This is a genomic window from Kitasatospora sp. NPDC089913, from assembly GCF_044748625.1.
In the GTDB taxonomy this organism is placed as follows: domain Bacteria; phylum Actinomycetota; class Actinomycetes; order Streptomycetales; family Streptomycetaceae; genus Kitasatospora.
In genome coordinates this window covers 169,359-225,949 of record NZ_JBIVGI010000010.1, presented here as the reverse complement: position 1 = coordinate 225,949, position 56,591 = coordinate 169,359, and the positions used below count along the sequence as shown (strand labels likewise).

Here is a 56,591-nt window from a genome sequence, read left to right as displayed (position 1 = left end):
ACGGCTCGACCGTCCGCTGCTCCGGCACCAGGCCGAGAGCCGCGGCCAGACCGTCGGGCCCGCTGCCCGCCTTGCGGTAGACCGCGGCCAGCCGCCGGTTCACCAGACTGAGCGGCAGCGCCAGCCGGTCGGCGATCCGCTGCGGCGACACACCCCGGACGGCCAGCTCGGCGACGTCCCACTCGGGCTGGCTGAGCGTCTCCCGCACGTCGCCCAGCCGGTTCGGCCGCAGACCGTAGTTGGCCAGCTCGCGCCGGGCCCGGTCGACCAGCCCGTCCGCGGCGCAGTGCTGGGCCAGCTCGATGCCCTGGTACAGGTACTCCTGGGCGTCCTCCAGCCGGCCGACCCGTCGCAGCGCGGCACCGAGGTCGACCAGCGCCACGGCGTGCTCGTAACCGGCCGGCGACTGGCCGAGGTGCGCCACCGCCCGCTCCAGCAGCTCGACCGCCTGCTGGCCGTCCTCGATCTGGGCGTACAGCCGCAGCGCCGTCCCGATCGCCGAGGCGGTGCCGAACCGCTCCGCGTCGGCGACCGAGCGGCGGGCGTAGTCGCGGGCCCGCTCGGGCTCGTCCTCGGCGAGCGCGATGGCCAGGTGCGCGGCCCAGGGCGCCCAGACGGTGTTGTGCCAGCCCCTGATGTCCAGCTGCGCGCCGGCCTCGGTGAGCGCCGCCGCCGCACCGGCGGGCCGCCCGACGGCGAGCAGCAGCTTGCCGTACAGCGATGCGGCGTCCGGCAGCACCATCGCGGTGGCGTGGTACGGCGGGTGGAAGCCGAAGTCGAGGGCGAGTTCCCAGGCCTCCTGGCTGCGGCCGCGGGCGATCAGGGTGTCGATCAGTACGCCGACCGCGTCCCAGGCGAGCGGCAGCTTGGAGCCGATCCGCTCGGAGAGCCGCAGCGCGCGGCGCAGGAAGTCCTCGGCCTCGGCCAGCAGACCGCGCCGGAACCGGGCCAGGCCCATCAGGAAGTAGGCGAAGCCCCGGTGGGCGCCGGACCAGCCCGCCACCTCGAACTGGACGATGGCGTCCGAGAACAGCCGCTCGGCCTGGGCGATCCGGTCGTTGTAGGTGTAGGAGAGGCCGAGCGTGGCGGGCAGCTCGAAGCCCCAGATGTTGTCGGTCCAGCCGAGCCCCTTCGGCAGCCGTCCGTTGTCCAGCACGTCGTCCGCGTGCCGCAGCACCTCGGCCGAGGGCGCGCCGCTCAGGGTGAGGTCCCAGGCTCGCAGCGCCAGCACCGCCCGGTCGGCGGCCTCGCGCCCGGTGAGGCTGTCGCACAGGTCGCCCAGCCGGGCGGAGCGGGCCGGCCCGTTCTCCTCGGACTTCCGGAAGGCGTGCCACATGAACGACGCGGCCTCCAGCCGCAGCCGGCCCGCCGGGTCCCCGTAGGTGTGCTCGGCCTCCTGCTGGCAGACCAGGGCGGCCTGACGCAGCTCGCCGCTGTGCGCCAGCACCTCGGAGAGCCGGAACGTGGCGTCCACCCGGAGCGAGGGGCGCAGCGGTCCCTCCTCCGGGTCGAGCGCGAGCTTCAGCTGGTTGACGGTGGCGACCGGGTCGGTCAGCAGCGCCGAGCAGCCCAGCTCGTAGAGCACCTCGGCGCGGTCCTGGTCGTCCGGCGGTTCGGCGAGCGCGCGGTGCAGGCAGCGCTGTGCGGCCTCGGGCGCGCCGATCAGCAGGTGTTCGGAGGCGGCCCGGCGGAGCTTGCGCACGGTGCGGTCGTCGCCCTCGCCCGCGAAGGTCTCCACCAGGTGGCGGGAGGCGGCGAGCAGGCCGAGCCCGGCGTTCTCGATCTCGGCGGCGGCCACGCCGTGCATGCCGGTGCGGGTGGCCTCGGGCATGGTGTTGTAGATCGAGCTGGCGATCAGCGGGTGGACGAACTCGAGGTTGCCGTTCGGCGTGACGGTCAGGACGCGCTGCTTGCGCAGTTCCTTGACGGACTCGCGGGCGCCCTCGGTGGACTGGGCGGAGATCCGGGTGGCGAGGTCGGGCCGGATGTCGGTGCCGAGCATCGCGGCGGCCCAGGCGAACCGCAGGGTGGCGGCGCCGAGCCGGTCCAGCCAGGACTTGAGGGTCATCCCGGTGGCGTCGACGGCGAGTTCGCGGAGCTGGAGCGAGTTCTCCTCGACCGGGTCGAGCTCCTGGTCGCGGACCTGGTCGAGCAGGGCGACGGCCTCGAACGGATTGCCGTTGACGACGTTCCAGAACTCGTAGCAGAAGGCGTCCTCGGCCCGGTCGCCCAGTTCGGCGCGGATGATGTCGGTGACGGCGACCAGCGAGAGCCGGCTCAGCTCGTGCCGGCGGGTGGCCAGCGAGGCGACGGCGCGGTGGTGGTCCTGGGACTCCTGTTGCCAGTCGGCGGTGTCGTCGCGGTAGGCGAACACCAGCAGCACCGGAAGTTCGCGCGCCCGGACGGCGAACTGCGCCAGCCAGCTGAGGGATTCGAGGTCGGCCCAGTGCAGGTCGTCGACGAGCATCACCAGCGGGGCACGGCGCGGGGCCAGCTGGGTGAGGACGAAGTCCAGGCCGTCCCGGACACCCTGCGGGTCGAGGCGGCGGGCGCCCTTCCTGGGCTGCTTGAGGCCCATGGCCGGTCCGACGACCTCCTCCCAGGTACCCATCACCTGGCGGAACTCGCCGGCGGCGAGGCCGCCCAGCACCGGCTGGAGGAGCTGGCGCAGCACGTGGTAGGGCTCGTTGAACTGGCGCTCGCCGCCACGGGCGAAGAGCACGGTGGCGTTGGGGCGCAGTTTGGCGATCCGGCGGACCTCGTGCAGCAGGCTGGTCTTGCCGATGCCGGGCCGGCCGGAGAAGGTGAGGAGTTCGCCGATCTCGGTGCCGCCGGCCGCGAAGTCGCGGCAGAGCTTGTCCACCGCCGCCTCGGCGGAGCGGAGTTCGGCGTCGCGGTCGCGCAACCTGACCCGGTTGGGGGCGCCTTCCGCCTCCCGCGCGCCGGTCGTCGCCTCCGCTCGGAATTCGCTGTGCCGCTCGGTCACCGTCGCGCCTCCGCCTCGCCGTTCCCTGCTCGTGGAGCCGAGAGTAGCGCCGCCGGGGGTGTGGTGGAGCGCATTCACGCAGGCGGGGGCCGAGATCGAGGGTTCGGCAAGCTTGCCGAGGGCAATTGCCCTATATCCCTAACGTCGGATCATTGCATCGGATACTCTACGGCCCGCAGGCCAAGTTGATCATGTCGTGCCAATCCGTCACCAACCGGCCGCGCAACCCCAACTCCCCCACCGACAGCAGTAATACCTTAGCCTCCCCCACCCTCCGCAGCTCCGGGAGTCCGATGTCTGACGACGCATCACTTCAGATTCCGTTCCCGTACCGTCGCAGTGCCCACGGGCCGTACGCCACCGAACTGCACCGCGCCTGGCTCACCCGCCACCCGCTGCTGGCCGACCCGACCCACCCGTCCTACGCGCACTGGGAGGTCGTCGACCTCGCCGCCCTCGGCTACCCCGACGCCGGGCCGGACGAACTCGCCCTGGCCGCCGACCTGATGGGCTTCTACTTCCTGTTCGACGACCAGTTCGACGGACCGCTCGGCCGCCGCCCCGCCGAGGTCGCCCCCCTCTGCGACCGGCTGGTGGCCGTCCTGCACGGCGCCCGGCCCGACCGGGACTCGCCCGTGGAGACCGCGTTCGCCGACCTCTGGGAACGCAGCGTCCAGGGCATGCCGGCCCGCTGGCAGGCGCGCGCCGCGTACAACTGGGAGTACTACCTGGCCAGTCACCCCGCCGAGGCGGCCGGCCGGATAAGCCCGCGCCCTCCCGACCGGGCCGGCTACCAGGTGCTGCGGCGCGGCACCGCCGCGATGGAGAGCATCTTCGACATGGTCGAGCGGCTCGGCCACTTCGAGGTCCCGCCGGCCGTCCTGCACCACCCGGTGCTGCGTCAGATCCGCCAGCTCGCCGCCGACATCCCCTCCCTCACCAACGACGTCCGGTCGTTCCCGCTGGAGGCCCCGCGCGGCGACGTCAACAACCTGGTGATGATCGTCCAGCGGGAGCGGGACTGCTCGGCCGAGTCGGCCTGCGCGGTGGTGATGGCCGAGGCCCAGCTGATGGCCGAGCGGTGCCGCGAGCTGTACGAGCGGCTGCCCGACGTGTACCGGGAGCTGGGACTGGCCCGGGTCGAGCGGATCGTCGCCCAGCGCTACGCCGACGGCCTGGTCACCTGGCTGGCCGGCTACCTGAGCTGGGAGCGCCGCACCGGCCGCTACCAGGAGGCCTGACGGCGACTCGCCCGCTCCCCTCCCGGTGTGCCTCGCCGCCGGCCCTCGCCCGCCGCCGGCGTCCGGCGGGCGAGGGCCGGCGGCGGAAGCGCGACGGCCGGAATGCGCCACCCTCCGTGGACGGGCGCCGTACGGACCGTAGCCGAACCGACCGCCCGCCGGTTAGGGTGCTGCTCGGCGGGCGGCCCCGGAGCGGGGCGCGCCCGACCCGCGTGTGTGTCCGTACCCTCCGCCGGGCCGCCCTGCACGGCCCGGCGCACCGCCCGGCCCACGCGCCGGTGCGGCGCCCCGACAGCGCGAGGAGGCACCAGAGCATGCCGGTCTACCAGCCCCCCGGACAGCCCGGATCCATCGTCGAGTACCGCCCCCGCTACGAGCACTGGATCGGCGGCCGGTGGACGCCGCCGGTCCTCGGCCAGTACTTCGAGAACCCCAGCCCGGTCACCGGCGAGGTCTTCACCGAGGTCGCCCGCGGCACCGCCGAGGACATCGAGGCCGCCCTCGACGCCGCCCACGCCGCCGCCCCGGCCTGGGGCCGCACCCCGCCCGCCGAACGCGCCCAGGTCCTGCTGCGGATCGCCGACCGGATCGAGCAGAACCTCGAACGGCTCGCCGTCGCGGAGAGCTGGGAGAACGGCAAGCCGGTCCGCGAGACCCTGGGCGCCGACCTGCCGCTCGCGGTCGACCACCTGCGCTACTTCGCCGGCGCGCTGCGCGCCCAGGAGGGCGGCCTGTCCCAACTGGACGAGGACACGGTGGCGTACCACTTCCACGAGCCGCTGGGCGTGGTCGGCCAGATCATCCCGTGGAACTTCCCGATCCTGATGGCGGTCTGGAAGCTCGCCCCGGCGCTCGCGGCGGGCAACGCCGTCGTGCTGAAGCCCGCCGAGCAGACCCCGGCCTCAGTCCTGCTGCTGGTCGAACTGACCGCCGACCTGCTGCCGCCGGGAGTGCTCAACGTGGTCAACGGCTACGGTCTGGAGGCCGGCCGGCCGCTGGCCTCCAGCGACCGGATCCGGAAGATCGCCTTCACCGGCGAGACCACCACCGGCCGGCTGATCGCGCAGTACGCGAGCGGGAACCTCATCCCGGTCTCGCTGGAACTGGGCGGCAAGAGCCCCAACCTGTTCTTCGCCGACGTCGCCGCCGAGCGGGACGCCTTCTACGACAAGACGGTCGAGGGCTTCGCGATGTTCGCCCTCAACCAGGGCGAGGTGTGCACCTGTCCGAGCCGGGCGCTGATCGAGTCCTCGATCTACGACCGGCTGCTCGCGGACGGCCTGGAGCGGGTCCGTTCGATGCGCCAGGGCAATCCGCTCGACACCGAGACCCAGGTCGGCGCGCAGGCCAGCGACGAGCAGCTGCGCAAGATCCTCTCCTACATCGAGATCGGCCAGGCCGAGGGCGCCAAGGTGCTGGCCGGCGGCGAACGGGCCGACCTCGGGGGCGCGCTGGCCGGCGGGTACTACGTGACGCCGACCGTCTTCGAGGGTGTCAACGGGATGCGGATCTTCCAGGAGGAGATCTTCGGCCCCGTCGTCGCGGTCACCCGCTTCGAGGACTTCGACGACGCGATAGCGCTCGCCAACGACACCCTCTACGGGCTCGGCGCCGGCGTCTGGACCCGCAACGGCACCACCGCCCACCGGGCGGGCCGCGCCATCCAGGCGGGCCGGGTCTGGACCAACTGCTTCCACGCCTATCCGGCCCACGCGGCCTTCGGCGGCTACAAGAACTCGGGGATCGGCCGGGAGGGCCACAAGGCCGTCCTGGAGCACTACCAGCAGATCAAGAACCTCCTGGTCAGCTACTCCTCGCAGGCCCTGGGCCTGTTCTGACCGACCGGCCCCGCAGCGGCCCCGCACCGGCGACGGGGCGGGTGCGGGTGCCGGGGCGGGTGCGGGTGCCGGAACGACGGAGCGGCAACGACGGAGCGGGAATGCGGAGTGGGAAGTCGGTCCGGCCGACTTCCCACTCCGTACGCCACTCCCCGTGGCCCGGTCTCGGGGACCCCTGAGGGCAAATCACCCGTATCGGGATGTAAGCACATGAATCACCGGAAATCCCCGACGCGCCGCCGACATGCGCGGCGTGTCCCGTCCGACGCCCTAAACAGGAGTCCCCACCGCTTCGACTCCTGGGAGACCGGATGGCCATCGCCACCGCCAAACTGACCGACCCGACCGTGCGCGCCGCCGTCACCGCGATCAACGCGGGCGACCGGCAGGCGTTCCTCGACCTGCTCACCCCCGACGCCACGATGTCCGACGACGGCTCCGACCGCGACCTCCAGGACTGGATCGACCGGGAGATCTTCACCGTGCGCGGCCACATGGAGGTCCGCTCCGAGTCCGACGGCGGCCGGGCGCTGGTCGCCGACTTCCGCAACGAGACCTGGGGCGAGATGCGTACCGCCTGGCGCTTCACCGTCGAGCACGGCCGGATCGGCCGCTTCGAGACCGGCCAGGCCTGACCTCCGGCTCCCCGTCACCGGGGACGGCCGGGTGGGTCAGTCCGCCCCGAGCGACTCCCGCACCGCCCGGATCAGCGCGCGGGAGCGGACGTCCCCGGTGACCCCGGGCTGCATGCCGTTGGTGACGTAGCCGAAGCCGATCCCGAGCGCGGGATCGGCGAAGCCCAGCGAACCGCCCCGGCCGGGGTGCCCGAAGCTGGCCGGCGAGGCCATCAGCGCGGTCGGGCTGTGCCGGAAGAAGCCCAGCCCGAAGGTCGAGTTGACGATCAGCACCCGGTCCGGGCCGCTCACCACCGGCCCGACCGCGCGGGCCAGCACCTCCGGGCCGAGCAGCGGCGGCAGCGTCCCGCCGCCGCTGCCGTAGCGGTCCGCCGCGCCGATCAGTGCCGCGTAGAACCGCGCCACCGAGCGCGCGGTGCCGATGCCGCCCGCGCCGGGGATCTCGGCGGCCTGCACCGCCGGGTCGTTGAGGTCCACCCCGGGCCGCACCGAGGCGAAGGCCCGTGCGGTCAGCGAGGACGGGTCCTGGTAGGCGTCCCGGACCGACTGCTTGGGCCGCAGCCGCAGACCGCTCGGCCCGGTCCCGGCCGACGGCGGCGCGGGCAGGTCGACCAGCCGGCCGACCCGGGGCGCGGCACCGGACGGCAGCCCGATCCACAGGTCCAGACCGAGCGGCCGGGCGATCTCCTCGGCGAAGTACTGCCCGACGGTCCGCCCGGAGACCCGGCGCACCACCTCGCCGACCAGCCAGCCGAAGGTGTACGGGTGGTAGCCGTGGGCCGTCCCGGGCTCCCAGGCGGGCCGCTGGGCGGCCACCGCGGCGGCCGCCCGCTCCCAGGTGAGCACGTCCTCCAAGCGCAGCGGCACGTCCAGCGCGGGCACGCCCGCCCGGTGCGACAGCAGCCAGCTCACCGGCACCCCGCCCTTGCCGGCCGCGGCGAACTCCGGCCAGTAGGAGGCCACCGGGGCGTCCAGGTCGAGCTGCCCGCGCTCGGCGAGCAGCAGCGCGGTGGTCGCCGTCAGACCCTTGGTGACCGAGCGCAGCACCTGCGCGGTGTCGGCCGTCCACGGCACCGCCGGCGCGGGCCGGCCGCCGACCTCCGGCCGGGCGTCGCCGCCCCACAGGTCGACCACCTTCCGGCCCCGCACGTACAGCGCGAACGCCGCGCCGAGCTCGCCGTGGTCCCGGAAGTTGCGGGCGAAGGCCTCCCGCACCGGCTCGAAGCCCCCGGCCGTCTCGCCCCAGATCTCCACCACCGCGCGCCGTCCTCGTCCTCGTCGGTCGTTCGTTCGTCTGTCGTTCGCGCGTCCGTCGTTCGTGTGTCCGCGAATCGCCCGGAAACCCTAACCTGTCGGTCATGACCAATCCTGCCGAAGAGCTGCTGGACGTCGTCGACGAGCACGACCGGGTGATCGGGACCGAGACCCGCGGGGAGGTGTACCGGCGGGGGCTGCTGCACCGCTGCGTCTTCGTCCTGGTCCGGGACCCGGCCGGGCGGATCTTCGTGCACCGGCGCACCGACACCAAGCTGTTCGCCCCGGGCGCCCACGACATGTTCGTCGGCGGCGTGGTGGGCGCCGGCGAGACCTACGAGGAGGCCGCCGTCCGGGAGGCCGAGGAGGAGCTGGGCGTGAGCGGGATCGTCCCGCGTCCGCTGTTCCGCTTCGTCTTCCGGGGCGACGGCCTCTCCTGGTGGTCCGACGTGCACGAGGCCGAGTGGGACGGCCCGGTGGACCCGCAGGCGTCCGAGGTGGCCTGGCACGCCTGGCTGACCCCGGCCGAGCTGGCCGAACGCCTGGCCCGGGACGAGTTCGTCCCGGACGGCCGGGAGGCGTACCGCCGCTACCTGGAGCACCACCGGGCCTGACCGGGCCCGAGCCGGGCGGATAGGGTGGCGCGCATGGCATCCCGCACGCCGTCGGCACCCTCCTCCGCGCCCGTGCGCGGCGACCGTCCGGAGCGCACCGGGCGGCCCGCGCGGACCGGCACACCGGAACCCGCGGGCGACGAGGCGGGCAGCGCGGGCCGGACGGTCGCGACGGGCGAGCCGGGAGGTACCGGCGGGCCGGGCAGGACCGGGCGGCCGCGCCGGCGGCTGAGCGTCGACGAGCGGCGCGAGCAGCTGATCGCCGTCGCCCTGGAGCTGTTCAGCCACCGCCCGCCCGAGGAGGTGTCGATCGACGACATCGCCGCCGCCGCCGGCGCGTCCCGGCCCCTGGTCTACCACTACTTCCCGGGCAAGCAGGCGATCTACGAGGAGTCGCTGCGACGGGCCGGCCGGGAGCTGTCCGCCCGGTTCGAGGAGCCGGCCGACGGCCCGCTGTCCGAGCGGCTGTACCGGGTGATGGGCCGCTACCTGGACTTCGTGCAGAGCCACGGTCCCGGCTTCGCCGCACTGCTGCGAGGCGGCTCGGTGACCGCCAGCACCAACACCTCGGCGGTGATCGACGAGGTCCGGAAGGCCGCGCACGAGCAGATCCTCGGCCATCTGGCCCTCCCCTCGCCCAGCCCCGGGCTGCGGCTGACCGTCCGGGCCTGGATCGCCAACGCCGAGATCACCTCGCTGGAGTGGCTGGCCGACCGCTCGGTGCCGCTGGAGGAACTGCAACTGCACCTGGTGCAGGAGTTCGTCGCCTCGCTCACCCTGACCGCCGCCCGGGAGCCCGCGCTGGCCGCCGAACTGGCCGGCTTCTTCGCCGGGGAGCGGCCGGACGGCCCGACCGGGAAGCTCGTCCGCGACCTCGCGGGCCTGCTGGCCGTCCCCGGCCTGGCCGACACCCTCGCGGTCCTCGCCGCCCCGCCGGTCCCGGACGAGGCCCCCGAGGAGCCCCGGGAGCGGCTCTGACCGCGGGCCGCGCCGCGGACGGCCGGTTCTGCCGCGTCGGCGGCCTCTGATAGGAATGTGCACGGATCCGACGGCCCACCGGGCACCCTCGGGCCGGGATCCGCACCAGCGAACGCACAGCGAGCAGAGCGGGGGGCTCAACAGTTGACCCAGGACGGCCAGTTCAGCGCGGAGGCGAACCCCTTCGCGGCGGCGGAGCGGGTCTCCGCGACCCTCGGCAGCCTCACCGACGCGCTCTTCGACGCCCGCGCCTCGCGCTACCCCGCAGCGGTGCTGACGGCGCTGCGGTCCACCGCGCACCCGGCCGCCGAAGCCCTGTTCCAGCTGCCGCTGGCGCCCAACGGCCCGGTGCACACCGCCGTCGGCCGGCTCGGCACCGTGGTCACCGCCGGCACCGGCCGCCCCGGCAGCGGCGCCGCGCTCGCCCCGCTGGCGATCGGCGGGCTGCTGGCCCGCTACGGCGCCGCCGGCCCGGTCCGGGGCGCGACGGGCGGCTCCCCGGAGGCCCTCACCGCCGGGCACTTCGACCTCCCGGTGACCGGCGAGCCCGCCGACCCCAAGCTCCGCCCCGCGTTCGCCGCGCCGCTGGCCGCCCTCGCCGCCGGGCAGCAGACCCGGCAGCCGGTCGAGCTGCCGACCGGCGCCGGCGCCGAGGTCCGGCTGGTCGTGCCGCCGGGCTTCCACGCCCTCACCTCTCCCGGCGGCCCGCCCGGGGTCTCCGCCCGTACCGTGTCCACCGGCCCCGTGGACGGCATCCCGACCGGCCGCGGGATCGCCCCGGCCACCGGCGCGGCCGCCGCCGAGCTGACGACCCACCTGACCGAGACCGCCGAGGAGCTGTTCGGCGGCACCGCCCCGGCCGACCGCCGTGAGTTCGCGCTGATCACCGCCGCCCTGGCCGACGTCGTCACCGCCTCCGGCGCCGTCTACGCGGGCGTCGCGGCGGTCCAGGTGGACGGCAGGGCGGCCGACGCGACGCTGGTCGTCTCGCTGGCCCGGCACCCGCTGCCGATCACCGGCCTGGCCACCGAACTCGCCACCGTACGACGGCACGCCGAGGTCTGGACGGTGCTGCTGCCCGCCGGGCCGGCGGCCGTCCTGGTCGAGGGCCGCAGCGTGCCCGTCCCGGGCCCGCTGGCCGCCGACGGGGTGCGCCGCTGGGCGGTCACCTCGGTGGTCGAGGCGTTCGTCCCGCTGCCGGACGGCAGCTCGGTGCTCTGCGTCCAGCTGTCCACCGCGCAACCGCAGGACTGGGAGCTGTACACGGACGTCTTCGCGGAGCTGCTGAAGTCCGTGCAGTTCGGCTGGGACGGCGTCCCCGCCGCTCCGACCGCCCCGCTGCCCGCCGCCACCGTGCTGCTCGTCCCGGCCGCCGAACCGGCGCCGGGGGCGCACCCGGCCGCGCCCCCGGCCCCCGTCGCGGCGCCGCCGATGCCCACCGCGGCCCCGGCGGCCCCGGCGACGCCTCCCGTCACCGACCTGCCGCCCGTCACCGACCTGCCGCCCGTCACGGACCTGCCCCGGACCGCGGCCGCCGCCGGGACCGGGCCCGCCGCCGAGGACGGGTCCGCCGAGATCCCGGTGCACCTGCGCGGCACCCCGGTCCGGGTCCCCCCGGCCGACTTCAACCCCTTCGCCCCGGTCGCCGACCCGACCCCTGCGCAGCCGATCCTGATCCCGGACGACGCGCCCGCCGCACCGGCCGCGCCCAAGGGCACGCCCGTCATGGTGCCCCCGCCGGACTTCGACCCCTTCGGGATCCTCGGCACCCCCGCCGCCGAGACCACCGCCCCGACCGCCGCCGAGACCCCGGAACCCCTCAAGGGAACCCCCGTCATGGTGCCGCCCCCGGACTTCGACCCCTTCGGCATCCTCGGCACCCCCGCCGCCGCACCCCCCACCGCGGCGGTGCCCGCCGCCGCGCCGCAGCCCTCGGCCGCCCCCGACCCCTTCGGTACGGTGACCGCCGCCGAGCGGGCCGCCGACCCGTTCGGCACGACGGTGCCCGGCCCGCAGTCCGTCCCGCCGCCGCCGACCGCCCCGCCGAGCGTCCCGGCGCCGGAGCGCGATCCCTTCGGCTGAGCCCGCACCGCACCCAGGCCGTCAGCAATCCCGACCGCCGGCACCCCCGACCCTCGGCACCCCCGACCGCCGGCCCCCCGGCCCCCGGCCCTCGGCGCTCCCGGCCCGGACGGCGCGCACCCGCACCGGCCCGCCGCCCCACCGGCGGCGGCCCGGCCGGGTGGGCGCCGTCCGTCATGCCCACGACCACCAACTGGTACAGACCTATTGCCAGTTGCCGGTCCGCTCCCTACCCTCGGCACAGGATCCTCCGTGGCACCCCGACGGCCCGAGGACCGGTTCCGCGCCGCCCCCATGGCCCGGAGCACACCGCTCCACGCACCTGACACCTCCCCACGGGTAACGGGGCGTCCGGGCCTGCCCCGGGGCCCCAGGACAGGAGCCACATCCATGCGCAGACGTCGGATCAGCCTGCCGCTACTGGCAGCCGGGACCCTGCTCGTCCCGGTCCTCGCCGCCGCCCTCCCCGCCACCATGGCCAGCGCCGCGGCGGAGCGCGCCGCCGCCTCGGCCGCCGAGGCGGCCGCCGGGTCGGTCACCGCGGCCTTCGCCAAGGGCAGCGACTGGAGCACCGGCTACGAGGGCAGCTACACCATCACCAACGGCTCCACCGCCCCGGTGAACGGCTGGACCCTGGAGTTCGACCTCCCGACCGGCAACACCGTGGCGGGCCTCTGGAACGCCAGCTACACCACCTCGGCCTCCCACGTCACGGTGAAGAACCCCGGCTGGGCCGCGACCCTGCCGGCCGGCGGCACCTACAACGTCGGCTTCAACATCGCCTACTCCGGCAGCTACCAGCCGCTGAAGAACTGCAAGATCAACGGCCAGCCGTGCGACGGCAGCGGCGGCGACCAGACCGCGCCGACCGTCCCCGGCAACCTCAGGACCGGCACCGTCACCCAGACCTCGGTCGACCTGTCCTGGACCGCCAGCACCGACAACGTGGCCGTCACCGGCTACGACGTCTTCCAGGGCGGCACCAAGGTGGCCACCGCCGACGGCGCCACCACCGCCGTCACCGTTCAGGGCCTGACCGCCGGCACCGCCTACCAGTTCACCGTCCAGGCCTTCGACGCGGCGGGCAACCGCTCCGCGGCGGCCGGCCCGGTGAGCGCCACCACCAGCCCCGCGGTCGACGACCGCGAGGCGCCCAGCACTCCGGGCACCCCCGCCGTGACCGGCTCGGACGCCAACTCCGTCTCGCTGAGCTGGGCCCCGAGCACCGACAACGTCGGCGTCACGGCCTACGACGTGTACAACGGCACCGCGCTGGCCGTGACCGTGACGTCCCCCGCCGCGACCGTCGGCAGCCTGGCGCCGGACACCTCGTACACCTTCACCGTCAAGGCCCGCGACGCGGCCGGCAACGTCTCCCCCGCCTCCGGCCCGGTCACCGGCAAGACCAAGCCCGGCGGCAGCAACCCGGCGGCGATGAAGATCGGCTACTTCACCCAGTGGAGCATCTACGCCCGCGGCTACAGCGTGAAGCAGCTCGACACCTCGGGCTCGGCCGGCCGGCTCACCACGCTCAACTACGCCTTCGCCAACATCCACCCGAGCACCAAGCAGTGCTTCATCACCAACAAGGCGGCCGGTCCGGACAACGACCCGAACGCGGGCGACGGCGCCGGTGACGCCTGGGCCGACTTCGGCAAGGGCTGGGACGCGGGCAGCTCGGTGGCCGGGACCACCGACACCTGGGACCAGAAGCTGGCCGGCAACTTCAACCAGCTGAAGCAGCTCAAGGCCAAGTACCCCAACCTCAAGATCCAGATCTCGCTGGGCGGTTGGTCGTACAGCAAGTGGTTCTCCGACGCGGCGGCCACCGACGCCTCCCGCAAGGCGCTGGTCAGCTCCTGCATCGACATGTACATCAAGGGCAACCTGCCGGTGATCGACGGCCGCGGCGGCGCGGGCAGCGCGGCGGGCATCTTCGAGGGCATCGACCTCGACTGGGAGTGGCCGAACTCCGACGGGCACACCGGGAACATCTTCCGGCCCGCCGACAAGGCCAACTACACCCTGCTGGCGCAGGAGTTCCGCCGTCAGCTGGACGCCCTCGGCGCCACCACCGGCAAGCACTACACGCTGAGCGCCTTCCTCCCGGCCGACCCGGCGAAGGTCTCCGCCGGCATCGACATCCCCGGCCTGTTCGGCGCCTTCGACTTCGCCACCATCCAGGGCTACGACTACCACGGCGGCTGGGAGATGGTCACCAACCAGCAGTCCGCGATCAAGGTCGCGGCGGGCGACCCGAACCCGCCGGCCCGGCAGTTCAGCTCCGAGATCGCGATCGGCGCGTACGTCTCCGGCGGCGCCCCGAAGAGCAAGCTCACGCTGGGCATCCCGTTCTACGGCCGCGGCTGGACGGGCGTCCCGCGCGGCACCACCAACGGCCTCTTCCAGACCGCGACGGGCCCCGGCCCGGGCACCTACGAGGCCGGCTTCGAGGACTACAAGAAGCTCAAGCAGATGGCCACCGGCGGTGGTTACACCATCTACCGGGACCCGGTCGCCGGGTACGCCTACATCTACAACGGCTCGGTGTTCTACTCCTACGACGACCCGACCGAGATCGCCCGCAAGACCGCCTGGATCAAGTCCCAGGGGCTGGCCGGCGCGATGATCTGGGCCTTCGACGGTGACACGCCGAACGGCGAACTGATGGCCGCGGTGGACAACGGCCTCAAGTAGCCCCGCCCGTCCACGCCCCGGCCCGCCCCGCGCTCACCGCGCGGGGCGGGCCGGGGTGCCGCTCACCGCGCGCGGCGGGCCAGGTGCACCGCGTCGGGCACACCCCGGGCGACCTCGATCTCGTGGGTCACCACGTCGCGGAAGCCGGCCGCCCGCAGCTCCTCCTCGAAGGCCGGGGACGGTCGGGCGCTCCAGACCGCCAGCACCCCGCCCGGCTCCAGCCGGTGGTGCAGCACCGCCAGTCCGTCCGCGCCGTACAGCCCGGCGTTGCCGTCGGTGACGGTCCAGTCCGGCCCGTTGTCGATGTCCAGGCAGAGCGCGTCGTAGCGGGCGCCGTCGGCCCCGGCCAGGTACTCCAACAGGTCGGTGTGCAGCACCTCGACCCGCTCGTCCTCCAGCGCCCCGGCCGAGAACGCGGCCAGTGGTCCGTCCCGGTGCCAGTCGATGATCGCGCTCTCGCGCTCCACGACCGCGATCCGGCCCCAGCGCGGTTCGGCGGCCGCGTGCGCCAGCGAGAACCCCACGCCGAGCCCGCCGATCAGCAGGGACGGCCGCGCCACCGGCCCGGTCCGGTCCAGCTCCTCCAGTGCCACCCCGATCAGCAGCCGCTCGGAGCGGCCGTCGGCGGTGTCCATCAGGAAGCAGCCGTTGGCGACGATCTCGTAGTCCCGCCCGCGCCGGCGCAGCGCCACTTCCCCGAACGGACCCTCTCGCCGGTCCAGCGTGACGACGGCGGCGGTGCCGTCCCGTTCGGGCGGTGCGCTGTACATGCGGCGGGTTCCTCCGCGGAGTCGGGGTCACGGACACGCGGGACGGCCTCCGAGGGCGCGTGCGAACACGCCCCGAGGCCGACCACCCGCCCGACGATAACCCAGTCGGCTGCGGTGGGCGCCGGATTTACCCGGTGCCCGACGTGCGTGGTGCCCGATCCACGTGCTGCCCGATCTACGTGGTGATCAGCACTCCGGCGTACGACACCCCGGCCACCACCAGCCAGGAACCGAGTCCGAGCAGAGCGATCCGGCCACCGGTCCGGACCATGGTCGGCAGGTGGACGGCGCTGCCGAGCCCGAACAGGGCGGCCGCGAGCAGCAGCTCCTGAGTGTCCCCGGCGAGCGCGAGGGCCCGCTCGGGCAGTATCCCGGTGGTGCGCAGCACGATCATGGCCAGGAAGCCGGCCACGAACAGCGGCAGCAGCGGCGGCCGCTTGCCTGCGGTCGGCGCGGTGCCGGCCCGCCGGTGCGAACGCCGGACGGCCACCGCGACCCCGGCGACCAGCGGTGCCAGCAGGACCACCCGCATCAGTTTGACCAGCACCGCTTCGCGCAGCGCTCCGGCGCCGCCGGTCTGCGCGGTGGCGACCACCTGCCCGACGTCGTGGACGCTGGCGCCGACCCAGCGCCCGAAGCCGCTGGGGTCGAGCCCGAGCGGCTGCTGGAGCAGCGGCAGGACGGCGATCGCCAGGGTTCCGCAGAGGGTGACCAGGGCGACCGAGGCGGCGACGTCCTCCTCCTCGCTGCCGGCGGCCTGGCTGACCGCGCCGATCGCCGAGGCGCCGCAGATCGAGTAGCCGGTGGCGACCAGCAGCGGCTGGTCGCCGGGCAGCCCGAGGCGCCGCCCGAGCCAGAGCGTGCCGGCGAAGGTGGCCCCGACCACGGTGAGCACCATCGCGACGGTGGCCCAGCCGAGGCCGAGCACGTCGTCGAGGCTCAGCTTGAGGCCGAGCAGCACGATGCCGATCCGCATCAGCCGCTTGCCGGCCGTCGAGAGCCCGGGGCGGGCGATGCCGCGGACGACGGGCCGCAGCCCGGGCAGGTGGGCGGCGGCGATGCCGAGCACGACGGCGGCGGTGAGCTTGGGCACGGCGGGGACGGCCTGGTGGACCGCGATCGCGGCGGCCACGCCGAGCACCGCGAGCAGCAGGCCGGGGGCGTCGCCGCCGAGCGGGGGCAGGACGCGGGTGCGGACCGGCCGCACCCGGCGGTCCCGGAGGGTCAGGGCCATTCGGGGTTCACCGCTGTTCCCCGGCGGGCAGCCGGTAGACGCGCCGGATGCTGGTGCCGAGCTTGGCGACGTCGGCACCGTAGACGTGGACGGAGATCGCGGTGGAGCCGCACGCGTTGCGGACCAGGTGGATGTCGCCGGGCGGGGCGAACGCGGCGACGGTGCCGGCCGGGCCGACCACGTGCTCGGTCTCCACCAGGTGGGCGGTCCGCCCGTCGGACACCAGCCGGTAGCGGGTCTCGCTCTCCTGGCCCTGGTGGACGCCGGCCACGCACCAGGAGACGTGGTCGTGGATCGGGGTCCGCTGGCCGGGCAGCCACACCAGCGCGACGACCGAGAAGGAGCCGTCCTCCTCGGCGTGGAGGACGTGCTGGCGGTAGCGGTCCGGGTCGCCCTCGCGCTGCTCGGCGGTGAGCAGCTCGCTGTCCCCGAGGTGCGGGGCGAGGCGCTCGCCGACCAGGTACGCGGTGAGTTCCGGCGGCAGGCCGCGGTCCACCACGGCGCGGATCTCGCCGACGAGGGCGCTCATACGCTCGGTGAGCCGGCCGGTGCCGACCGTGGCTGACGTTGTCATGACGGTAGCGTCGCCCCGCGCGACCTATCACGTCCAAGGAGGGTTCTTTCGCCTTCCCCCAACCACCGCTTATCAATCGGACCGGGTTCGACGGGACAGAATCCGACGGGGCCGGATCCGACGGGGCGGGGTCCGACGGCGCGGGGTCCAGCCGGGCCGGGTCCGACCGGCCCCGGCCCGACGCCCGGTCGCCCGGCTCAGCAGCCGACCCGGGCCGCCGCCGCCTGGCGCAGCTGGTCGAGCACCAGGGCCGTGGCGGGGATCCGGCGGTGCTCGCGGAGCACGTACGCGCTGACCTGCCGCCGCAGATGCGGTTCCACGGCCCGGCCGGTGACCTTGCGGTGGCACATGAAGGAGAGCACCAGCGCCGGCATCAGCGCGATCCCGACACCGGCGGCGACCAGGCTCTGCACCGCGAGGTTGTCGTCGGTGGAGAACACGATGTCCGGCGCGAAGCCCTCCTCCGCGCAGACGTGCAGGAGGTTCGCCCGGCATCGCGGACAGCCGGCGATCCACCGCTCGCCGTCGAGGTCGGCGAGCCGGACGGCGTGCCGCCGGCCGAGCGGGTGGCCGACCGGCAGCAGCACCGTCAGCAGGTCCTCCATCAGCGGGATCTCGTCCAGCTCCGGCGGCACCTCGGCGGGCGCGCCGGGATAGCGGAAGGCCAGCGCGATGTCGCACTCGCCGCGCAGCAGCCGCTGCACGGAGTCGGGCGGCTCGGCCTCCAGCAGTTCGACCCGGACGCCCGGGTGCTCGGCGAGCAGCCGGGCCATGGTCTCCGGTATCAGGGTGGCGTTGGCACTCGGGAACGCGCAGACCCGGACCCGTCCGGCGCGCAGCCGGGCCAGCGCGGCCAGCTGCTGCTGGGCGGCGGAGAGGCTGCCGAGGATCTGCTCGGCGTGCCGGGAGAGCGCCTCGCCGGCCTCGGTGAGCCGCAGTCCGCGCCCGGCCCGGGTGAACAGCGGCAGGCCGACGGTGCGTTCCAGGGCCTTCATCTGCTGGGTGATGGCGGGCTGGGTGTAGCCGAGTTCGCGGGCCGCCGCCGAGTAGGAACCGGCCCGGACGACCTCGTGGAAGGTCCGGATGTGCCGCGAGTCGAATACCGGCTCCACTGTGCCTCCGCCCGGCCGCCGTGCCCATGCCCGGCAATCATAAGCAGAGTTTGGAGGTACCGATCCGACCCTCGTTCGCACCTATGGTTCACACCGGACACGGACACCCCTCGCGCCCCCGGCGGGACCGGGCCGCGCCATCATCGCTGCGCGGTCGGCGGCAGCCCCATCGCCACCTCGGCGTCGGCCACCGGCGCCCCGCCCCGCATGCTCGGCCGGCGCCGGCTCTGCCGCTCGACCCAGCGCGCGAACCAGGACAGCAGCAGGCACATGCCGATGTAGATCGGCGCGATCACCATCACCACCGGGATGAACGGCAGGTCGTAGTCCAGGTTGGTGGCGATCAGCTTGCCCGCGTGCAGGAACTCCTCGTAGGTGATCAGGAAGCCCAGCGAGGTGTCCTTGAGCGCCACCACCAGCTGGCTGATGATGGCCGGCAGCATCGCCCGGTTGGCCTGCGGCACCAGTACGTACGCCATGACCTGGGTCTTGCGCAGGCCGAGCGCGAAGGCCGCCTCCCGCTGCCCCTTGGGCACCGCCAGCACCCCGGCCCGGAACACCTCGGCCAGCACCGAGCCGTTGTAGAGCACCAGTCCCGCCACCAGCGCCCAGAGCGGGGCGACCTGGAGCGCGACGAAGATGAAGAAGATCATCACCAGCAGCGGCATGGCCCGGAAGAACTCCACCACCAGCGTGGACAGCATCCGCACCGGCCGGTGGTCGGAGAGCCGCCCGGCGGCGAACAGCGCGCCGAACGGCAGCGCGAACAGCACCGTCCAGCCGAAGGCCTTGAGGGTGTTGCCGAGCCCGCGCAGCAGCAGCTCCTGGACGCCCTTGTACTCGAAGGCCATCCACTTGGACTCGGTGAACTGCTGGGTGTGGAAGAGCATGTAGACGATCCAGCCGAGCAGCGCGGCGATCGCCAGCAGCGCGATCCCGCCGTACAGCCGGTGCCGGGCGAGTGCCTTCGGGCCCGGGATGTCGTAGAGCGCCGAGGATTCCGCCGTCATCGCGACACCGCCACTCGTCGTTCCAGCAGGTTGAACACGAGACTGACGGCCAGGGTGATGATCAGATAGCCGACAGCGATCCACACGAAGGTCCAGACGATGCTGTAGCCCAGCTCGTTGATGGTCCGGTAGGTGCCGAGCAGCTCGGTGACGCTGAACGAGCCCGCGATCGCGGTGTTCTTCGCCAACGCGATCATCACACTGCCGATCGGGGCCACCACCGACCGGTACGCCTGCGGCAGCACCACCAGTCCCATCGTCTGGCCGAAGGTCATGCCCAGGCTGCGCGCCGCCTCGCCCTGGCCGACCGGCACGGTGTTCACGCCCGAGCGCATCGCCTCGCAGACGAAGGCCGAGGTGTAGCAGCCGAGCGCGAGCACCGCGAAGGTGAAGAACGGCAGGGTGATGTCGAAGCGCGGCAGACCCAGCACCACGATGAAGAACAGCAGGGTGAGCGGGGTGTTGCGCAGCAGCGTCACCCAGGCCGTGCCGAACACCCGCAGCGGCTTGACCGGCGAGACCCGGAAGCTCGCCATCAGCACCCCGAGCACCAGCGCCAGCACCGCGCTCACCACGAACAGCGAGAGGGTCCCGAGGAAGCCCTCCCAGTAGGTCGACCAGTTGTCGGTCAGCGTCTTCACAGCCCGGCCCTCCCTCAGTACCGGTCGATCGGCGGCGGGGCGGGCGCGGGGATCCCGGACAGGCCGAGGGTCGCGTCGTACGCCTTCTTCCAGTCGCCGTTCTCCTCGTGGTGCGCCAGCGCGTCGTTCAGCGCCCCGCGCAGCACGGTGTCGTCCCTGGGCGTGCCGATCCCGTACGGCTCCTGCGAGAACAGCGGGCCGACCACCTTGAGCTCGTCCGGCACCTTGGCCGCGTAGCCCATGAGGATGGTGTTGTCCGTGGTGACGGCGTCCACCTGGGAGGTGATCAGGTTGTCCACGCAGGCCGAGTAGGTGTCGTAGCCGATCAGCTCCGCCTTCGGGTACTGCTTCTGGATCCGCTGGTACGGAGTGGAGCCCGCGGCCGAGCAGACCTTCTTGCCGTCCAGGTCCTGCGGCCCGTTGATGTCCTTGTTGTTCCTGCGCACCAGCAGCGACTGCCCGGCCAGGTAGTACGGCCCGGCGAAGCCGACCAGCTTCTTGCGGTTGTCGTTGATGGTGTAGGTGCCGACGTAGTAGTCGACCTGGCCGTTCTGCAGCGCGGTCTCGCGGTTGGCCGAGGCGATGGTGCGGAACTCGATCCGGTCCGGGCCGAAGCCCAGGTCGGCGCCGACCATCTTGGCGATCTCGATGTCGAAGCCGGAGTACACGCCGGTGGCCGGGTTCTTCTGGCCGAGGTAGGGCTGGTCCTCCTTGGCGCCGACCACCAGGCGGCCCCGGGCCCGGGCGCCGTCCAGGGTCGGGGAGCCGGTGACCGGGCTCCCGGTCGCCACCTGGTACGTGGGCAGCGCGCTGGGCTGCGGCCCCTTGGGCGGCGGGGTGCCGGGCTTGCCGCAGCCGGCCAGCAGCAGGGCCGCGGCCAGCAGGGTGACGGTCTTTCTCACGGGCCGGGCCTCAGTGCTTCAGGATCTTGGAGAGGAAGTCCCGGGCACGCTCGCTCTCCGGGGCGTCGAAGAACTCCTCCGGCGCGCGGTCCTCGACGATCCGGCCGTCCGCCATGAAGACCACCCGGTTGGCGGCGGAGCGGGCGAAGCCCATCTCGTGGGTCACCACGACCATGGTCATGCCCTCGTGCGCCAGCCGGCGCATCACGTCCAGCACCTCGTTGATCATCTCGGGGTCCAGGGCCGAGGTCGGCTCGTCGAAGAGCAGCGCCTTCGGGTCCATCGCCAGCGCCCGCGCGATCGCCACCCGCTGCTGCTGGCCCCCGGAGAGCTGGGACGGGTACTTGTCCGCCTGCTCCGCCAGCCCGACCCGCTCCAGCAGCGCCCGGGACTTGGCGTCCGCCTCGGCCCTGGCCCGCCCGCGCACCTTGATCTGCGCCAGGGAGACGTTCTGCAGCACGGTCCGGTGCGCGAACAGGTTGAAGGACTGGAACACCATCCCGACCTCGGCCCGCAGCCTGGCCAGGCCCTTGCCCTCCTCGGGCAGCGGCCGGCCGTCGATGAGGATGGTGCCGGACTCGATCGGCTCCAGCCGGTTGACGGCCCGGCAGAGGGTGGACTTCCCCGATCCGGAGGGCCCGATCACCACCACGACCTCGCCGCGGCCCACCGTCAGCTCGATGTCCTGGAGCACGTGCAGCGCGCCGAAGTGCTTGTTGACCCCGCGCATCTCGATCAGCGGGGTGAAGCCGCCGGGCCCGGGACCGGAAGCCGGTCCGGGCCCGGGCGACGGATCGGCGCTGCTCACCGTCCGCGCCGCCCCTTCAGCAGCCAGCCGAGCGCCGCGCCGGCGATCAGGGTGCCCAGCAGGGCGATCCAGAGCGGAGCCGTCACGGTGAACACCCAGAACTGGATCTGCACCTTGTCGAGGTTGGCGAACAGGAACCACACCGCGAGGACGACGATGACGCCGATCCCGATGTACCGGGTGGGAATCCCACCGATCTCACTGCGCTTGGCGGAGCCGTCCGAAATCTTGGTCACCCGTGCAGTCTGCGGGTGAATGGGAGGGTTTGCCCCGCCACGCGCCCGGGAGTAACCCGCACGGGGCAACCCCTCCCTTCGTCGCGCCACCCACCGTCACGCTCCGTGACGCCGCGTCATGGCGCGTCATGGCGCGTCGACGGAGGGGTCTCACCCCTCGTCCCGCCAGGAGCGCCACAGTGCCGCGTACGGACCACCGGCCGCCACCAGCTCCGGGTGGCTGCCGTACTCGCTGATCCGGCCGCCCTCGACCACCGCGATCACGTCCGCGTCGTGCGCGGTGTGCAGCCGGTGCGCGATGGCGATCACCGTCCGGCCCTCCAGTACCCGGGCGAGCGAACGCTCCAGGTGCCGGGCGGCCCGCGGGTCCAGCAGCGAGGTGGCCTCGTCCAGCACCAGGGTGTGCGGATCCGCCAGCACCAGCCGGGCCAGCGCCAGCTGCTGGGCCTGCGGCGGTGTCAGCGCGGCGCCGCCGGAGCCGACCTCGGTGTCGAGACCGGCCTGGAGCGCGTCCACCCACTCCCCGGCGTCCACCGCGTCCAGCGCCCCGCGCAGCTCGGCGTCGTCCGCCCCGGGGGCGGCCAGCAGCAGGTTGTCCCGGAGCGTCCCGACGAACACGTGGTGCTCCTGGTTGACCAGCGCCACCTCGGAACGCACCCGCTCGGCCGGCATCCGGGACAGCGCCGCCCCGCCGAGGGTCACACTGCCCCGGCCCGGAGCGTAGATCCCGGCCAGCAGCCGGCCCAGCGTGGACTTCCCGGCCCCGGACGGCCCGACCAGGGCCACCCGGCTGCCCGGGGCGACGTCCAGGCTGATGCCGTGCAGTACATCGGCGCCCTCCCGGTAGCCGAAACGCACGTCCCGCGCCTCGACCCGCCGCCCGCTCGGCCGGACCTCGTCGTCGTTCTCCGCCGCCGGCACCTCGTGCACGCCGACCAGTCGGGCGAGCGAGGCCTGTCCGATCTGCAGCTCGTCGTACCACCGCAGGATCAGGTCGACCGGGGCCACCAGCGCCTGCGCGTAGAGCACCCCGGTGGTCAGCTGGCCGACCGAGATCCAGCCGCGCAGCGCGAACAGCCCGCCGAGCAGCAGCGGACCGAGCACCGCCAGGGTGTACACCGCGTCGATGGTCGGGAACCACGCCGAACGCAGCCAGAGGGTGTACCGCTCCCAGGCGATCCACTCCGCCAGCTTGCGGTCGGTCAGCCGGACCCGCTGCTCGCCGAGCCGCAGCGCCTCCACCGTCCGGCCCGCGTCCACCGTCTCGGCCAGCACGGAGTTCACCGCCGCGTACCCGGCCGACTCGTTCCGGTAGGACTGCGGGGCACGCCGGAAGTACCAGCGGGAGGAGGCCAGCAGCAGCGGCAGGCCGAGCAGCGAGGTGAGCGCGAGCAGCGGCGAGGTGACCACCAGGGCACCGAGGACCAGCAGCAGCGAGACGATCGCCACCGCCAGCTCCGGCACCGCCTCGCGCACCGACTTGTCCAGCCGGTCGATGTCGGTGGTGCCGCGGGAGACCAGGTCGCCCGTCCCGGCCCGCTCCAGCACACCGGTCGGCAGGGCCACCGAGCGGACCAGGAAGTCCTCCCGGAGGTCGGCCAGCACCCGCTCGCCGAGCACGGCGCCGCGCAGCCGCGACCACCAGGTGAAGGCGGACTGCACCGCCAGCGCGAGCAGGTACCAGGCCACGGCCACCGTGACGGTGGACCCGGCGGTGCCGGTGGCCAGCGACTCGACCAGGGTGCCGAGCACCCACGGCCCGACCAGCCCGGCCACGGTGGCCACCGTGTGCAGCCCGACCACGGCCGAGAACGCCCCGCGGTGGCGCCGGGCCAGCACCCGGAGGTAGCCGCGCACGGCGGCCGGGGAGCCGACCGGCAGCGTGGTGGCCGGCCCCTGCTCCTGCTGGACGGGGGGCTTCATGTGTCACTCCTCGGCTGGGAAGGGATCGGACGGTTCCACCGGGACGCGGCGGCGGGGCGCACCCCGGACGGCCCGGACGGGCGGCGGCGCCTCACGACCGCTCCCCCACCGGTGCCGGCGCCTCGGCGCCCGGCCCGACCCGTACCGGCTCCTCCTCGCGGGTCACCACCGCCCGGTAGGCCGGCTCGCCCCGCATCAGCTCGCGGTGCGAGCCGCTCGCGGCCACCCGGCCGTCCCGGACCAGTACCACCCGGTCCGCCCGGTCGAGCAGCAGCGGACTGGTCGCGAGGACCACCGTGGTGCGCCCCTCGCGGTTCTTCCGCAGCCCGGCGGCGATCCGGGACTCGGTGTGCGCGTCGACCGCGCTGGTCGGCTCGTCGAGCACCAGCACCGGCGGGTCCGCCAGCAGCGCCCGGGCGAGCGCCAGCCGCTGGCGCTGCCCGCCGGACAGCGAGCGCCCGCGCTCGGTGATCTCCGCCCGCATCGCATCGCCGCGGCCGGTCAGGCCCGCCGAGCCGTCCACCAGGGCGTCGAGCACGTCCTCCGCACGGGCGGCGGCGAGCGCCCCGGCGGGGTCGACCCGGCCCGAGGCGGGGATGTCGAACAGCGCCGCCAGGGTGCCGGAGAGCAGCACCGGCTCCTTGTCGTGCACCAGTACGGCGGCCCGCGCCTCGGCCAGCGGGACGGTGTCCAGCTCGACGCCGCCGAGCCGGACCGAGGGCTCCGGCCGGCCGTCCTCGGCCACCGGGACGTGCCCGCCGAGCCGCTCGGCCAGCGCGCCGGCGAAGTCCGGGTCGCCGCAGACCACCGCGGTCAGCTCCCCGGCCCGGGCGGTCAGCCCGGTGACCGGGTCGTACAGGTCGGAACGCGCCGGATCGGCCAGCCCGCTCGTCCCGGCGCCGTCGGTCCGGGCGAGCGAGAGCACCCGGACGGCCCGCCCGGCCGAGACCCTGGCGACGCTCCAGGCGTGCGCCGCCTCGCCGAGGATCCGCAGCGGCGCGGCCAGGAAGGCGGTGGCGCCGTAGACCGCGACCAGGGTGCCGATCGAGATCCGCCCCTCGGCCGCCTGCCGGGCGCCGTACCAGGTGATCCCGACCACGAACAGCCCGGGCAGCAGCACCTGCTGGGCCTGCATCAGGGACCAGATCCGGGCCGACCGGACGGCGGCCGAGCGGACCTTCTGGGAGGCCGCCCGGTAGCGGTCGAGGAAGAGCTCCTCGCCCCCGATGCCGCGCAGCACCCGGAGTCCGGCCACCGTGTCGGCGGCCAGCTCGGTCGCCCTGCCGCCGAGCGCGCGCTGCTCGGTGTAGCGGCGCTCGAACGGCCCCAGCAGCGGCCAGACCGAGGCGGCGAGCACCGGCACGCCGAGCAGCACGGCCAGCCCGAGCACCGGTTCGGTGGCCAGCACCGCGGCGCTCACCCCCAGCCAGACCACGATCGCCCCGCGCAGCCGGGCGACGAGCTCGACGTACCAGCCGATCTTCTCGACGTCCCCGCTGCCGACCGCGACGATCTCGCCGGTGGCGATCCGCCGGGACAGCCCGGAGCCGAGGTGGGAGGCCTGGCGGGCCACCAGCTGCCGGACCTGGCAGGCGGCGTGGATCCAGTTCCACACCGCCTGACGGTGCAGCAGGACGGTGCCGACCGCAGAGACCGCCGCCAGCGCCAGGGCGAGCGCGGCGGCCCGCCACAGGGCGCCGGAGTCCCCGTCGACGACGGCCTGGACACCGAGGCCGACCGGCAGCGGCAGGGCCGCCTGGCAGCCCATCTCCAGCAGCGACCAGCAGGTGGCGAGCACCTGCCCGCGCCGCTGGCCGCGCTGGAGCCAGCGCAGGAACCCGAGCGGGGAGGAGAGTTCCGGGCGGCCGGGGTCGGCCAGCGGGAGGGTTTTGAGCAGCATGACGCTCCGTTGGAGGCGGTGCGGGCGGAGGGCGAGGGGGGAGGCCGGTAGGGTCACGGCCGTGGTTCGTCAGGAGGTCATGGCAGCGAGACTGCCAACCCGGATGTGATCTGCGCAACAGGTTTTCCGCCCGTCGGACCCACCCCGTAGGCTGCTGCAAGCGCCGGTAGAGCGCGTCGGAAAATTTCTCCCGGACCGGGGAACAAATCCGGCGCCCCCACCGGTTGCCCCCTAGGAACCGTGGACGACCAGGAGAGGGCACTCCTTCCGTGAGCAACATCCCGAGCCTCGAGCTCAACGACGGCAACCTCATCCCCCAGCTCGGCTTCGGGGTCTGGCAGGTCCCGGACGCGGAGGCCACCGACGCCGTCCGCGCCGCGATCGAGGCGGGCTACCGCTCCATCGACACCGCAGCGATCTACGAGAACGAGACCGGCACCGGCAAGGCCGTCGCCGAGGCGTTGGCCAGCGGCATCGCCCGCGAGGACCTCTACATCACCACCAAGCTGTGGAACTCCGGCACCCGCGACTGGTCCGGCGAGCAGGGCCGCGACGCGGTGCTGCGCGAGTTCGACGCCTCCCTGGAGCGGCTCGGCCTGGACTACCTCGACCTCTACCTGATCCACTGGCCGCGCCCGATGCACGGCAGCTACGCCAATGTGTGGAAGGCCATGGAGCAGCTGCGGGCCGACGGCCGGGTCAGGTCGGTCGGCGTCTCCAACTTCGGCACCGAGCAGCTCACCCGGCTGGCCGAGGAGTCCTCGCTCGTCCCGGTGCTGAACCAGGTCGAGCTGCACCCGTACTTCCCGCAGGAGGAGCTGCGCGCCTTCCACGCCGAGCACGGCATCGCCACCGAGGCGTGGAGCCCGCTCGGCCAGGGCAAGGACCTCCTCGGCGAGCCGGCCCTGGTCCGGATCGCCGAGAAGCACGGCCGCACCGTCGCCCAGGTGGTGCTCCGCTGGCACCTGCAGAGCGGCATCATCGCGATCCCGAAGTCGGTCACCCCCTCGCGGATCAAGGAGAACCTCGACGTCGCCGGCTTCGAGCTGGACGCCGAGGACCTCGCCGCGATCGCCGGTGTCGCCACCGGCACCCGGATCGGCCCGGACCCGCAGGGCTTCGACTGGAACTGACCGGACCGGCGGCACCGCCCGCCCCGCCCCCCGTCAACGGCGAAGGCCGCCCTCCCGCATCGGGGAGGGCGGCCTTCGCCGTGTTGACCCGCGAACCGTCACCGGTCCGGGGCGGACGGCCCTCGGTCGAGGACGGCCGGCCGACGGGTGAGCGACGGACGACCGCGGAACGACCGGATGGCGAATCGTTTTGCCGGACGGCCGAGGCGTTCGCCTACAGCCGCGCCGCCTTGGCGATCAGCGCGAGCGCCGCCTCGTGCTCGTGCTCCTCCAGCGGAGCCAGCAGCAACCGCTGGACCTGGGCCACGCCCGCGGACGAGCGGTGCAGCAGGTCCTGACCCGCCGGCGAGAGCGACAGCAGGTTGCGCCGCCCGTCCGAGGGGTCGCGGCGACGCTGGACCAGGCCGCGCCGGACCAGCCGGCTGACCATCTCCGCCATCGTGGCCTTGTCCAGCGAAGCGAGCTCGCCCACCGTGCGCTGGTCGGCGCCCGGCTCCAGCTCGAGCGCGTCCAGCACCGCGTACTGCGGTGCCGTCAGCTCCGAACCGACGTGCTCGGACCAGAGCTTGGTGTGCACCTGCTGGCTCACCCTGATCAGGTAGCCGATCGCCCTCTGGGCGTCCAGCATCGGTCGCGCGTCCGTCAGGACGGCGACCTGGGCCGGCTCCAGTCTGGCTATCTTGGCCATGACACGGACAATCTCCAGCTGCTCCTCCGAGGTGAGCGGCTCGAAGAGCGTGCGCTGCACACGGACCACTCCGCCGGTGGCCTCGCGGACAGCCTGGGCGCCGCTCTGCGAGAGAGCGAGCAGCTTGCGCCGGCCGTCGGCCGGGTCTCGGCGCCGAAGCACCAGGCCGCGCCGGACCAGCCGGGCGACCATCTCGGCCATCGTGGCCTTGTCGAGCGAGGCACGCTCGCCTACGGTCCGCTGGTCGGCGCCCGGTTCGAGGGCGAGAACCAACAGGACCGCGAACTGCGGGGCCGTGAGATCGGCCCCGACATGTTCGGACCACAGTCGAGTGTGGACCTGCTGTGCAACGCGGATGAGGTGTCCGGGCGACTGCTGCAGTCGCGCGGACACGCGGGTCGTCGGGATCTCCCCCAGCACCATGTATCCGTCCCGATGTCACACCCGGTGTGTGTGGGACACCCGGGTGGGGCAGTAACGGCGAGTGGGCGTCCCGCTGTGAGGGAGGGCGCTCCAGCCGTGCAGCCGGTGGCTGCTGGCGGACACTATACAAACGGCAGGCCCTCGCTGGCAGGCAGGGGCGGATAGTAGACGCAGGTTCGGCAACATTGGCATATTTACTCGCCGCGCCGACCCGCCGGTAACCCGTTCGCAGGAGAAAGCCGACCGGTCGGTCCTTACCCTCGGTCACCTGCGCCTTCGCCCTGGCCGCGCTCCCTACCCGCCGGTAGGGTATGGCCACCCGGGCGGATCCGCCCTCCGGATCGACCCCGCGGAACCCGAGAGCCCGCCGTACGGTTCCTGGGAGTTCCCTGAGTACCGCGTTCCGGAACGGAACCGCGCCCGACCGGTCACCGGGGTGACCCCCGGCAGACACCCGAGCGACATCCGCGGACCCGATCCGGCGTCCGCGGACCCCCGAGAGAGACGAGACCGAGCATGACCGAGCAGACCACCTCCCAGCGGGTCGCCGTCGTCACCGGCGCCGCCCGTGGCCTGGGCGCCGCCACCGCCGTCCGCCTGGCCGCCGACGGGTACGCGGTCGCCGTGCTCGACCTGGAGGAGTCGGCCGGCCGGGAGACCGTCGAGCGGATCACTGCCGCGGGCGGCCGGGCCCTCGCGGTCGGCGCGGACGTCTCCGACGCCGCCCAGGTGGAGGCCGCGGTCGACCGGATCGTCGCCGAGCTCGGCGCCCCGGTCGTCCTCGTGAACAACGCGGGCGTGCTCCGGGACAATCTGATCTTCAAGATGACCGAATCCGACTGGGACACGGTCATGAACGTGCACCTCCGCGGGGCGTTCCTGATGACCCGGGCGGTCCAGAAGCACATGGTCGACGCCGGTTTCGGACGGATCGTCAACCTCTCCTCCTCCTCGGCCCAGGGCAACCGGGGCCAGGCCAACTACTCGGCCGCCAAGGCCGGTCTGCAGGGCTTCACCAAGACCCTGGCCATCGAGCTCGGCAAGTTCGGCATCACCGCCAACGCGGTCGCCCCCGGCTTCATCGCCACCGACATGACGGCCGCCACCGCGGCCCGGGTGGGCATGGACTTCGAGGAGTTCAAGGCCGCCGCCGCCACCCAGATCCCGGTGCGCCGGGTCGGCGAGCCGGAGGACGTGGCCAACGCCATCTCCTTCTTCGCCGGCGAGGGCGCGGGCTTCGTCTCCGGCCAGGTGGTCTACGTGGCCGGCGGACCCCTCGACTGAACCCGCGAACCTACGCAGGGTTACCACGGGGTGGGAACCGGCCCGGCCGGTCTCCCGCCCCGTGTTTTTTTGCCTGAATTTGGGAAGAGGCACACGAACACCATACGGACATTCGCTCCGAAAACGTCTCCGGAGCATCCCGAAGCGGCCTCGAATGATCGGAGAACGCCTTTGCCGCAGAATTCGGAATGCCCCCCGGTAATGCCCCCGGGGCCATTTGTGGGGTTACCGTCGGACCACCCGTCGAACGCCGGCGAACGACATCGAAGGACATCGAACGCCGTCGAAGGACACCGGACGGACACGCACTAGCCCTCCCAGCTGCGCACCACCAGCCCGTCACGCACCGCGAGGTTGAGCCGCCCCTCCCGGTGGTCCATCGTCATCGCCGCTCCCTGCGGCAGCACCCGCACCGAGGCCCACCCGTGCCGACGGGCCAGTTCCTCGGCCCGCTCGACCCGCAGCCCCGCGTAACCCTCCGCGTCCGTGTCCGTCATCGCCCCTCCCCGGCTCGCCCAGCGGACGTACGCTGGAATCGTAGACCGCCGGTGCGAGGACGGCCGGTACGGACCGGACCTCGTGCGACACGCCGGCCGGGGGCCGGCACCGGCACCGACCGCCGAGGACCGGCACGGACCGGCACGGACCGGGAGGTGAGCACGGATGCCCGCCACGACCCCGCGGCGGTGGCACAGCGGCACCGAACCCGCCACCGCCCGCAGCGACCTCAAGCTGCGCTACCTGCTCTCGCTGACCTTCACCCCGCTGTTCGCGCTGGCCACCGCGGGGTTCGCGGTCTGGGCCGCGAACGCCCCGGAATTCGGCGCGCCGAGCCGGGGCACCCTCACCGGCTTCGCCGTGGCCTGCGGGATCCTCACCCTGTTCGCCGCCGTCGACCTGGCCGTCGTGGTCCGGCGCCGCCGGACCGAGCTCTGACCCGCTGTCTCCCGCGGAGTGGGAACCCGGCGGCCCGGAGACCCGGAGACCCGGCGGCCCGGCCGCCCGAGACCCCGACAGCCCGAGACCCCGACAGCCCGAGACCCCGGCGGCCCGGCCGCTCGGTCCCACCCCGCGAGCGCGTCCGCGCCGACTCAGCGGCCGCCGACCGCCTGCTTCACCAGCGTCCGCCCGAAGTCCCACATCAGGCCGCTCCCCCGGTGCGCGTCCTCCATCACCTCGGTGAACGCCTCCACGAACCGGTCCACGTCCCGCTCGGTGATGATCAGCGGCGGAATCAGCTTGATCACCTCCAGATGGTCCCCGGACACCTGGGTCAGGATCCGGTGCCGCTGCAGCAGCGGCACCACCACCATCTGGGCGAACAGTCCCTTGCGGGCCGCCTGCAGGGCCGTCCAGCCGGTCCGCAGCTTCAGCGACTTCGGCCGCCCGAACTCGATCCCGATCATCAGCCCGCGGCCCCGCACCTCGGCGAGCAGCTCGTAGCGGTCCACCAGCGCGGTCAGCCTCGCCCGGAAGTAGTCGCCCACCTTGCGGGCGTTCTCCACCACCTGCTCGTCCCGGATCACCTCCAGCGTCGCCAGGCCGGCCGCCATCGCCTGCGCGTTGGAACCGAAGCTGGCCGAGTGCACCAGCACCCGGTCCATCGAGGAGTACACCTTCTCGAAGATCCAGCCCTTGCCGAGGGTCGCCCCGACCGGCACATAACCGCCGGAGAGCGCCTTGGCCGCGCACACCAGGTCCGGCAGCACGCCGTCCTCGTCCTGGTAGGCGAAGAACTCGCCGGTCCGCCCGATCCCGGTCTGCACCTCGTCGCAGATCAGCAGCGCCTTGTGCTCGTGCAGCAGGTCCTGGGCGGCCCTCAGCCAGCCGGGCGGCGGCGCCAGCACCCCCTTGCCCTGGATCGGCTCGACGATCAGCGCCGCGACGTCACCGCGCTTCAGCTCCTTCGCCAGGGCCCCGAGGTCGCCGAGCGGGATCGCGGTGTCCGGCAGCAGCGGGTCGAAGCCCTTGCGGAACCCGTTCTCGCCGTTCACCGACAAGGAACCGGTGGTCAGCCCGTGGAAGGCGTGGTCCGCGTACAGGATCCGGCGGCGCCCGGTGGCGTACCGGGCGAACTTCAGCGCCGTCTCGACCGCCTCGGTGCCGCTGTTGCCGAAGAACACCCGGTCCAGCCCCGGCGTGTACGACAGCAGCCGCTCGGCGAGCAGGCCCGGCAGCGGCGAGCAGTCGAAGCGGACCAGGTCCGGCAGGTCGAGGTCCATCACCTGCTGGACGGCGGAGCGGACCACCGGGTGGTGCCGGCCCAGCGCGAAGATGCCGAAGCCGGCCAGCATGTCGAGGTACTCGTTGCCCTCGGCGTCGTAGAAGTACTGGCCCCGGGCCCGCTCGTAGTACTTGTCGAACCCGATGGTGTGCAGCATCCGGGCCAGCTGCGGATTCAGGTAGCGGCTCTGCAGCTCGTACCGCTCCTTGCCCCGCTCGGCGAGCAGGGCGGCCAGGTCGAATCGGGCGGCGGTGCGGTCGTCGTCGGGGTCAGCCGGCATGGCGCTGGTTCGCTCCTCGGTTCGGAAGGTCCCGGTCCGGACGGTCCCGGGGCGGCAGCTCCCGGGTCGGAAGCTCCCGGTCCGGCAGGACACCGGCCGGAAGCAGGTGCTTGGCGAAGGCGGCGGTCTGGGCGGCCACCCCGGTACCGGTCAGCCCGGTCTCCTCCAGGATCTCCCCGCGCGCGGCGTGCCCGAGGAACTCCTGCGGCAGGCCCAGCACCCGCACCGGGACGTCCACGTCGGCGTCCCGCAGCGCCTGGGCGATCGCCGTCCCGACGCCGCCGGCACGGCCGTTGTCCTCGACCGTGACCACCAGCCGGTGCCGGGCGGCGAGCTCGGGCAGGGCCGGGTCGACCGGCTTGACCCAGCGCGGGTCGACCACGGTCGCGGTGAACCCCTCGGCGAGCAGCAGCCGGGCCGCGTCCAGCCCGGCGGCGGCCGTGGTGCCGACGGTGACCAGCAGGATCTCCGGCAGCTCGCCGGTGCGCAGCAGCACGTCCACACCGCCGATCCGCTCGATCGCGGGAACGGCCGGGCCGATGGTCGCCTTCGGGAACCGCACCACGGTCGGGGCGTCGGAGACGTCCACGGCCTCGCGCAGCTGGGCGCGCAGTTCGTCGGCGTCGCGCGGGGCGGCGAGCCGCAGTCCGGGCACGACCTGGAGGATCGACATGTCCCACATGCCGTTGTGCGAGGCGCCGTCCGGGCCGGTCACGCCGGAGCGGTCCAGCACGAAGGTGACACCGAGCCGGTGCAGCGCGACGTCCATCAGCACCTGGTCGAAGGCCCGGTTGAGGAAGGTCGCGTAGACCGCCACCACCGGGTGCAGTCCGCCGGTGGCCAGACCGGCCGCGCTGGTGACGGCGTGCTGCTCGGCGATGCCCACGTCGAAGGTGCGCTCCGGGTACGCCTTGGCGAACTTCGCCAGGCCCACCGGCTGGAGCATCGCGGCGGTGATCGCCACCACGTCCGGACGTTCGGCGCCGACGGCCAGCAGCTCGTCGCCGAACACCGAGGTCCAGGAGACGCCGGTGCTGGGCGAGATCGGCAGGCAGGTGTAGGGGTCGATCGGGTTGACGGCGTGGAAGCGGTCCGCCTCGTCCCGCTCGGCGGGCAGGTAGCCGCGGCCCTTGACGGTGAGGCAGTGCACGATCACCGGGCCGCCGAAGCCCCGGGCCTTGCCGAGCGCGGACTCCAGGGCGGCGAGGTCGTGGCCGTCGATCGGACCGAGGTACTTGAGGCCGAGGTCCTCGAACATGCCCTGCGGCGCGAAGGCGTCCTTGAAGCCCTTCTTGGCACCGTGCAGCGCCTCGAAGATCGGCTGGCCGACCACCGGGGTGCGCTGCAGGGTGCCCTTGCCCCAGGACAGGAAGCGCTCGTAGCCCTGGGTGGTGCGCAGGGTGGCGAGGTGGTTGGCGAGGCCGCCGATGGTACGGGCGTAGGAGCGCTCGTTGTCGTTGACGACGATGACCAGCGGCCGGTCCTTGGCGGCGGCGATGTTGTTGAGCGCCTCCCAGGCGAGGCCGCCGGTGAGCGCGCCGTCGCCGATCACCGCGACGGTGTGCCGGTCGTGCTCGCCGAGCAGCTGGGCGGCCTTGGCCAGGCCGTCGGCGTAGGAGAGCGCGGTGGAGGCGTGCGAGTTCTCGACCAGGTCGTGCTCGGACTCGGCCCGCGAGGGGTAGCCGGACAGGCCGCCCTTCGTCCGCAGCCCAGAGAAGTCCTGGCGCCCGGTGAGCAGCTTGTGGACGTAGCTCTGGTGGCCGGTGTCCCAGACGATCCGGTCGTGCGGGGAGTCGAAGGCCCGGTGCAGGGCGATGGTCAGCTCGACCACGCCGAGGTTGGGGCCGAGATGGCCGCCGGTCCGGGTGACGGCGTCGATCAGGAACTCCCGGATCTCGCCGGCGAGCCGGGGCAGCTCGGTGGCCGGGAGGGCTCTCAGGTCCGCCGGGGATGTGACGCTGGAGAGCAGTGACATGGCTTTCACCTCACGACTCGGAGCGGTGCGGTGGTGCCCCCGCCCGCGGTCGGGCCGCGGCCTCGCGGGGTGGGGGTCCGGCCCGGGTGCGGCCCCGGGCCGGACGGGGCGGACGGCCGGTGGGCCGTCCGCCGACGGGTGCGGTCAGCGGCCCCGGTTGGAGCCGACGGTCTCGGTGAGCGCCCGCAGGGACTCCTTGAGGGAGCCCATGGTGGCGAGGACGGCGGTCGGCTCGTAGCCGCAGTGGGCCATGCAGTTGGAGCAGCGGGCGTCCTTGCCGCGTCCGTACTTGTCCCAGTCGGTCTTCTCGATCAGCTCGCGGTAGGTCGGCACATAGCCGTCGGACATCAGGTAGCAGGGCCGCTGCCAGCCGAAGAGCGAGTAGTTGGGGATGCCCCAGGCGGTGCACTCGAAGTCGACCTTGCCCTCCAGGAAGTCCAGGAAGAGCGGGCTGTGGTTGAGGCGCCAGCGGCGCCGGTTGCCGCCGGCGAAGGTCTTGCGGAACAGCTCCCGGGTCTGTTCGACGCCGAGGAAGTGCTCCTGGTCGGGGGCCTTCTCGTAGGCGAAGGCCGGGGAGATCATCATCTCGTCGACCTGGAGGTCGTCGTTGAGGTAGTCGAGCACGTCGATGATGGTCTGCGGGGTGTCGGTGTTGAAGAAGGTGGAGTTGGTGGTCACCCGGAAGCCGCGCCGCTTGGCCTCCTTGATCGCCTCCACCGCCTCGTCGAAGGTGCCCTCCTTCGCCACCGAGGCGTCGTGCCGCTCGCGCAGCCCGTCGATGTGCACGGTGAAGGTGAAGTACGGCGAGGGCGTGAACTTGTCCAGCTTCTTGCGCATCAGCAGCGCGTTGGTGCAGAGGAAGACGTACTTGCGGCGTTCGACCAGCTGACGGACGATCTCGTCGATCTGCGGGTGCATCAGTGGCTCGCCGCCCGCGATCGAGACCATCGGGGCGCCCGACTCCAGGACCGCGCCGACCGCCTGGGCGACCGGCATCCGCTGCTTCAGCACCCCGGCCGGGTGCTGGATCTTGCCGCACCCCTCGCAGGCCAGGTTGCAGGCGAAGAGCGGTTCCAGTTCGACGATCAGCGGGAACTTGTCGCGTCGCTTGAGCTTCTGCTGCATGAGGTAGGTGCCGACCCGCACGGTCTGGCGCAACGGCATGGCCATGGCTAGCTCGCCTCCTGGGGGAGCGTCGAGGATGTGGGGTGGTGGTCGAAAGTGGCGGGCGAGGGCCGGTCCCGGCCCGCCCGGTCGTTCCGCAGGTGCCAGTCGACCAGGGCGGGCACCGTGGCGCGCAGCGTCCGCCAGGCGCGGACGCCGGCCGGCAGGGTCCCCGGGCGCAGCAGTTCCCGCTCGGGGGTGTCGACGACGACCCGCAGTACGGCCGCGGGCAGGCCGGGCCGCAGCTCGCTGAGGGCCGCCAGCACGGCGGCGGCCTCCATGTCGACGGCGAGCGCGCCCTGCAGGTGCAGGGCACGCCGTTCCAGGCCGCGCACCACGTGGTCGGCGGTGTGGTGCACGCCCGTGTGCGCGGTCAGGCCGCGCGCGGTCAGGGCCCGGGCGAGCCCGGGTCCCGAGCCGACGGCGAAGTGGTTGCCCTCGGCGTCGCGGACCCCGTCCGCGACGATCACGTCGCCGGGCGTGATGCCCGGGGCGACCGAGGCGCCGAAGCCGGCCACCACGAGCGCCCCGTAGCCGCCGGGGGCGGCGGTCAGCAGCCGTCTGACGGCGAGCGAGGCCCGCCGCCGGCCGACGCCGGTCCGCACCACGACGGGTGGGCCGCCGGCCGCGCCGCGCCAGTCCCCGCCGCGCAGGGCCCACACCTCGGGGCCGAGCGCGCAGAGGACCAGCAGCGGGGCAGCGGTCACCGGGACGCCCCGATCTGCGGGGTACCGGAGGCCGGCCGCCCGGCCGCGGGACCGCCGTGCAGGTAGCGGCCGAGCGCGGTGACCGGGAAGACCAGCCGGTACAGGTGGTAGTTGATGGAGAAGTCCCACGGGAAGCCGGTCCCGGTGAACTGGGGCTCGTCCCAGGTGCCCTCGGGCAGCTGGGTGCGGACCAGCCAGTCGACGCCGCGCTCGACGGCGGGGTTGGCCCGGCCGTCCGGTCCCTCGCCGGCCGCCAGCAGCGCCATCAGCGCCCAGGCGGTCTGCGAGGCGGTGGACTCGCCGCGCCCGGCCCAGCGCGCCGGGTCCTCGTAGGAGCGCATGTCCTCGCCCCATCCGCCGTCGGTGTTCTGGCGGTCCTCCAGCCAGCGGACCGCGCGGCGGATCGCCGGGTGCTCGGTGGGCACACCGACGGCGACCAGGGCGGGGAGCACCGAACCGGTGCCGTAGATGTAGTTGGTGCCCCAGCGGCCGAACCAGGAGCCGTCCGCCTCCTGGTTGCGCAGCAGCCACTCGACGCCGCGCCGGGTGCGCGGGTCACGGGCCTTGCCGACCTCGGCCAGCATCTCCACGACGTGGGCGGTGACGTCCGCCGACGGCGGGTCGACGACCTCGCCGAAGTCGCAGAACGGCAGCTTGTTCGCCAGGGTGCTGGTGTTGTCGACGTCGAAGGCGCCCCAGGCGCCGTTCTTGGACTGCATGCCGAGGTTCCACCGCACGCCCCGGTCGACGGATCCGGCGACCTTGGCCGGGTCCGGGTGGGCGACCCGGCACAGCGCCAGCACCACCTCGGCGGTGTCGTCGATGTCGGGGTAGGTGTCGTTCTCGAACTCGAACGCCCAGCCGCCGGGGGCGAGCGAGGGCCGCTGGACGGACCAGTCGCCGCGCTTGGTGATCTCCTCGCCGAGCATCCAGTCGACGGCGGAGACCAGTGCGGGGTGGTCGGCCGGGAGTCCGGCGTCGACCAGGGCGACGGTGGCCAGGCAGGTGTCCCAGACCGGTGACTGGCAGGCCTCCATCCAGCGCCGGCCGTCCGGGGTGTGCACGGTGAAGCGGTCGAAGGAGGCGAGTCCGGCCCGCATCACGGGGTGGTCGAGCTCGTAGCCCTCCAGGTGCAGGGCGATCAGCGAGTAGACGGCGGGCGGCTGGATGCCGCCCCAGCAGCCGTCGGCCTCCTGGCGTTCGACGATCCAGCGGCAGGCCTGGGAGACGGCGAGCCTGCGCAGCGGGCGCAGGGCGCGGTGGTGGTAGGCGTGCAGGGCCTTGTCCAGGCGTTCGAACAGGCCGTCCCAGCTGGTGGCCGGGGCGAGCGGCCGGACGGGGAAGGGGTCGTCCGGGTCGGTGTGCAGCTCGGTGAGCGCGAAGGGCGCCGGGCGTACCGGCCGGTGCGCGGAGACGACGGTCAGCGGGACGATGGTCTGCCGGGCCCAGCAGCCGAAGGCGTAGATGTTGAGGGGCAGCCACCTCGGCAGGAACATGATCTCGGGCGGCATCTCCGGCAGCCGTTCCCACGGCCACCAGCCGAACAGCGCGAGCCAGATCCGGGTGAACACCCGGGCGGCGGCGATCCCGCCGGCGGACCGGATCCAGCGCGCGGCGGCCATCATGTGCGGGTCGCCCGGATCGTCGCCCGCGAGCTTGAGGGCGACGTACGCCTCGACGGTGGTGGACAGCTCGGCCGGTCCGCCGTGGAAGGTGGACCAGGTGCCGTCCTCGCGCTGGTGGGAGCGGATCCATTCGGCGGTGGCCTTGGTCTGCTCCTCGGTCCGGATCCCGAGGAACTGCCGGAGCAGTAAGTCCTCGGCGTCCATGGTGACGTTGGTCTCCAGATCGCCCTTCCACCACCCCTCCGAACTCTGCAGGGAGAGCAGGTGGGTGGTGGCGCGGGCCAGTGCCTCCTCGGCGGAGGCGGCCCCGTTCTGCACTTGCTCGGTCCGGTCGGCCGACGCGGCGGCGGCCCCCTCGGGCTGCCACTCCCCGGCGCCCAGCAGCGCCGGGGCGAGGCCGCCCACCGCGACCGGCTCGGGATCGTACTCAGGGTCGAGCCGGCCGTCCGCGGTTGCTGTCAACGTAACGTCACCTCTCTCGTACCACCACGAATTCGGCGAGTGCGACGAAGTGCTCGCGCACCACATCGGGCATGGGCACCTCGTCCAGAGCGGCGAGGGCAGTCGTGTGCTGGCGGCGGGCCTCCTCCTGGGTCCAGGCGCGGCCGCCGGCCTGCTCGATCAGCAGGGCGCGGGCGGCCAGCTCGGTCTCGCTCTCCTCGCCGCGCCCCTTGGGGTCGGCGAGCTGTTCGGCCAGTTCGCGGGAGGCGGGACCGCCCTCGGCGAGCGCCGCGGCGACCGGCAGGGACTTCTTGCGCTGGCGCAGGTCGCCCCAGTGCGGCTTGCCGGTGACCTCGGTGGCGCCCCAGATGCCGAGCAGGTCGTCCACCGCCTGGAAGGCCAGGCCCAGGTGGTCGCCGAAGCGCTGGAGCGAGTCCGAGACCCGGTCGTCGGCCCCGGCCAGGACGGCGCCGAGCGCGGCGCCGGCGGAGAGCAGGGCGGCGGTCTTGCCGCCCTCCATCTCCAGGCACTCGGCGACGGTGACGGTGTCCCGCTGCTCGAAGGCGACATCCATCGCCTGCCCGTCGATCAGCCGACGGCTGGCGGTGTTGAGCAGCCGGACGGCACGCGCGGCGTCGGTGGGGCTCGCGCCGCCCGCGGTCGCGGCGTCGAGCAGCACCTCCGTACCGAGCGTGGCCAGGGCGTCACCGACCAGGATCGCCTGGGCCGGACCGAAGACCGTCCAGGCGGTGGCCCGGTGGCGCCGGGTCTCGTCACCGTCCATCAGATCATCATGGAGCAGGGAGAAGTTGTGCACCAGTTCAACAGCGACCCCACCGGGCACCCCGGCCTCCGCCGGGGCACCGGCGGCCTGGGCCGAGAGCAGCGCCAGGGTGGGGCGCACGGCCTTGCCGCCGTCCCCCGCGACCGGCGTGCCGTCCCGGTCGATCCAGCCGAAGTGGTACGCCGCGACGGTGTCCATGGGTGCGGCCAGTCGGGCGACGGCGGCCCTCAGCGGCGGGGTGCAGAGCGCGCGGGTGCGGTTGAGCAGTTCCGGCACCGAGACCGGTCCGGCATGTGCCGTGCCTCCGCCGACGGTGCCGGTGCGTGACTCCACGTACGTTCCCTCTCCCTGGTGGTGCCTGGCCGCGTGGGACGGCCCGAGGCTGGCGGTGATGGTGCGGCCGGGCTCGGCGCGGCCGGTGGCGGTGGCTGCGCCGGGGCCGGGCGGGTGGGCACCCGCTCTGGCGGGCTCGCCGAGGTCCCCGGCGAACGCGGTGCCGGTCACCTCGGCCACCTCCCGTCGCCGCGGTCGGCCGGCCGGGGGCGGCCGTCGGCGGCCGGTACCTCGTCGGCGGCGGCGTGACCGCTGCGCACGGCCCCCTCCATGGTCGCGGGCCAGCCGGTGGCCGTCCACGCGCCGGCCAGCAGCAGGCCGGGGACGGCGGTGCGCGGGCCGGGGCGCAGCGCGGCGGTGCCCGGAGCCGGGTCGAAGGTGGCGGTCCGCTCGCGGGTGACGAAGAAGTCCAGCACCTCGGCCCCGCCGGCGGCGGGCAGCAACCGGGCCAGCTCGGGCAGGTACCGGCGGCGCAGTTCGGCGACCGGCAGGTCGATCTCGTCCTCCACGGCGGACTGCGAGAGCGCCAGGTACTGGGCACCGGGGTGGGCCGCGCCGAGCGAGGTGCCGGCCAGCCCGGAGTGCGCGGTGCGGTCGAAGACCCACTGCACGGGCGAGCCGAGCGCGGCGAAGAACGGCCGGCGCAGCACCTTGCGGTCGTAGACCACGTGGACGTTGAGGATCGGCGAGGTGCCGAAGTCGGCGAGCCGCTCCTGGTGGGCCAGCGCGTCGGGCGGCAGCAGCTCCAGTGCGGTGTCCTGGGCGCCGGCCAGAACCACCGTCTCGGCGGTGAGCGGCTCGCCGCCGCCCTCCAGCCGGACGGTGTGCTGCGGGACGGCCGGTTTGAGCTCGCTCACCCGGGCCCGCAGCAGCACCTTGACGCCGGCCCGCTCCAGCTCGGCGAGCGCCCGGTCGTGGTGGATGTCGCCGAGCGGGACGGTGGCCGTGCCGATGTCGGAGGCCCCGGGGTCGGAGAGCAGCCCGGTCTTGAACACCATCGCGGCCAGGGCCAGCGAGACCCGGTCGGCCCTGGCGTTCAGGGTGGCCACGCCGACGAGGTCCCACAGCGCGGCGACGGTCCGCTCGTTCTGGCCCTGCCGGCGCAGCCAGTCGCCGAAGGAGACGGCGTCCAGGGCCGGGTCGGCGAGGTCGAGGCGGCGCAGTGCGAGCGCGCCGCGCACCACCCGGGCCCGGTCGGCCGGACCGAGGTGCGGGTAGCGGGCCAGGCTGCCGGCGAGGTGCAGCGGCACCGGCAGCGCGGCGCGTCCGAGCCGGCCCAGGGTGCGGACCGGCGCGTCGGCGGGCCCGGAGACGCCCAGGACGGGCACGTCCAGCCGCTCCTGGAGGTGGACCAGCCGGTTGGCGCCGAGGCGCTCCAGCAGGCCGCGGTAGGCGGTGCAGCAGCGCAGGTACACGTGCTGGCCGTTGTCGACGGTCAGCTCCCCGCGCCGGAAGGAGAAGGCCAGGCCGCCGAGGCGGGGCCGGCCCTCGGCGAGGGTGACCCGGTGGCCCGCCTCCGCCAGCCGCAGCGCGGCGGTGATGCCCGCGAGGCCGCCGCCGACCACGACCGCGGCCGGGCGCGCGGCGTCGGCTCGCCCGGTCATCCGACCTCCCCCTCGCGTCCGGCGCCCGGTCCGGTCGTGACCGGAGCGCCCGTGGTCAGTGCCGTCGGGTCCGCGGTCCGTGCGGCCGGGCCCGACCCAACGGTCAACAGGGCTCTACCCATAAGTGATTCCCCGCTGACACAGCGTGACAGAACTGTGGCAAGAATCAAGAACGCCCCCCGGCGAGCCCGGAAAGCGCCACGTACGCCTTCTCCCAGCCCGGCAGCGACACCCGGCCGCGCAGCACCGACTCGGGGTCGGCGGCGATCCGGCCGAGCAGCCGGTGGTAGATGCCCGCCATGGCGGCGGTGCAGGCCCGGCTGCGGCGGTCGAGCATCGGCAGCAGCCGCAGGCCCTCCTCGAAGGCCGCCTGGGCGCGGGCCGCCTCGAACGACACCAGCCCGGCGAAGTCGGCCCCGACCGGGGGCCTGGGCCGGGCGAAGCCCTCCTGGCAGCCGAACCGGACGAGGTCCTCCATCGGCAGGTAGGTGCGGCCGTTGAGGGCGTCCTCGCGCAGGTCGCGCAGGATGTTGGTGAGCTGGAGCGCGAGCCCCAGGGTGTCGGCGTACCGGGCGCCGCGCTCGGGGTCGTCGCAACCGTAGACGCCGAGCGACAGCCGGCCGATGGCCCCGGCGACGCAGCGGCAGTAGACCTTGAGCTCCTCGTAGGTCTGGTACTCGGCGCCCTTGAGGTCCATCTCGACGCCGTCGATCAGCTCGTCGAAGCCGCCGAGGTCGATCGGGAAGCGCCGGGCACTGTCCGCGAGCGCGACCTTGATCGGGTCGGTGTCGTCCTCCGCGACGGAGCCGGCCCGGATCTCGTCGAGCAGTTCGCGGGTGCGCAGCAGCGCTTCCGCCTTGCGGTCGGCCGGGAGCTCGCCGTCGCCGATGTCGTCCACCCGGCGCGCCAGCGCGTACAGGGCCGACATGGCCAGCCGCTTCGGCTCGGGCAGCAGCCTGATGCCGTAGCTGAAGTTGCGGGCCTGCAGTCCGGTCACTGCCTCGCAGTACCGGTAGGCCGCCATGACCGGAGCCGACGCCAGTGGTGATGCCGCCACGCGGGCGTTCACCTTCCCTTCGCGAAGATGGCCGCCGCCTTCGCTGCGAGGCGGCGCTTGTCCGGCTTCGCCTGCTGGGCGAGCACGTCGTACCCGGCGTCCTCGACGGCCGCCAGGGCCGCGTACCCGCCCGCGGTGAATCCCGCGAGGAGCAGTCGAAGCCTCCCCCGAACCGTACCTACCAATGGCGCACCTCGGTCGAGCAGGGTGCGGGCACGGTCCGCCTCGAAGCGGATCAGCTCGCGGACGGGTGCCCCGGCGCTCGGGGCGGCGAGGTCGGCCTCGGTGACGCCGAAGCGTTCGAGGTCCTCGGCCGGCAGGTAGATCCGGCCCCGGGCGAGGTCCTCCGCGACGTCCTGGAGGTGCTCGACGATCTGCAGGGCCCGGCAGATGTCGTCCGACATCGCGATCCGCTCGGGGGTGGCGAAGCCGGCGAGGGCCAGCACCAGGCGGCCGACCGGGTCGGCGGACAGCGTGCAGTAGGCGATGAGCTCGTCGTAGTCCCGGTAGCGGGTGGTGGTCTGGTCGACCCGGTTGGCCTCGATCAGCCGCCGGAACGGCTCCGGGGTGAGCCCGTGCCGGTCGACCAGCGGGACCAGCGGGCGCAGCAGCGGGTGCCGGGGGGCCTCGCCGCGGGCGGGGTCGAGGGCGGCTTCGAAGACCCGGTCGAGGTCGTGGTCCAGGCCGTCGAGCAGGGCGAGGCGGAACGCCGTCTCCGCCGGGGAGGGCAGGTCGGGAGCGGGCGGGCCGGACTGGGCCGAAGGGGTGAGTCCGGGGGCCTCCGAGGCCCCCGAGGGCTCCGGCGGCGCGGACGGCTCCGGCGGCGCGGGGACGCCGAGCAGTGCGGCGGTGCCGGCCGGATCGGCGAGGTCGCCGTCGCCGGCGTCGTCCACCAGCCGGCAGAAGCCGTAGACCGTCATGAGGTCGTCGCGCCACGCGGCGGGCAGGAAGAACGGGGCGACCGGGAAGTTCTCCGCGCTCGCCTTCGCCAGGGTCGCCGCCCCCGCGGGGCCGGGTTCCGGGCGGCCGCCTCCGGGCGGGGACTCACTACTGGGCTGGGCCGAAGCCGACACTGCTGTCACTCCCCCGTTCTACACCGCTCAAGTGATCGGCCCGAGTCGGACACGCGTCCGATCACGGGAGTCACGTCCGGCACACCACCCCCGTGCCTACAGCCTGACACCGACGCCCGCGCCGGAGAAGAGCGCCTCACCCGGCGCACGGGGCGCTCACCCGGGCGGGGGCGGGCCACCCGGGGCACGACGGGGTCCGGGCGGGGACGCGCGAACGGACAGGGGCCGACCCCGGGTCTTCTCCCGGGGCCGGCCCCGTCGCACGGACCGGGTGCGGTGCTACGGGCGCTCGCCGCGCTCGTAGGCGCGGACGACCTCCTCGGTCGGCCCGTCCATGACCAGCTCGCCGGCCTCGATCCAGATGGTCCGCTCGCAGGTCTCGCGGATCGACGCGTTGTCGTGGCTGACCAGGAAGACCGTACCGGCCTCGGCGCGCAGCTCCTCGATCCGCTTCTTGCTGCGGGCCTGGAAGGCCTGGTCACCGGTGGCCAGCGCCTCGTCGATGAGCAGCACGTCGTGGGTCTTGGCGGCGGCGATCGCGAACCGCAGCCGGGCGCCCATGCCGGACGAGTAGGTGCGCATCGGCAGCGAGATGAAGTCGCCCTTCTCGTTGATGCCCGAGAACTCGACGATGTCCTGGTAGCGGCGGCGCACATCGGCCGGCGACATGCCCATGGCGAGGCAGCCGAGCACGACGTTGCGCTCGCCGGTCAGCTCGTTCATCAGCGCGGCGTTGACGCCGAGCAGCGAGGGCTGGCCGTTGGTGTAGATGCCGCCCTTCTCGGTCGGCAGCAGACCGGCGATGGCCGCCAGCATGGTGGACTTGCCGGAGCCGTTGGAGCCGATCAGGCCGATCGCCTCGCCCTTGTACGCGGTGAAGCTCACGCCCTTCACCGCGTGCACCTCGCGGACGCCGGACGCCCGCTTGCGGCTGATGATCCGGCTCAGCGCCGAGGTGGCGCTGCCCTTGCCGGAGCCGGCCCCGTGCACCCGGTAGACGATGTGCACGTCGTCGACCACGACCGTGGGGTCGCGGGCCACGTCGGCGTCGAACACCTTGCGGCGGGGGACGGCGTCCTCCAGGTCCTTGCGCAGTTCTGCCCCTCGAACATCGGTGTCAGCCACGGCCGTACTCCTCCTCAGCCTTCCAGAAGAAGACGTATCCGATGACCAGCATGCCCACGCCCCAGGCGATCGCGTACTTCCACTGGTGCGGGGGGAACTCCAGGAACACCTTCTCGTGCTTGTTGTAGATGATCGGCGCCAACGCGTGCCGGACCAGGTCGATGTAGACCGAGGCAGGGTTGAGCTCCATCACCTTCTGCCAGAACGGCGGCCAGTCCTTGATCTTGTCGGAGATGCTGTACATGACGCCGGAGAGGAACAGCCAGGCGCGCATCGCGAACGGGATCAGCTGGGAGATGTCGCTGGTCTTGGCACCGATCCGGGAGAAGATCAGGGCGACACCGGTGTTGAACATCGACTGCAGCAGCAGGGCGGGGACCACCAGGATCCAGGTCCGGCCCGGCTCGATGCCGTTCATGAGGACGACGGCGAACAGCACGACCATCGAGATCAGCAGCTGCTGGAGCTGGATCACGGTGAAGGCGATCGGCAGCGAGGCGCGGGGGAAGTGCAGCGCCCGGATCAGCCCGAGGTTGTCCGAGATCGCCCGGGTGCCCGACTGCACCGCGTTCTGGGTGAACTGGAAGATGAAGACGCCGATGCAGAGCCAGGCGACGTAGTACGGGTTGTCGTCCTTGTTCTTCAGGATCTCGCCGAAGACCAGGTAGAACACCGCGCAGTTCAGCAGCGGCGTCACGACCTGCCAGACCTGCCCGAGCTTGGCGTCGGTGTACTGGGCCACCAGGCGCGCGGTGGCGAAGGCCCAGATGAAGTGACGCCGGGCCCAGAGCTGCTTGGAGTAGGCGAAGAGTCCGGGCCTTCTGCCGCTCACCGTCAGGCCGTACTTGTCCGCGAGCTGCTTGGGGGTCAGGCCCGCGTCCGCCCCCCTCGGGGCTGAGAGGCTGACGGGTTCACTCACTGTCGACACATTCATCCTTCACGCGGGATCGTCGGGGCGGGCCGGTCGACGGGGGTCCGCCGGCCTTGCGCCGATGGGGATCCACTCGGATCTCGGGGGGAGTGCGGCCGGTGTGTGGTCACCGGCCCGACGACGGACCTGCCGTCCGGTCACCGGAAGTCACCGGACGGTCACCGGACGGATCAGATGACCGGCGGTCGGCCCAGCCTGGTCAGTCGCCAAACGGTACGCCATCGCATGGGCCGCCGCGTACCGCAGGGTTCGCGCCAGCCCGCCCGGAACCCGCCCAGCCAGGCCTTGAACGCCTCCGGGGAGGGTCGGCGGGCCAGCGTCAGCAGGAACCAGGTTCCCAGGTATAGAGGTACCAACGGGGCCGGAAGGTTCCGTCTGGCGAGCCAGACCCTGTTCCGGGCCACGTTGTGGAAGTACGAGGCGTGCCGGGCGGGCGAGGTGGTGGGGTGGTGCAGCACCACGTCGGCCCGGTAGTCGATGGCCCAGCCCGCGTCCAGCGCGCGCCAGGCGAGGTCGGTCTCCTCGTGGGCGTAGAAGAACTCGGCGGGCAGCTGGCCGGCGTTCTCGAACACCGCGCAGCGCACCGCGCTCGCCCCGCCGAGGAAGGTGGTCACCCGGGAGGAGTGCAGCGGGTCGCTGGCCCGCAGCCGGGGGACGTGCCGGCGCTGGGTGACGCCGGTCTCCGGGTCGGCGATCCGGAAGCTCACGATGCCGAGCTCCGGGTCGGCGGTGAAGGCCTCGCGCAGCAGCCGGGCCGAGTCGGTGCCGGGCAGCCGACCGTCGTCGTCCAGGAACAGCACCGCGTCGACGTCCCGGCCGTCGCGGCCGAACAGCTCGATGCCGACGTTGCGGCCGCCCGGGATGCCGAGGTTCTCCGGCAGCTCGACGGAGCGCACGCCGGACGGCAGCGGCGGCAGCGGGGCGCCGTTGGCGACCACGGCCAGCTCGACGGCCGGGCCCTGCTGGGCGCGGACCGACTCGATCAGGGCGGTCAGCTCGTCCGGGCGGTTGCCCATGGTGATGATCACCGCGCCGAGCCGGAAGGCGTCGGCACCGGTGGCGGCGGTGGCGGCGGTGCTCGCGGCGGCGTCGGCCGCCTTCTCCGTCGCGCCCGGCTCCGTCACGCCGCTCACCGGAGCCTGCTCGACAGGACGATGCTCAGCAGGTGCAGCACGGTCTGCAGCATCGCGATCGCGGCCAGGACGACCACGGCGATCCGGGTGAAGAAGAGGCCCCCGTGCACCAGGTCGGCGACGCCGGCGGCGAGGATGAACAGCGAGGCCTCGACCGCGCCGACCAGCCGGTGGAACTTGAGGAGCGAGGCCACCCGGCGGGCCTTGGCGACACCGGCCGAGCGCGGCACCGAGGCGCTGTCCTCGACCGCCGTCAGGCCGCTGCGGGCCCGGGCCACGTCGACCAGGTCGGTCTCCGACTTGATCAGGATCGCGCCGAGCGCGGCCAGGGTGCCGAGGAAGGCCCACTCCCACTGCGTGGTGCCGCCCTCGCGGTGCAGCAGGTCGGTGGCGCGCAGGCCCAGGCCGGTCAGCAGGGCCGCTTCGGACATGTAGTGACCGACCCGGTCCAGGTAGACGCCGGTGAGCGAGGTCTGCCGGCGCCAGCGGGCGACCTCGCCGTCCACGCAGTCCAGCAGCAGGTAGAGCTGGATCAGCACGGCGGCCAGCACCGCGCCGGCGATCCCGGGGACGATCAGCGCGGCGCCGGCCAGGATGCCGGTGAGCATCATCAGGTAGGTCAGGCCGTTGGGCGTGATCACCGTGACCGTGGAGAGCACCCGGGTGATCCGCAGCGAGATCCGCCGCATGTAGAGGCGGCCGGCCCAGTGCTCGGCACTGCGGCGCTGGAGCATGCCCTCCGGGTGGATGACCGCGCGCAGTTCCTCGATCGAGGGGCGGCGGGTCAGGTCGACCGGCGGCGTGGACCCGGCGGCGGAACGGTCAGCTGTTGACGGCTTGGACATAGTCGGCGTACGCGTCCCTGATTGCGGAAGGGGAGAGGTCGAGGTGTTCGAGGATGGTGAAACGGCCCGGCCGGGTATTCGGAGCGTAGTGCACCGCCTCGGTGAACTCCGCCTCGGTGAAGCCGATCTGAGCGGCGGTCACCGGCAGCCCGTGGTGCGCCAGGCGCTCCACGATCAGACCGGTCAGCTCGCGCTCGCCCCGCAGGAAGCTGGCGAAGGCGGCGCCGAGGCCGACCTGTTCGCCGTGCTGGGCGGACCGCTTGGGATACAGCACGTCCAGGGCATGCGAGATCTCGTGGCAGGCGCCCGACGAGGGACGGGTGCTGCCCGCGATGTTCATCGCGATGCCGGACAGTACCAGTGCCTCCGCGAGGGCGGTGAGGAAGCCCTGTTCCTGAAGGTTTCCTGGGTGCCGCAGCAGGTTCTCGCCCGCCGAACGGGCCATCGCGACGGCCAGTCCGTCCACCGGTTCACCGGTCTCGGCGTGCGACAGCTCCCAGTCGGCGCAGGCCGAGATGTTGGAGACGATGTCGCCGATGCCGGCCGCGACGAAGCGCGGCGGGGCGCCCTGGATCACGTCCAGGTCGATCACGATGCCGATCGGGCCCGGCACTCCGTAGGAGCCGCGCCCGGCGTCGTTGTCGAGGGTGGAGACCGGCGAGCAGATGCCGTCGTGCGCCAGGTTGGTCGGGACCGAGACCAGCGGCAGGCCGAGGCGCGCGGCGGCGTACTTGGCCACGTCGATGATCTTGCCGCCGCCCAGGGCGACGATGGTGTCGTAGTGGCCGCCGCGCACACCACCGCGGATCTCGTCCGCCAGCCGCACCGCGCTGTCGAGGCTGCCGTCCGCCACGCTGTACCAGTCGGCGCCGGGCAGGGCCGGCTCCAGCCTGGCCCGCAGCACCGAACCCGAGCCGTTGCTGATCGCCACCGCGATCCGGCCCGAGGCGGACAGCCGCTGGTCGGCGAGGATGCCGCCGAGCGCGTCCAGCGCGCCCGGGCGGATCTCCACGAAGAGCGGCGACGGCACCAGCCTGGTCAGTACTGGCACGCGATCTCCCGCGCCTTCGCCAGGTCGTCGTGGTTGTCGACCTCGACCCAGGAGACCTCGCCGATCGGCTGGACGTCGATCCGCAGACCGCGGTTCACCATCTCCTGGTAGCCGTCCTCGTAGTACAGCTGCGGGTCGCGCTCGTAGGTGGCGCGCAGCGCGTCGGCGAGGTCGGCGGCGGCGGCCGGGTTGATCACGGTGACGCCGATGTACTCGCCGGTGGCCTCGGCCGGGTCCATCAGCTTGGTGATGCGGCGCATGCCGGCGGCCGGGTCGACGACCACCTTCATCTCCTCGTCGGCGAGCTTCTTCACCGTGTCGAGGGCGAGCAGGATGCCGGGCTCACGGCCCTCGGCGGTCAGCCGGGCGTTGCCCTCCAGCATCGTGCGCTGGACCGAGGCGGGGTGGACGGTGTCGCCGTTGCAGAGCAGCAGGCCCTCGGTGAAGAGCTCACGGGCGCACCAGAGCGAGTAGGCGTTGTTCCACTCCTCGGCCTTGTCGTTCTCGACCAGGGTGAGCTTGACGCCGTACTTCCGCTCCAGGGCCTCCTTGCGCTCCTCGACCGCCTCCTTGCGGTAGCCGACGACGATCGCCGCCTCGCGCAGGCCGACCTCGGCGAAGTTGCCGAGGGTGAGGTCCAGGACGGTCCGCTCACCGTCGACCGGCACCAGCGCCTTGGGCAGGGTGTCGGTGTACGGGCGCAGCCGGCGGCCGGCGCCGGCTGCCAGAACGAGGCCGATCATGCGGGTCTCCTGATCCGTCGTGCTGAGCGCGGCCGCGCCCGGCCCCGGGAGTCTTCCGGGTCACCGGCGGTGGCGCGCCGGGGCCGCCAGATGCGGCCGCGGTGTCCTATGTGATGGTAGGCGACCACGACTACCTGCCAGAACGCGGCCGGACACTCGAACACACATCGAACACATTCCGAACGGTTCTGCTAATCCGACGCCCGTTCCGGGCCCCCGGGCGCCCCCGGCGGCCGGGTTGTGCGTCGGGCCCCTCCCCCGTGCCACCCGTACGGCAGACTGGGGCGCGACGCCACCGGTGCGTGCCGTGGTTGCGCCCCGTGCTCCCGAAGCTGCCGAAAGAGGCCTCATGCCCCAGAGCCTTCCGACCGATCCGACCGCCCCCGCCGGGCTGGACACCGGTCTCGACACCGGCCTCGACGTCGAGACGGACGTCGACGCCGCCGCGGACGCCGCCGGCGGCACTGCGGAGGACATCCTGCTGGAGCTGGTCGACGACGAGGGCGTGACCATCGGCACCGCGGAGAAGCACTGGGCGCACCAGCAGCCCGGGCGGCTGCACCGGGCCTTCTCGGTCTTCCTCTTCGACCGCCAGGGCCGGATGCTGCTCCAGCGGCGGGCCCTGGGCAAGTACCACTCCCCCGGGGTCTGGTCGAACACCTGCTGCGGCCACCCGTACCCCGACGAGCCGCCGTTCGTGGCCGCCGCCCGCCGCACCGCGGAGGAGCTGGGTGTCGCCCCGGCCCTGCTCTGCGAGGCGGGCACGGTCCGCTACGACCTGCCGGACGAGGCCACGGGCCTGATCGAGCGGGAGTGGAACCACCTGTTCGTGGGTCTGGTCACCGCGCCGGTGCGGCCCAACCCGGACGAGGTGGACGACTTCGCCTTCGTGACCGCCGAGGAGCTGCGCGAGCTGGAGGCGGAGCGGCCGTTCTCGGTGTGGTTCCGGACCGTCTTCGAGGCCGCGCTGCCGGGGATCCGCGAGATCGCCGGGAAGGACTGGTAGACCGTTCCCGGCGGGGCCGCCCTTCGGCGGCCCCGCCGGGAACGGCCCGCGCCGGGGCCGCCGTGCTCCGGGCCGCCGTGCTCCGGGCCGCCGTCCGCTAGGGCTCCTCGCGCGGGAGCGGCAGCGAGGCCCAGATCACCTTGCCGCCCTGCCCCGCCTGCTCCACGTCGCACACTCCGCCGGCCTGCAGCGTGACGCTCTTCACCAGCAGCAGCCCGCGCCCGCCGGTCCGTCCGGTGTCGGCCGCCAGGGCCTTCGGCCGGTACGGGTCGCCGTCCTCGACCGAGACCCGCACCCACCCGCACCGCACCACCAGCTCGGTGGTCACCTCCGGCGACAGCTCGGCGGCATGGGTCACCGCGTTGCCGACCAGCTCCGAGACGATCAGCAGCAGGTCGTCCACCAGTTCCTGGTAGCGGATCTCCGCCATGCCCTGGGCCAGCAGCCGGTCACGCACGGCGTGCCGGGTGCGCGGGACCGAGGCCTGCTCGGCGGGCACGGTGAAGCGCCACACCCCCTCGACAGGACCGCCGCGCGCCACTGCCGACGCGGCGGTCACCCGTTTCTCCGGCGCCGTCGGCGCCGTCTCTTCCTCGCTGATCCGCTCCACGTCCAGCCGCCCTTCGTCCGCGACCCCGGGAATCAGGCGTTCCGCTCATGGCGCCCTCGGTGCACAGAGGCTAGGAGAGCCGCCCCCGGAGCTGTGGCACCGTCGACAACTTGCCCGTGTCGGACCAGAGCCGAGCGATACCGATCGTTCATCGACCACAACTCGACCGTTTACCGTCCTTGAACCACCGGTTCGCGCACACCAGCGATCCGTACCGCCGCCCCCCACCATCCCGACCGGGGAAACGCAGGTGAGAAGCACTCCGAAACCCTGGTAATGTTCTCTCTGTCGCCGAGGGGGCGAGCAGAAAACCCCCGAAGCACACACCCCGTCCGGGTGGCGGAATGGCAGACGCGCTAGCTTGAGGTGCTAGTGCCCTTTATCGGGCGTGGGGGTTCAAGTCCCCCCTCGGACACCAGCAGAAACCCTTGTCTACCAAGGGTTTTCTTGCTTTTCTAGACGGTCGCATGACCAACTACGTGACCAACAGAGTTGATCTTGGTCAGACCAGGGCCGCGAGACCAATGCGGCCGGCACTCGACGCGGCTAGCTTGATGGCCCCTTCGGGGCGGCGGCGGCCATACCGAGACATGGTGTAGCCAGCTGAGTGGTGCCTCGCGTTGGCGGAGACCTCTACCGGGTTCTCCTTGTTGTCGAGGTCGTTAGTGATCTTCGATCCTCGCCAGTCGTGCAGCCGGAAGTCCTCCGGCAGGTGGAGTCTGTTCCTTGCGGTCCGCCACCTCGCGGACACCTTCTCGGGGTCCTGTGGGCCTCCGGCCCGGCCCTCCTTGTAGAGCTTGAAGCCGTCCCTGGCGAACACCAAGCCGTGCTCCGTCCAAGCCGGTCCCAGCCGGGCCTTCTCCTGCTGCTGGCGCTCCCACTGCCATCTCAGGACCTTCAAGAGCGCCGGGTCCACGTAGATCACCGCATCGTCGTCTCCGTCTTTCGTAAGCTTCCGCAGCCGGAAGGTATTGCCTTCTTCGACGACCACCCACCTGAGCTTGATGGCGCCTGTGTCCCAGTCGATCAGGTCCCACATCCATCCCAGCACCTCACTTCGACGGCACGAGGTTGCCGCATAGGAGGTCCACAGCGGGGCATCCCGAAGGCAGTGGTGGGTGAGGCCATCACAGGCCCGGTTGTCGCAGGGCTTCCAGATCTCGCCGAGGAAGTGAGCCGTTTCCGCGTCGTTCAGGGTCGGAAAGGTGGGCTCCGCGGCTTTGATCTGCCGCTCGGTTGGAGGGTTCGCCGTGTGGGCCGGGTTGGCCTTCAACAGCTTCCGAGGACCGGTGACGGTCTCGAATGCCGCCGATATGGCGTTGTGAATGTGACGGACACTCTTCGGTCCCAGAGGCTTCCCGCTGTTCGTCGGACTCGGAGTCACCTCCAGCATCCGGTAGAAGTCATCGAGTCGATCGTCAGTGACTTCCACCACCTTCACGGAACCAAGATGCGGCTTGATGTGCAGTCGCACCTTCGGCTCGTACCCCTGCCGCGTGGTGTCCTCTCCTCGGTGCTGCTTGAGCCACCGATCCATGAGCTGTCCCACGGTCATGTCCGATCGAGGGGTGAGGTCTCCTTCATCAAAGTCGGCGATCCACTTGCTGAGCGCCTTCTCTGCTTCGGTCTTGTTCTTGTACTCCCGGCCTATCCAGTACCGATCTTTCCGGCCGACAGCGGGGTTGAAGTGGAGAGGCGTACGGACGCCCCAGGTGTTGGGTCGGCCCTTGCGCGGGATCTCCACCGGAGTCCCCCCGAGCCCATTGCCACGCTTCACTGCTGCTGCTACTCCTTCTGTTCGTTCTTCCACTCAACGAGCAACGCCACCGCCCCCGGGGTGAGCTGGTTGCCATCCCAGAGACCGAGATCCGTGGCACGCTTGATCCGCGTGGACATCGCGGCCTTGCTGATCCGAAGACGATCCGCCAGCTCCTGTTGCGGGGCCGTAGTACCCGAGGCCCTGGTGTGTGCCAGCTCCGCCACCAGCAGGGCGTAGTCGATGTCCGTGCGGCAGCGGGACGGGACAGGCCACGGCCCAGTTAGCTCTTGGCCGGCCCGCTGTGCCAGTACGGCGCGGGCCTGGGCCTTGATTTCCGCAAGGGGAATCTGCCGGAGCAGACCTGCGGGAAGCCCGTCCGTCTCCCGCACCGCCTCTTTGGACGCGCCGTCGACCAGGCCGACGGTCAACTCGGTCAGCCCGAGGCACGACCCTCCGTCCACCGGAAGGCGTGCCTCGACCTGCCAGGCCCCAAAAGCAGTCCGCCACACCAGCTCACCGCCGGTGTCCAACCACTCAGGACCCGGGTACGACGTTGCTGCTCGTGAGGTCATGGCATAACCCTAGATCATTTCGAACCCACTGCCGTCGGTTCATAATGTGATGTCCATCACGTCATGGGAAGGTGGTGCCAGACCCGGAGGCCGCACCCGGCAGGGTGCGGCCTCCTCTCCATCAGCGGTTGTCGATCCACATTTCAAGGTCAGTGGGCCTGCACCGGAGGTGACTACCGACCCTCCGAAACGGGATGCCCTCGCTCTTCCACTGGGCGTAGACCCAGCTCTTGGGCTTCTGAAGGTAGGCCGCCACCTCGGCGACGCTCATCATCCGGCCCGCTCCCGGCGTGACCGTCATTCGGCTTCCTCCGGAGCCTCCCCGGCCTCGGCCGGCTTGTTCTGCGTCATCTCCGCGTCCCAGTACTCGGCCGCCATCGCCTGGGCGAGATCATGCGGTACCCCGCTGCCGACAGCCCGTATGTAGACCATCCCCGTCACCTCGGCGAACTCCAGGACCTCCCGGGCCCGCTTCATTCGCAGCACCTCGCCGAACTTGTCCTCGATGTCCGCCAGCAGTTCGGTAAAACCGTCGTCCTCATTAAGATCACTCACTCGCAGTCCCTCATTTCGTTGTCGTCCGCACAAAGCCAGCAGAGGCCGACTTCCCCGTTTCCCAGGTCAAAAAGTCCGAATGAATCGTAGTTCTCGCACCATTCGCAGTCCTGGATGTCGCCCTCGTTCAGTGCTTGCTCCCTTCCTTGTCGAGCACGCTCCCCCAACTCCTTTCTCCGATCTCGCCTTCGGCCGGCACCCGGACGCCGCGGACCGTGAACCCCATGAGGTCGGCTGCCTTCTTGGTCAGTTCTTCGGCCCGTTCCCGGGGGAACGAGAAAACGATCTCGTCGTGGATTACGAGCCGAATCCAGGGCGTGAATCCGGCCTTATGAAGCTCCAGGATTCCACGGACCGTGATGTCCCGGCTCCCGCTCTGGATGTAGTAGTTCTGGGCGGCGTAGGCGCGTCCTCGGTCGACTGGCAGCCGCCTGCCGGTCACGGTGTAGATATGGCCGTACTTTCGCGCCTGCTCACTGAGCTTGTCGGCCAGTTCGCCGACTCGCCTATAGGTCGAACTGAAGGCGTCGAGGGTCCGCTTGGCGATCGGCTGCGGGATTCCGGCCTGCTGGGCCAGCGCCTTGGGGCCTCCCCCGAAAACGGTCAGGAAGTTGGCCATTTTGCCGATCTTGCGAGACACTTCGGCAGCGTCCGCGGTAATTTGGTGCAAGTCCTTGTCATGGAGGAATGCATCGATCATCACGGGGTCACGGGACTCTGCCGCCAGAAATCGGAGTTCCATGTTGGCGAAGTCGACGGAGACCGTAACATGCCCCTCTTCGGCCAGGAACATGTGCCGTACGTAGCCGTCTCCGGCCGGGAAGGTCTGTGCTGCGATGCTCCCGGAGATCGTCATCCTGGCCGTCCTGGCCTGGAGAGAATTCACCGCCGCATGCACCCGCCCCTTAGAATCCATCCCCTTGAGAGCATTCTCGAACCAGGTGGCACGCCACTTGCCGGCCCGGCTGGCCTTCTTGACGGCCTCGGCAAGTGGATGGTCGATCCCGTCCAGGACTTCCGCGTCCATGGCCACATTGCCCTTCCCGGTCTTCTTCGTGAGTCTGACCCCGAACCCGGTGAACGCCTCGATGAGCTGCGGATTCGAGTTGACGTTCTCAACACCGAACCCGCGGGCAACCGCCTTCCACTTCTCTTCCTCTGCCTCCAATTCTGCTATCCGGCGCCTGGCGTACGCCTCGTCCACCAGGTATCCGGCCCGCTCGACCAAGGCCATGACATGGGCAAGCCGGTGTTCCCAGCCGACCAGGCCCTTGCGCTTGGACTTGAGCGGAATCAGCGGATAGAGGATGTGGAACAACCGGTAGGCGAGGACGGGATCCATACCTGCGTAAAGCAGATACTCATCGTCGAAGGTCCAGACTCTGGCCCAGATGTCCTCCTTCTTCACCTTGTAACGTTTGGCAATTTGGGTCATCGACCCCTTGACTTCCGCTGCCAGCTCGGCGGAAATGTAGTGCTTGGTCAGTTCTTCTAGCTTGAGTCCGGGGCCCTGCTCCTTGACCGCCCGGGGGTCGACGAGGTGGGCGGAGATCTTGGTGCACAACAGTCTCGGGGCCAGTTCTTCCAGAGGCACACCGAACGCGACCTCAGCTACGTGTGCATCGAAATTGGCATTGTGGGCAATGACCCGGTACGCGGTTCGCAGCGTCCAGGCGGCGGCCTCGGCGAACTCCGGGTCGACCTCGATGGGGAGCACCCAGGATTCCGTTGCGTTGCCGAACTGAGCGAGCCGGCACCGGAAGTGTCGGTCCCAGTTCCACCAGTCCAGACCGGTGGTCTCGGTGTCGTATCCCATGACCGGGTTTTCGTGGACCCAGTCGATGAACTCCCAGAGGTCCATCAGGTCTTCGCAGATGCGAATTCGTACGGTCTGCCGCTTGATGCGGTAGGTGATGACGTGAATGGGCGTTCTCCTAGATCGGCTCCTCCTCGCAGGAGTGCTGTTCGCTCGCGTTGATCAGATCGGCCAGGGTGACGGCGTTGCCGTTGCAGCAGTCGCAGCCGCCTTCTCCGGCAAGGCCGTCGCAGGGTTCATGCACGAGTACGACGCCGCCGTTCTCCAGGCCCTCGACCACGTACTCCTCAGCGCCCATTCAGCGCTCCAGGAGGCAGCGGGCCGGCATGTCGGCCGTCTTCGACCAGGACCACAGTTCGCAGGGGGCGGCGGCCCAAAGCCAGAGCGAGGACATGACGAGTGCCAGCGCGGCCAGCGCGGCCGCGAAGGTCTTCAACAACAGGGGACCTCCAGGGAAAGACGAGGGGGCCGGGCGATTGCCCGGCCCCGAGACGTGCGGGGAATCTGCCTACTTGGCCTTGAACTCGCCGTTCGACTGCTTCCAGAGCGGTTCGCACTGGGCACTCTTCGGCTGGGCCTGGCAGAACATCGCGGCCCAGTCGCCCTTGTCGACCAGCTTGCGGCCGTGCATGCAGGTGTCGTCACCGGGGCCGGCGGGTGCGGCGGGAACCACCCGGCCCCCCTCGAACTTCTTGGGCGCCCCGGACGGGGGGCTTCCTGCGCCCTTGTACTGGGCGCGGGTGTACTGGGCGGCCTTCGAGGTGAGGTCGATCAGGCCAACGGCCTTGAGGGCGTTCAGCAGTTCGGCACCGCGCTCCGCGGTCTCCTGTGCAGTGTGGCCCCAAACGGTCGGCGTCAGCCATTCGGCCTGGAACTCGCTGCCGGCCTTGAGGGTGAAACCGATCTTGAACGGTGCGGCCGAGCTGGTGATGACGGTGGGGGTCTGGGTCATGGGCGCCTCCTGGGCATCGGGGGTGGTGGAGTGTGGGGCCGGGGACGGCGGTTCGTCCCACGGCGACGTTTCGTCGAACGGGTCGGGGTAGGTCACAGGGGCTCCTAGAACGGGGGGACGGCGTACTCGGCTTCGGAGAGCATCCGGACCAGGGCCCGGACGTCCGCGTCGGTCAGGAGCGCTTCGAGGACGCCGGCCGGGGCCGAGATCATCAGGTACGTCCGGTTCTCCGCCGTGTCGTCGTAGATGACCTGGACCTGGAGCTGGTCGGCGTCGGACGCCCGGCGGCTGTAGTGCTTCCGGGTCTCGGTCACCGGGCCGCCCGCGCCTTGCTTCGGATGTGGGAATTCATGGCCGTGGCCAGCGCATCAACGCCGCGCTGAGCCGTCTTGGCCTCGCCCGCGGTGGCCGGCGGGAGGCCGTAGATGTAGGTACGAGTAACCGCCTCCTTGTATTCCGGCTTGAGCTTCCGCAGTGCCGCCCCGGCGTCGATTCGGGCCGAGGTGATGTTGTCCGTGATTCGGCACCGCGTCAGATCGTCCTTCCGACCGATCATTTCCCCGATCTCCTCATCCGTGTAGATGAAGGACTTCAGGGTCATCCGGACCTCGTCCGGGGTGTAGAAATACTGTTCGTCCATCAGGTCCTTCTGCATCTGCTCACGCGATGCGTAGGACTTGGCTGCTCGCCATGCCACCTGACGGAGGAAGGTGAAGTCATCGGCCCGCTTCTCCAGGTGACTCCGCTGCTCCATCATGTGGAGCATGATTTCCTGATGGACGTCGTCGGCTTCGACTACTGGCCATTTGCGGGCCAGCTCGGAGGCCACCTTTCGGGAGATCTCAATGGTCTTCTCCCAGTTCATTTCTGCCACTAGGCAGCCTCCCCCTTTCCTCGCGCGAACTTCCCGCCCACGCGCTTGATCTCCCCGTACCGCTGCCCCTCGACCACAAAGGATCCGTCCCGTTCCACCGGGATGGCCTGTGGGGTGGCCGAGTACTTTCCCGCATAGAGCAGGCCGAATCCGCTCTGCCAGTTCGCCGGGCCGCCCTTGAGGTATTCGGCCTGCCGGACATCCATCAGGTGTCCGACCTCGAAACCGTAGATCGTACTCAGCTTGCCATTGTGTCCGGTGGTGTGGGGCGAGATCGCCAGTCGGTGAGTGTGGCCCATGATGACGCTGGTTCCGGCCTTCACTGCCTTGAGCCTTGCTGTGGCCCCGGGCACCTGGCTCATGCCCGGTGATTCGTGGCCGTGAACGGC

General features: G+C 72.3%; 53 protein-coding genes and 1 tRNA gene (2 of these 54 cut by a window edge). 12 read left to right on the top strand and 42 right to left on the bottom strand.

What is annotated here, in order from left to right; all coding sequences use genetic code 11:
• A protein-coding gene (locus tag ACIPYS_RS18220; protein WP_400747223.1) for an ATP-binding protein crosses the window boundary here: on the bottom strand, window positions 1–2,986 show its 5' portion. It extends 107 nt beyond the left edge of the window; 2,986 of the gene's 3,093 nt are visible here — the first part of the coding sequence; it begins with the start codon at window positions 2,984–2,986; the stop codon falls past the left edge of the window.
• Window positions 2,987–3,279: 293 nt separating this feature from the next.
• On the opposite strand from ACIPYS_RS18220, the gene ACIPYS_RS18215 reads away from it, so the two are divergent.
• From ACIPYS_RS18215 to ACIPYS_RS18205, 3 genes are all read left to right on the top strand, one after another.
• Complete coding sequence (locus tag ACIPYS_RS18215; RefSeq protein ID WP_093859444.1) at window positions 3,280–4,227, top strand: hypothetical protein; 948 nt, start codon at window positions 3,280–3,282, stop codon at window positions 4,225–4,227.
• A gap of 314 nt (window positions 4,228–4,541) precedes the next feature.
• Window positions 4,542–6,065, top strand: a complete 1,524-nt coding sequence (locus ACIPYS_RS18210) for an aldehyde dehydrogenase family protein (protein WP_093859445.1) — start codon at window positions 4,542–4,544, stop codon at window positions 6,063–6,065.
• Between the two features lie 311 nt (window positions 6,066–6,376).
• Window positions 6,377–6,700 carry a hypothetical protein gene (locus ACIPYS_RS18205; RefSeq protein ID WP_093859446.1) on the top strand — a complete coding sequence of 108 codons (324 nt, stop codon included), beginning with the start codon at window positions 6,377–6,379 and terminating at the stop codon, window positions 6,698–6,700.
• A 36-nt stretch (window positions 6,701–6,736) separates the two neighbouring features.
• Here the strand turns inward: ACIPYS_RS18205 and ACIPYS_RS18200 are convergent, their stop codons facing one another.
• Window positions 6,737–7,957, bottom strand: a complete 1,221-nt coding sequence (locus tag ACIPYS_RS18200) for a serine hydrolase domain-containing protein (protein WP_093859447.1) — start codon at window positions 7,955–7,957, stop codon at window positions 6,737–6,739.
• Between the two features lie 101 nt (window positions 7,958–8,058).
• Between ACIPYS_RS18200 and ACIPYS_RS18195 the strand changes: the two genes are divergently transcribed.
• The 4 genes from ACIPYS_RS18195 (at window position 8,059) to ACIPYS_RS18180 (ending at window position 14,325) form a co-directional block, all read left to right on the top strand.
• The gene (locus tag ACIPYS_RS18195) at window positions 8,059–8,568 is read left to right on the top strand and encodes an NUDIX hydrolase (protein WP_093859448.1); all 510 of its coding nucleotides are present in this window, start codon (window positions 8,059–8,061) and stop codon (window positions 8,566–8,568) included.
• A gap of 33 nt (window positions 8,569–8,601) precedes the next feature.
• Complete coding sequence (locus ACIPYS_RS18190; protein ID WP_400747219.1) at window positions 8,602–9,546, top strand: TetR/AcrR family transcriptional regulator; 945 nt, start codon at window positions 8,602–8,604, stop codon at window positions 9,544–9,546.
• A 144-nt stretch (window positions 9,547–9,690) separates the two neighbouring features.
• Window positions 9,691–11,628: a hypothetical protein gene (locus tag ACIPYS_RS18185; protein WP_400747217.1), complete on the top strand. Its 1,938-nt coding sequence runs from the start codon at window positions 9,691–9,693 to the stop codon at window positions 11,626–11,628.
• Window positions 11,629–12,018: 390 nt separating this feature from the next.
• The gene (locus ACIPYS_RS18180; RefSeq protein WP_197698733.1) at window positions 12,019–14,325 is read left to right on the top strand and encodes a glycoside hydrolase family 18 chitinase; all 2,307 of its coding nucleotides are present in this window, start codon (window positions 12,019–12,021) and stop codon (window positions 14,323–14,325) included.
• Window positions 14,326–14,387: 62 nt separating this feature from the next.
• On the opposite strand, the gene ACIPYS_RS18175 is transcribed toward ACIPYS_RS18180, so the two are convergent.
• The 11 genes from ACIPYS_RS18175 to ACIPYS_RS18125 all read right to left on the bottom strand — a co-directional run bounded on the left by ACIPYS_RS18175 (window position 14,388) and on the right by ACIPYS_RS18125 (window position 25,435).
• Window positions 14,388–15,095 (bottom strand): spermidine synthase, encoded by a 708-nt coding sequence (locus tag ACIPYS_RS18175; RefSeq protein WP_093859450.1) that lies wholly within the window; start codon window positions 15,093–15,095, stop codon window positions 14,388–14,390.
• A 175-nt stretch (window positions 15,096–15,270) separates the two neighbouring features.
• Window positions 15,271–16,329, bottom strand: a complete 1,059-nt coding sequence (locus tag ACIPYS_RS18170; RefSeq protein ID WP_093859451.1) for a YeiH family protein — start codon at window positions 16,327–16,329, stop codon at window positions 15,271–15,273.
• Window positions 16,330–16,336: 7 nt separating this feature from the next.
• Window positions 16,337–16,903, bottom strand: a complete 567-nt coding sequence (locus ACIPYS_RS18165) for a cysteine dioxygenase family protein (RefSeq protein WP_093859452.1) — start codon at window positions 16,901–16,903, stop codon at window positions 16,337–16,339.
• A 197-nt stretch (window positions 16,904–17,100) separates the two neighbouring features.
• Window positions 17,101–18,015, bottom strand: a complete 915-nt coding sequence (locus ACIPYS_RS18160; RefSeq protein WP_093859453.1) for a LysR family transcriptional regulator — start codon at window positions 18,013–18,015, stop codon at window positions 17,101–17,103.
• 140 nt (window positions 18,016–18,155) lie between these two features.
• Window positions 18,156–19,025: an amino acid ABC transporter permease gene (locus ACIPYS_RS18155; RefSeq protein ID WP_400747213.1), complete on the bottom strand. Its 870-nt coding sequence runs from the start codon at window positions 19,023–19,025 to the stop codon at window positions 18,156–18,158.
• Window positions 19,022–19,666 carry an amino acid ABC transporter permease gene (locus tag ACIPYS_RS18150; RefSeq protein ID WP_093859455.1) on the bottom strand — a complete coding sequence of 215 codons (645 nt, stop codon included), beginning with the start codon at window positions 19,664–19,666 and terminating at the stop codon, window positions 19,022–19,024. The genes ACIPYS_RS18155 and ACIPYS_RS18150 overlap by 4 nt, the downstream gene beginning before the upstream one ends.
• Before the next feature lie 14 nt (window positions 19,667–19,680).
• A complete protein-coding gene (locus ACIPYS_RS18145; protein ID WP_093859456.1) occupies window positions 19,681–20,568 on the bottom strand; it encodes a glutamate ABC transporter substrate-binding protein in 888 nt (295 codons plus the stop codon).
• A 10-nt stretch (window positions 20,569–20,578) separates the two neighbouring features.
• Entirely contained in the window at window positions 20,579–21,307 is a 729-nt protein-coding gene (locus ACIPYS_RS18140; protein ID WP_400747269.1) for an amino acid ABC transporter ATP-binding protein, read from the bottom strand.
• 65 nt (window positions 21,308–21,372) lie between these two features.
• Window positions 21,373–21,612: a lipopolysaccharide assembly protein LapA domain-containing protein gene (locus ACIPYS_RS18135; RefSeq protein ID WP_093859457.1), complete on the bottom strand. Its 240-nt coding sequence runs from the start codon at window positions 21,610–21,612 to the stop codon at window positions 21,373–21,375.
• 150 nt (window positions 21,613–21,762) lie between these two features.
• A complete protein-coding gene (locus ACIPYS_RS18130) occupies window positions 21,763–23,535 on the bottom strand; it encodes an ABC transporter ATP-binding protein (protein ID WP_093859458.1) in 1,773 nt (590 codons plus the stop codon).
• A 91-nt stretch (window positions 23,536–23,626) separates the two neighbouring features.
• Window positions 23,627–25,435, bottom strand: a complete 1,809-nt coding sequence (locus ACIPYS_RS18125) for an ABC transporter transmembrane domain-containing protein (protein WP_400747209.1) — start codon at window positions 25,433–25,435, stop codon at window positions 23,627–23,629.
• Between the two features lie 269 nt (window positions 25,436–25,704).
• Here ACIPYS_RS18125 and ACIPYS_RS18120 point away from each other — a divergent pair, with 269 nt between their 5' ends.
• Window positions 25,705–26,568: an aldo/keto reductase gene (locus ACIPYS_RS18120; RefSeq protein ID WP_400747207.1), complete on the top strand. Its 864-nt coding sequence runs from the start codon at window positions 25,705–25,707 to the stop codon at window positions 26,566–26,568.
• Window positions 26,569–26,782: 214 nt separating this feature from the next.
• Here the strand turns inward: ACIPYS_RS18120 and ACIPYS_RS18115 are convergent, their stop codons facing one another.
• Entirely contained in the window at window positions 26,783–27,679 is an 897-nt protein-coding gene (locus ACIPYS_RS18115; RefSeq protein ID WP_051742929.1) for a MarR family winged helix-turn-helix transcriptional regulator, read from the bottom strand.
• Between the two features lie 516 nt (window positions 27,680–28,195).
• On the opposite strand from ACIPYS_RS18115, the gene fabG reads away from it, so the two are divergent.
• Entirely contained in the window at window positions 28,196–28,963 is a 768-nt protein-coding gene (gene fabG, locus ACIPYS_RS18110) for a 3-oxoacyl-ACP reductase FabG (RefSeq protein WP_093859461.1), read from the top strand.
• A gap of 308 nt (window positions 28,964–29,271) precedes the next feature.
• On the opposite strand, the gene ACIPYS_RS18105 is transcribed toward fabG, so the two are convergent.
• Window positions 29,272–29,460, bottom strand: a complete 189-nt coding sequence (locus tag ACIPYS_RS18105) for an I78 family peptidase inhibitor (protein ID WP_093859462.1) — start codon at window positions 29,458–29,460, stop codon at window positions 29,272–29,274.
• A 166-nt stretch (window positions 29,461–29,626) separates the two neighbouring features.
• Between ACIPYS_RS18105 and ACIPYS_RS18100 the strand changes: the two genes are divergently transcribed.
• Entirely contained in the window at window positions 29,627–29,899 is a 273-nt protein-coding gene (locus tag ACIPYS_RS18100) for a DUF6343 family protein (protein ID WP_093859463.1), read from the top strand.
• Between the two features lie 155 nt (window positions 29,900–30,054).
• Here ACIPYS_RS18100 and ACIPYS_RS18095 read toward each other — a convergent pair whose 3' ends face one another.
• The 15 genes from ACIPYS_RS18095 to ACIPYS_RS18025 all read right to left on the bottom strand — a co-directional run bounded on the left by ACIPYS_RS18095 (window position 30,055) and on the right by ACIPYS_RS18025 (window position 48,058).
• Complete coding sequence (locus ACIPYS_RS18095; protein WP_093859464.1) at window positions 30,055–31,467, bottom strand: aspartate aminotransferase family protein; 1,413 nt, start codon at window positions 31,465–31,467, stop codon at window positions 30,055–30,057.
• The gene (gene dxs / locus ACIPYS_RS18090) at window positions 31,457–33,442 is read right to left on the bottom strand and encodes a 1-deoxy-D-xylulose-5-phosphate synthase (RefSeq protein ID WP_400747203.1); all 1,986 of its coding nucleotides are present in this window, start codon (window positions 33,440–33,442) and stop codon (window positions 31,457–31,459) included. Before dxs ends, ACIPYS_RS18095 begins: the two co-directional genes overlap by 11 nt.
• 144 nt (window positions 33,443–33,586) lie before the next feature.
• The gene (gene hpnH / locus ACIPYS_RS18085) at window positions 33,587–34,612 is read right to left on the bottom strand and encodes an adenosyl-hopene transferase HpnH (protein WP_093859466.1); all 1,026 of its coding nucleotides are present in this window, start codon (window positions 34,610–34,612) and stop codon (window positions 33,587–33,589) included.
• Between the two features lie 2 nt (window positions 34,613–34,614).
• Window positions 34,615–35,313 (bottom strand): 1-hydroxy-2-methyl-2-butenyl 4-diphosphate reductase, encoded by a 699-nt coding sequence (locus ACIPYS_RS18080; protein ID WP_400747201.1) that lies wholly within the window; start codon window positions 35,311–35,313, stop codon window positions 34,615–34,617.
• Window positions 35,310–37,256, bottom strand: a complete 1,947-nt coding sequence (shc, locus tag ACIPYS_RS18075; protein ID WP_231978705.1) for a squalene--hopene cyclase — start codon at window positions 37,254–37,256, stop codon at window positions 35,310–35,312. Before shc ends, ACIPYS_RS18080 begins: the two co-directional genes overlap by 4 nt.
• A 151-nt stretch (window positions 37,257–37,407) precedes the next feature.
• A complete protein-coding gene (locus ACIPYS_RS18070) occupies window positions 37,408–38,496 on the bottom strand; it encodes a polyprenyl synthetase family protein (protein WP_093864729.1) in 1,089 nt (362 codons plus the stop codon).
• A gap of 167 nt (window positions 38,497–38,663) precedes the next feature.
• Entirely contained in the window at window positions 38,664–40,100 is a 1,437-nt protein-coding gene (gene hpnE, locus ACIPYS_RS18065; RefSeq protein ID WP_093859468.1) for a hydroxysqualene dehydroxylase HpnE, read from the bottom strand.
• Window positions 40,101–40,266: 166 nt separating this feature from the next.
• Window positions 40,267–41,124 carry a presqualene diphosphate synthase HpnD gene (gene hpnD / locus ACIPYS_RS18060; protein WP_051742930.1) on the bottom strand — a complete coding sequence of 286 codons (858 nt, stop codon included), beginning with the start codon at window positions 41,122–41,124 and terminating at the stop codon, window positions 40,267–40,269.
• 41 nt (window positions 41,125–41,165) lie between these two features.
• A complete protein-coding gene (gene hpnC / locus ACIPYS_RS18055) occupies window positions 41,166–42,149 on the bottom strand; it encodes a squalene synthase HpnC (RefSeq protein WP_400747267.1) in 984 nt (327 codons plus the stop codon).
• 360 nt (window positions 42,150–42,509) lie between these two features.
• Window positions 42,510–43,286, bottom strand: a complete 777-nt coding sequence (locus tag ACIPYS_RS18050; protein WP_400747265.1) for an ABC transporter ATP-binding protein — start codon at window positions 43,284–43,286, stop codon at window positions 42,510–42,512.
• 61 nt (window positions 43,287–43,347) lie between these two features.
• Entirely contained in the window at window positions 43,348–44,289 is a 942-nt protein-coding gene (locus ACIPYS_RS18045; RefSeq protein WP_400747198.1) for an ABC transporter permease, read from the bottom strand.
• A gap of 167 nt (window positions 44,290–44,456) precedes the next feature.
• Window positions 44,457–45,302, bottom strand: coding sequence for a glycosyltransferase family 2 protein (locus ACIPYS_RS18040; protein ID WP_093864731.1), 846 nt, complete (start codon window positions 45,300–45,302; stop codon window positions 44,457–44,459).
• A gap of 113 nt (window positions 45,303–45,415) precedes the next feature.
• Window positions 45,416–46,153: a CDP-alcohol phosphatidyltransferase family protein gene (locus ACIPYS_RS18035; RefSeq protein ID WP_400747262.1), complete on the bottom strand. Its 738-nt coding sequence runs from the start codon at window positions 46,151–46,153 to the stop codon at window positions 45,416–45,418.
• Window positions 46,154–46,241: 88 nt separating this feature from the next.
• Window positions 46,242–47,315, bottom strand: a complete 1,074-nt coding sequence (locus tag ACIPYS_RS18030) for an iron-containing alcohol dehydrogenase family protein (protein WP_093859471.1) — start codon at window positions 47,313–47,315, stop codon at window positions 46,242–46,244.
• Window positions 47,303–48,058 (bottom strand): sugar phosphate nucleotidyltransferase, encoded by a 756-nt coding sequence (locus ACIPYS_RS18025; RefSeq protein ID WP_093859472.1) that lies wholly within the window; start codon window positions 48,056–48,058, stop codon window positions 47,303–47,305. The genes ACIPYS_RS18030 and ACIPYS_RS18025 overlap by 13 nt, the downstream gene beginning before the upstream one ends.
• Window positions 48,059–48,407: 349 nt before the next feature.
• On the opposite strand from ACIPYS_RS18025, the gene idi reads away from it, so the two are divergent.
• Window positions 48,408–49,064, top strand: coding sequence for an isopentenyl-diphosphate Delta-isomerase (gene idi, locus ACIPYS_RS18020; protein WP_400747195.1), 657 nt, complete (start codon window positions 48,408–48,410; stop codon window positions 49,062–49,064).
• Between the two features lie 97 nt (window positions 49,065–49,161).
• Here the strand turns inward: idi and ACIPYS_RS18015 are convergent, their stop codons facing one another.
• Window positions 49,162–49,623 carry an ATP-binding protein gene (locus ACIPYS_RS18015; protein ID WP_231978420.1) on the bottom strand — a complete coding sequence of 154 codons (462 nt, stop codon included), beginning with the start codon at window positions 49,621–49,623 and terminating at the stop codon, window positions 49,162–49,164.
• A 381-nt stretch (window positions 49,624–50,004) separates the two neighbouring features.
• Here ACIPYS_RS18015 and ACIPYS_RS18010 point away from each other — a divergent pair.
• Window positions 50,005–50,092, top strand: a tRNA-Leu gene (locus ACIPYS_RS18010).
• Window positions 50,093–50,176: 84 nt separating this feature from the next.
• Here ACIPYS_RS18010 and ACIPYS_RS18005 read toward each other — a convergent pair.
• The 11 genes from ACIPYS_RS18005 to ACIPYS_RS17955 form a co-directional block, all read right to left on the bottom strand.
• Window positions 50,177–51,451, bottom strand: a complete 1,275-nt coding sequence (locus ACIPYS_RS18005) for a tyrosine-type recombinase/integrase (protein ID WP_400747193.1) — start codon at window positions 51,449–51,451, stop codon at window positions 50,177–50,179.
• An 8-nt stretch (window positions 51,452–51,459) separates the two neighbouring features.
• Window positions 51,460–52,005 (bottom strand): MarR family transcriptional regulator, encoded by a 546-nt coding sequence (locus ACIPYS_RS18000; protein WP_400747191.1) that lies wholly within the window; start codon window positions 52,003–52,005, stop codon window positions 51,460–51,462.
• 121 nt (window positions 52,006–52,126) lie between these two features.
• Window positions 52,127–52,276, bottom strand: coding sequence for a helix-turn-helix domain-containing protein (locus tag ACIPYS_RS17995; RefSeq protein ID WP_400747260.1), 150 nt, complete (start codon window positions 52,274–52,276; stop codon window positions 52,127–52,129).
• A 26-nt stretch (window positions 52,277–52,302) separates the two neighbouring features.
• The gene (locus tag ACIPYS_RS17990) at window positions 52,303–52,560 is read right to left on the bottom strand and encodes a hypothetical protein (protein ID WP_400747189.1); all 258 of its coding nucleotides are present in this window, start codon (window positions 52,558–52,560) and stop codon (window positions 52,303–52,305) included.
• 127 nt (window positions 52,561–52,687) lie between these two features.
• Window positions 52,688–54,436 carry a DNA polymerase gene (locus tag ACIPYS_RS17985; protein ID WP_400747258.1) on the bottom strand — a complete coding sequence of 583 codons (1,749 nt, stop codon included), beginning with the start codon at window positions 54,434–54,436 and terminating at the stop codon, window positions 52,688–52,690.
• 58 nt (window positions 54,437–54,494) lie between these two features.
• Window positions 54,495–54,674: a hypothetical protein gene (locus ACIPYS_RS17980; protein ID WP_400747187.1), complete on the bottom strand. Its 180-nt coding sequence runs from the start codon at window positions 54,672–54,674 to the stop codon at window positions 54,495–54,497.
• Complete coding sequence (locus ACIPYS_RS17975) at window positions 54,675–54,815, bottom strand: hypothetical protein (protein ID WP_400747186.1); 141 nt, start codon at window positions 54,813–54,815, stop codon at window positions 54,675–54,677.
• A 69-nt stretch (window positions 54,816–54,884) separates the two neighbouring features.
• Complete coding sequence (locus ACIPYS_RS17970; protein ID WP_400747184.1) at window positions 54,885–55,328, bottom strand: hypothetical protein; 444 nt, start codon at window positions 55,326–55,328, stop codon at window positions 54,885–54,887.
• 104 nt (window positions 55,329–55,432) lie between these two features.
• A complete protein-coding gene (locus ACIPYS_RS17965) occupies window positions 55,433–55,642 on the bottom strand; it encodes a hypothetical protein (protein ID WP_400747183.1) in 210 nt (69 codons plus the stop codon).
• The gene (locus ACIPYS_RS17960) at window positions 55,639–56,193 is read right to left on the bottom strand and encodes a hypothetical protein (protein WP_400747256.1); all 555 of its coding nucleotides are present in this window, start codon (window positions 56,191–56,193) and stop codon (window positions 55,639–55,641) included. The genes ACIPYS_RS17965 and ACIPYS_RS17960 overlap by 4 nt, the downstream gene beginning before the upstream one ends.
• Window positions 56,194–56,201: 8 nt before the next feature.
• On the bottom strand, window positions 56,202–56,591 hold the final stretch of the coding sequence (locus ACIPYS_RS17955) for a metallophosphoesterase family protein (protein WP_400747181.1). The gene runs 423 nt beyond the window's last position; the window shows 390 of its 813 coding nt (coding positions 424–813); its start codon lies beyond the right edge, outside the window; the stop codon is at window positions 56,202–56,204.

Bases quoted from the DNA above. Each gene is read 5' to 3' on its own strand.
- ACIPYS_RS18215 (WP_093859444.1), top strand. From the start codon at position 3,280: ATGTCTGACGACGCATCACTTCAGATTCCGTTCCCGTACCGTCGCAGT.
- ACIPYS_RS18210 (WP_093859445.1), top strand. From the start codon at position 4,542: ATGCCGGTCTACCAGCCCCCCGGACAGCCCGGATCCATCGTCGAGTAC.
- ACIPYS_RS18205 (WP_093859446.1), top strand. From the start codon at position 6,377: ATGGCCATCGCCACCGCCAAACTGACCGACCCGACCGTGCGCGCCGCC.
- ACIPYS_RS18195 (WP_093859448.1), top strand. From the start codon at position 8,059: ATGACCAATCCTGCCGAAGAGCTGCTGGACGTCGTCGACGAGCACGAC.
- ACIPYS_RS18190 (WP_400747219.1), top strand. From the start codon at position 8,602: ATGGCATCCCGCACGCCGTCGGCACCCTCCTCCGCGCCCGTGCGCGGC.
- ACIPYS_RS18180 (WP_197698733.1), top strand. From the start codon at position 12,019: ATGCGCAGACGTCGGATCAGCCTGCCGCTACTGGCAGCCGGGACCCTG.
- ACIPYS_RS18175 (WP_093859450.1), bottom strand. From the start codon at position 15,095: ATGTACAGCGCACCGCCCGAACGGGACGGCACCGCCGCCGTCGTCACG.
- ACIPYS_RS18170 (WP_093859451.1), bottom strand. From the start codon at position 16,329: ATGGCCCTGACCCTCCGGGACCGCCGGGTGCGGCCGGTCCGCACCCGC.
- ACIPYS_RS18165 (WP_093859452.1), bottom strand. From the start codon at position 16,903: ATGACAACGTCAGCCACGGTCGGCACCGGCCGGCTCACCGAGCGTATG.
- ACIPYS_RS18155 (WP_400747213.1), bottom strand. From the start codon at position 19,025: ATGACGGCGGAATCCTCGGCGCTCTACGACATCCCGGGCCCGAAGGCA.
- ACIPYS_RS18130 (WP_093859458.1), bottom strand. From the start codon at position 23,535: ATGAAGCCCCCCGTCCAGCAGGAGCAGGGGCCGGCCACCACGCTGCCG.
- ACIPYS_RS18125 (WP_400747209.1), bottom strand. From the start codon at position 25,435: ATGCTGCTCAAAACCCTCCCGCTGGCCGACCCCGGCCGCCCGGAACTC.
- ACIPYS_RS18115 (WP_051742929.1), bottom strand. From the start codon at position 27,679: ATGGTGCTGGGGGAGATCCCGACGACCCGCGTGTCCGCGCGACTGCAG.
- fabG (WP_093859461.1), top strand. From the start codon at position 28,196: ATGACCGAGCAGACCACCTCCCAGCGGGTCGCCGTCGTCACCGGCGCC.
- ACIPYS_RS18105 (WP_093859462.1), bottom strand. From the start codon at position 29,460: ATGACGGACACGGACGCGGAGGGTTACGCGGGGCTGCGGGTCGAGCGG.
- ACIPYS_RS18100 (WP_093859463.1), top strand. From the start codon at position 29,627: ATGCCCGCCACGACCCCGCGGCGGTGGCACAGCGGCACCGAACCCGCC.
- ACIPYS_RS18095 (WP_093859464.1), bottom strand. From the start codon at position 31,467: ATGCCGGCTGACCCCGACGACGACCGCACCGCCGCCCGATTCGACCTG.
- dxs (WP_400747203.1), bottom strand. From the start codon at position 33,442: ATGTCACTGCTCTCCAGCGTCACATCCCCGGCGGACCTGAGAGCCCTC.
- hpnH (WP_093859466.1), bottom strand. From the start codon at position 34,612: ATGGCCATGCCGTTGCGCCAGACCGTGCGGGTCGGCACCTACCTCATG.
- hpnE (WP_093859468.1), bottom strand. From the start codon at position 40,100: ATGACCGGGCGAGCCGACGCCGCGCGCCCGGCCGCGGTCGTGGTCGGC.
- hpnD (WP_051742930.1), bottom strand. From the start codon at position 41,124: ATGGCGGCCTACCGGTACTGCGAGGCAGTGACCGGACTGCAGGCCCGC.
- ACIPYS_RS18045 (WP_400747198.1), bottom strand. From the start codon at position 44,289: ATGAATGTGTCGACAGTGAGTGAACCCGTCAGCCTCTCAGCCCCGAGG.
- ACIPYS_RS18040 (WP_093864731.1), bottom strand. From the start codon at position 45,302: ATGGGCAACCGCCCGGACGAGCTGACCGCCCTGATCGAGTCGGTCCGC.
- ACIPYS_RS18035 (WP_400747262.1), bottom strand. From the start codon at position 46,153: ATGCTCCAGCGCCGCAGTGCCGAGCACTGGGCCGGCCGCCTCTACATG.
- ACIPYS_RS18025 (WP_093859472.1), bottom strand. From the start codon at position 48,058: ATGATCGGCCTCGTTCTGGCAGCCGGCGCCGGCCGCCGGCTGCGCCCG.
- idi (WP_400747195.1), top strand. From the start codon at position 48,408: ATGCCCCAGAGCCTTCCGACCGATCCGACCGCCCCCGCCGGGCTGGAC.
- ACIPYS_RS18000 (WP_400747191.1), bottom strand. From the start codon at position 52,005: ATGACCTCACGAGCAGCAACGTCGTACCCGGGTCCTGAGTGGTTGGAC.
- ACIPYS_RS17995 (WP_400747260.1), bottom strand. From the start codon at position 52,276: ATGAGCGTCGCCGAGGTGGCGGCCTACCTTCAGAAGCCCAAGAGCTGG.
- ACIPYS_RS17980 (WP_400747187.1), bottom strand. From the start codon at position 54,674: ATGGGCGCTGAGGAGTACGTGGTCGAGGGCCTGGAGAACGGCGGCGTC.
- ACIPYS_RS17970 (WP_400747184.1), bottom strand. From the start codon at position 55,328: ATGACCCAGACCCCCACCGTCATCACCAGCTCGGCCGCACCGTTCAAG.
- ACIPYS_RS17960 (WP_400747256.1), bottom strand. From the start codon at position 56,193: ATGAACTGGGAGAAGACCATTGAGATCTCCCGAAAGGTGGCCTCCGAG.